The sequence below is a fragment of the Psychrobacter sp. ANT_H59 genome (assembly GCF_008369225.1).
Lineage (GTDB): Bacteria > Pseudomonadota > Gammaproteobacteria > Pseudomonadales > Moraxellaceae > Psychrobacter > Psychrobacter cryohalolentis.
The window spans coordinates 1-57,671 of record NZ_VOBE01000006.1 but is presented as its reverse complement, the minus strand read 5'-3'; the positions used below and the strand labels follow the sequence as shown (position 1 = coordinate 57,671).

Annotated in this window: 46 protein-coding genes, 2 tRNA genes and 1 rRNA gene (1 of these 49 running past the window's edge); 19 read left to right on the top strand and 30 right to left on the bottom strand. The window is 43.2% G+C overall.

All coding sequences use genetic code 11. The annotated features are described in order from the left end of the window. Nucleotides 1-436 carry the 5' end (the start) of an NUDIX hydrolase gene (locus FQ083_RS10460; protein ID WP_149409802.1) on the bottom strand. Its footprint begins 656 nt before the window's first position, so 436 of the gene's 1,092 nt are visible here — the first part of the coding sequence; it begins with the start codon at nt 434-436; its stop codon lies off the left edge, out of view. A gap of 273 nt (nt 437-709) precedes the next feature. Between FQ083_RS10460 and nadA the strand changes: the two genes are divergently transcribed. The 3 genes from nadA (at nt 710) to FQ083_RS10445 (ending at nt 4,865) form a co-directional block, all read left to right on the top strand. Next, complete coding sequence (nadA, locus tag FQ083_RS10455) at nt 710-1,849, top strand: quinolinate synthase NadA (RefSeq protein WP_149409801.1); 1,140 nt, start codon at nt 710-712, stop codon at nt 1,847-1,849. Nucleotide 1,850: 1 nt separating this feature from the next. After that, nucleotides 1,851-3,746: an L-aspartate oxidase gene (nadB, locus tag FQ083_RS10450; RefSeq protein ID WP_149409800.1), complete on the top strand. Its 1,896-nt coding sequence runs from the start codon at nt 1,851-1,853 to the stop codon at nt 3,744-3,746. Nucleotides 3,747-3,953: 207 nt separating this feature from the next. Next, nucleotides 3,954-4,865: a lysine exporter LysO family protein gene (locus FQ083_RS10445; RefSeq protein ID WP_149409799.1), complete on the top strand. Its 912-nt coding sequence runs from the start codon at nt 3,954-3,956 to the stop codon at nt 4,863-4,865. A 29-nt stretch (nt 4,866-4,894) separates the two neighbouring features. Here the strand turns inward: FQ083_RS10445 and FQ083_RS10440 are convergent, their stop codons facing one another. The 4 genes from FQ083_RS10440 to FQ083_RS10425 form a co-directional block, all read right to left on the bottom strand. After that, nucleotides 4,895-5,542, bottom strand: a complete 648-nt coding sequence (locus FQ083_RS10440) for an OmpA family protein (RefSeq protein ID WP_188004105.1) — start codon at nt 5,540-5,542, stop codon at nt 4,895-4,897. A gap of 74 nt (nt 5,543-5,616) precedes the next feature. After that, nucleotides 5,617-6,201, bottom strand: a complete 585-nt coding sequence (locus tag FQ083_RS10435) for an OmpA family protein (protein ID WP_149409797.1) — start codon at nt 6,199-6,201, stop codon at nt 5,617-5,619. A 27-nt stretch (nt 6,202-6,228) separates the two neighbouring features. Further along, nucleotides 6,229-7,506, bottom strand: coding sequence for an FAD-dependent monooxygenase (locus tag FQ083_RS10430; RefSeq protein WP_149409796.1), 1,278 nt, complete (start codon nt 7,504-7,506; stop codon nt 6,229-6,231). 101 nt (nt 7,507-7,607) lie between these two features. Beyond that, entirely contained in the window at nt 7,608-8,909 is a 1,302-nt protein-coding gene (locus FQ083_RS10425) for a UbiH/UbiF/VisC/COQ6 family ubiquinone biosynthesis hydroxylase (protein WP_262881108.1), read from the bottom strand. A gap of 680 nt (nt 8,910-9,589) precedes the next feature. On the opposite strand from FQ083_RS10425, the gene FQ083_RS10420 reads away from it, so the two are divergent. After that, the gene (locus tag FQ083_RS10420; protein WP_149409872.1) at nt 9,590-10,675 is read left to right on the top strand and encodes a PhoH family protein; all 1,086 of its coding nucleotides are present in this window, start codon (nt 9,590-9,592) and stop codon (nt 10,673-10,675) included. Nucleotides 10,676-10,771: 96 nt separating this feature from the next. After that, nucleotides 10,772-11,380 carry an rRNA maturation RNase YbeY gene (ybeY, locus tag FQ083_RS10415; RefSeq protein WP_149409794.1) on the top strand — a complete coding sequence of 203 codons (609 nt, stop codon included), beginning with the start codon at nt 10,772-10,774 and terminating at the stop codon, nt 11,378-11,380. On the opposite strand, the gene FQ083_RS10410 is transcribed toward ybeY, so the two are convergent. Further along, nucleotides 11,377-12,252, bottom strand: coding sequence for a mechanosensitive ion channel family protein (locus FQ083_RS10410; RefSeq protein ID WP_011512940.1), 876 nt, complete (start codon nt 12,250-12,252; stop codon nt 11,377-11,379). The two genes, ybeY and FQ083_RS10410, sit on opposite strands and share 4 nt — an antisense overlap. Nucleotides 12,253-12,336: 84 nt before the next feature. Beyond that, nucleotides 12,337-13,281: an energy transducer TonB gene (locus tag FQ083_RS10405; RefSeq protein ID WP_227500753.1), complete on the bottom strand. Its 945-nt coding sequence runs from the start codon at nt 13,279-13,281 to the stop codon at nt 12,337-12,339. A 260-nt stretch (nt 13,282-13,541) separates the two neighbouring features. Here FQ083_RS10405 and FQ083_RS10400 point away from each other — a divergent pair, with 260 nt between their 5' ends. Further along, entirely contained in the window at nt 13,542-14,360 is an 819-nt protein-coding gene (locus tag FQ083_RS10400) for a hypothetical protein (RefSeq protein WP_149409871.1), read from the top strand. 160 nt (nt 14,361-14,520) lie between these two features. Here the strand turns inward: FQ083_RS10400 and FQ083_RS10395 are convergent, their stop codons facing one another. The 14 genes from FQ083_RS10395 to ndhC form a co-directional block, all read right to left on the bottom strand. Next, nucleotides 14,521-15,351: a ferredoxin--NADP reductase gene (locus tag FQ083_RS10395; RefSeq protein ID WP_149409793.1), complete on the bottom strand. Its 831-nt coding sequence runs from the start codon at nt 15,349-15,351 to the stop codon at nt 14,521-14,523. A gap of 171 nt (nt 15,352-15,522) precedes the next feature. After that, on the bottom strand, nt 15,523-17,001 hold the full coding sequence (locus FQ083_RS10390; protein WP_149409792.1) for an NADH-quinone oxidoreductase subunit N: 1,479 nt from the start codon (nt 16,999-17,001) through the stop codon (nt 15,523-15,525). A 3-nt stretch (nt 17,002-17,004) separates the two neighbouring features. Continuing rightward, nucleotides 17,005-18,630, bottom strand: coding sequence for an NADH-quinone oxidoreductase subunit M (gene nuoM / locus FQ083_RS10385; RefSeq protein ID WP_149409791.1), 1,626 nt, complete (start codon nt 18,628-18,630; stop codon nt 17,005-17,007). Nucleotide 18,631: 1 nt separating this feature from the next. Then, nucleotides 18,632-20,506, bottom strand: coding sequence for an NADH-quinone oxidoreductase subunit L (gene nuoL, locus FQ083_RS10380; RefSeq protein ID WP_149409790.1), 1,875 nt, complete (start codon nt 20,504-20,506; stop codon nt 18,632-18,634). A gap of 4 nt (nt 20,507-20,510) precedes the next feature. Beyond that, the gene (nuoK, locus tag FQ083_RS10375) at nt 20,511-20,819 is read right to left on the bottom strand and encodes an NADH-quinone oxidoreductase subunit NuoK (RefSeq protein ID WP_041753378.1); all 309 of its coding nucleotides are present in this window, start codon (nt 20,817-20,819) and stop codon (nt 20,511-20,513) included. A gap of 98 nt (nt 20,820-20,917) precedes the next feature. Further along, nucleotides 20,918-21,649 carry an NADH-quinone oxidoreductase subunit J gene (gene nuoJ, locus FQ083_RS10370; protein WP_149409789.1) on the bottom strand — a complete coding sequence of 244 codons (732 nt, stop codon included), beginning with the start codon at nt 21,647-21,649 and terminating at the stop codon, nt 20,918-20,920. Then, complete coding sequence (gene nuoI, locus FQ083_RS10365; RefSeq protein ID WP_149409788.1) at nt 21,646-22,194, bottom strand: NADH-quinone oxidoreductase subunit NuoI; 549 nt, start codon at nt 22,192-22,194, stop codon at nt 21,646-21,648. Before nuoI ends, nuoJ begins: the two co-directional genes overlap by 4 nt. A 68-nt stretch (nt 22,195-22,262) precedes the next feature. Then, nucleotides 22,263-23,258, bottom strand: coding sequence for an NADH-quinone oxidoreductase subunit NuoH (gene nuoH / locus FQ083_RS10360; protein ID WP_041753375.1), 996 nt, complete (start codon nt 23,256-23,258; stop codon nt 22,263-22,265). Between the two features lie 49 nt (nt 23,259-23,307). Continuing rightward, nucleotides 23,308-26,436 carry an NADH-quinone oxidoreductase subunit NuoG gene (nuoG, locus tag FQ083_RS10355; protein WP_149409787.1) on the bottom strand — a complete coding sequence of 1,043 codons (3,129 nt, stop codon included), beginning with the start codon at nt 26,434-26,436 and terminating at the stop codon, nt 23,308-23,310. A gap of 10 nt (nt 26,437-26,446) precedes the next feature. After that, nucleotides 26,447-27,871 (bottom strand): NADH-quinone oxidoreductase subunit NuoF, encoded by a 1,425-nt coding sequence (gene nuoF, locus FQ083_RS10350; protein ID WP_149409786.1) that lies wholly within the window; start codon nt 27,869-27,871, stop codon nt 26,447-26,449. Next, nucleotides 27,868-28,377 carry an NADH-quinone oxidoreductase subunit NuoE gene (gene nuoE / locus FQ083_RS10345; RefSeq protein WP_011512927.1) on the bottom strand — a complete coding sequence of 170 codons (510 nt, stop codon included), beginning with the start codon at nt 28,375-28,377 and terminating at the stop codon, nt 27,868-27,870. The genes nuoF and nuoE overlap by 4 nt, the downstream gene beginning before the upstream one ends. Nucleotides 28,378-28,530: 153 nt before the next feature. Continuing rightward, nucleotides 28,531-30,306 (bottom strand): NADH-quinone oxidoreductase subunit C/D, encoded by a 1,776-nt coding sequence (gene nuoC, locus FQ083_RS10340; protein ID WP_149409785.1) that lies wholly within the window; start codon nt 30,304-30,306, stop codon nt 28,531-28,533. Between the two features lie 130 nt (nt 30,307-30,436). Then, complete coding sequence (locus FQ083_RS10335; protein ID WP_011512925.1) at nt 30,437-31,105, bottom strand: NuoB/complex I 20 kDa subunit family protein; 669 nt, start codon at nt 31,103-31,105, stop codon at nt 30,437-30,439. A gap of 112 nt (nt 31,106-31,217) precedes the next feature. Next, a complete protein-coding gene (ndhC, locus tag FQ083_RS10330) occupies nt 31,218-31,841 on the bottom strand; it encodes an NADH-quinone oxidoreductase subunit A (protein ID WP_149409784.1) in 624 nt (207 codons plus the stop codon). 995 nt (nt 31,842-32,836) lie between these two features. Here ndhC and FQ083_RS10325 point away from each other — a divergent pair. The 5 genes from FQ083_RS10325 (at nt 32,837) to argB (ending at nt 39,926) form a co-directional block, all read left to right on the top strand. Then, on the top strand, nt 32,837-34,870 hold the full coding sequence (locus tag FQ083_RS10325) for a UvrD-helicase domain-containing protein (protein WP_011512923.1): 2,034 nt from the start codon (nt 32,837-32,839) through the stop codon (nt 34,868-34,870). A gap of 96 nt (nt 34,871-34,966) precedes the next feature. Beyond that, nucleotides 34,967-36,370: a magnesium transporter gene (gene mgtE, locus FQ083_RS10320; RefSeq protein ID WP_149409783.1), complete on the top strand. Its 1,404-nt coding sequence runs from the start codon at nt 34,967-34,969 to the stop codon at nt 36,368-36,370. Between the two features lie 150 nt (nt 36,371-36,520). Then, nucleotides 36,521-36,985 carry a dUTP diphosphatase gene (gene dut, locus FQ083_RS10315; RefSeq protein WP_149409782.1) on the top strand — a complete coding sequence of 155 codons (465 nt, stop codon included), beginning with the start codon at nt 36,521-36,523 and terminating at the stop codon, nt 36,983-36,985. Nucleotides 36,986-37,099: 114 nt separating this feature from the next. Then, a complete protein-coding gene (locus FQ083_RS10310; protein WP_149409781.1) occupies nt 37,100-38,914 on the top strand; it encodes a phosphomannomutase in 1,815 nt (604 codons plus the stop codon). Nucleotides 38,915-39,014: 100 nt separating this feature from the next. Continuing rightward, nucleotides 39,015-39,926 carry an acetylglutamate kinase gene (argB, locus tag FQ083_RS10305; protein ID WP_149409780.1) on the top strand — a complete coding sequence of 304 codons (912 nt, stop codon included), beginning with the start codon at nt 39,015-39,017 and terminating at the stop codon, nt 39,924-39,926. 77 nt (nt 39,927-40,003) lie between these two features. Here the strand turns inward: argB and FQ083_RS10300 are convergent, their stop codons facing one another. After that, the gene (locus FQ083_RS10300) at nt 40,004-40,357 is read right to left on the bottom strand and encodes an arsenate reductase (RefSeq protein ID WP_149409779.1); all 354 of its coding nucleotides are present in this window, start codon (nt 40,355-40,357) and stop codon (nt 40,004-40,006) included. A gap of 225 nt (nt 40,358-40,582) precedes the next feature. Here FQ083_RS10300 and leuS point away from each other — a divergent pair, with 225 nt between their 5' ends. The 7 genes from leuS to FQ083_RS10265 all read left to right on the top strand — a co-directional run bounded on the left by leuS (nt 40,583) and on the right by FQ083_RS10265 (nt 49,634). Further along, nucleotides 40,583-43,282 (top strand): leucine--tRNA ligase, encoded by a 2,700-nt coding sequence (gene leuS, locus FQ083_RS10295; RefSeq protein WP_410477367.1) that lies wholly within the window; start codon nt 40,583-40,585, stop codon nt 43,280-43,282. A 113-nt stretch (nt 43,283-43,395) separates the two neighbouring features. After that, nucleotides 43,396-44,055, top strand: a complete 660-nt coding sequence (locus FQ083_RS10290) for a hypothetical protein (RefSeq protein WP_149409777.1) — start codon at nt 43,396-43,398, stop codon at nt 44,053-44,055. A gap of 73 nt (nt 44,056-44,128) precedes the next feature. After that, nucleotides 44,129-45,205, top strand: a complete 1,077-nt coding sequence (holA, locus tag FQ083_RS10285; RefSeq protein WP_149409776.1) for a DNA polymerase III subunit delta — start codon at nt 44,129-44,131, stop codon at nt 45,203-45,205. Nucleotides 45,206-45,440: 235 nt separating this feature from the next. Beyond that, nucleotides 45,441-46,781 (top strand): efflux RND transporter periplasmic adaptor subunit, encoded by a 1,341-nt coding sequence (locus tag FQ083_RS10280; protein ID WP_149409775.1) that lies wholly within the window; start codon nt 45,441-45,443, stop codon nt 46,779-46,781. A gap of 192 nt (nt 46,782-46,973) precedes the next feature. Further along, complete coding sequence (locus tag FQ083_RS10275) at nt 46,974-48,923, top strand: MacB family efflux pump subunit (RefSeq protein WP_262881107.1); 1,950 nt, start codon at nt 46,974-46,976, stop codon at nt 48,921-48,923. A 340-nt stretch (nt 48,924-49,263) separates the two neighbouring features. Then, nucleotides 49,264-49,339 (top strand) — tRNA-Lys (locus tag FQ083_RS10270). A 219-nt stretch (nt 49,340-49,558) separates the two neighbouring features. After that, nucleotides 49,559-49,634: transfer RNA gene (locus FQ083_RS10265), tRNA-Lys, on the top strand. A gap of 56 nt (nt 49,635-49,690) precedes the next feature. Here the strand turns inward: FQ083_RS10265 and FQ083_RS10260 are convergent. Further along, nucleotides 49,691-50,473, bottom strand: a complete 783-nt coding sequence (locus FQ083_RS10260) for an MBL fold metallo-hydrolase (RefSeq protein WP_149409773.1) — start codon at nt 50,471-50,473, stop codon at nt 49,691-49,693. Between the two features lie 424 nt (nt 50,474-50,897). Continuing rightward, nucleotides 50,898-52,985, bottom strand: coding sequence for a catalase (locus tag FQ083_RS10255; protein ID WP_149409772.1), 2,088 nt, complete (start codon nt 52,983-52,985; stop codon nt 50,898-50,900). 445 nt (nt 52,986-53,430) lie between these two features. Between FQ083_RS10255 and FQ083_RS10250 the strand changes: the two genes are divergently transcribed. Beyond that, nucleotides 53,431-54,228: a dienelactone hydrolase family protein gene (locus FQ083_RS10250; RefSeq protein ID WP_149409771.1), complete on the top strand. Its 798-nt coding sequence runs from the start codon at nt 53,431-53,433 to the stop codon at nt 54,226-54,228. Nucleotides 54,229-54,467: 239 nt separating this feature from the next. Here the strand turns inward: FQ083_RS10250 and FQ083_RS10245 are convergent, their stop codons facing one another. The 6 genes from FQ083_RS10245 to rrf form a co-directional block, all read right to left on the bottom strand. Beyond that, complete coding sequence (locus tag FQ083_RS10245; protein WP_149409770.1) at nt 54,468-55,121, bottom strand: DUF938 domain-containing protein; 654 nt, start codon at nt 55,119-55,121, stop codon at nt 54,468-54,470. A gap of 72 nt (nt 55,122-55,193) precedes the next feature. After that, a complete protein-coding gene (locus FQ083_RS10240; protein WP_149409769.1) occupies nt 55,194-55,658 on the bottom strand; it encodes a flavodoxin family protein in 465 nt (154 codons plus the stop codon). 52 nt (nt 55,659-55,710) lie between these two features. After that, nucleotides 55,711-56,121: an OsmC family protein gene (locus tag FQ083_RS10235; protein ID WP_149409768.1), complete on the bottom strand. Its 411-nt coding sequence runs from the start codon at nt 56,119-56,121 to the stop codon at nt 55,711-55,713. 123 nt (nt 56,122-56,244) lie between these two features. Continuing rightward, entirely contained in the window at nt 56,245-56,781 is a 537-nt protein-coding gene (locus tag FQ083_RS10230) for a hypothetical protein (RefSeq protein ID WP_149409767.1), read from the bottom strand. Nucleotides 56,782-56,872: 91 nt separating this feature from the next. After that, nucleotides 56,873-57,412: a hypothetical protein gene (locus FQ083_RS10225; RefSeq protein WP_149409766.1), complete on the bottom strand. Its 540-nt coding sequence runs from the start codon at nt 57,410-57,412 to the stop codon at nt 56,873-56,875. A 141-nt stretch (nt 57,413-57,553) separates the two neighbouring features. Then, nucleotides 57,554-57,667: ribosomal RNA gene (gene rrf / locus FQ083_RS10220) — 5S ribosomal RNA — on the bottom strand. Nucleotides 57,668-57,671: the final 4 nt, after the last annotated feature.

The window sequence follows — 57,671 nt, the reverse complement described above, 5'->3', positions numbered from 1 at the left end:
CTGCCCAACGTAATAATGCCGGTACGATATAGTCCATAATGATAGCTGGCATACCATCTAAGTGATTTTCCCATGGGAAATAATCATACCAATCACGCCATAATGCTTGGCTTTGTAGCTGTGTTTGCGTCTCTTGCACCAAACCCAAATAGCTGACGTAAACCAGCGCATGACCATCATCATTGCGTCTATTGGTATCGACAAAGGTATATAGCTGTTCCAAATAACCAAGTGGCTGCTGCGTTTGCTCTTCAACCCATTGGCGCACACCTGCTTGCAACGAGCGATGTAATGGCATGAGGGGACCATTGGGCAATAGCTTGCCTTGATCAACGGTTAAAACGCGCGCCGTGTGCTCGGTAATCGCAACCAGCACTGCGACGACTTCGGTCGTGCCGCTACCTTGTTGATGAGCATGTGAATAAGACAACGTCATGACGTTAATGATTACCTTTTATTTTAATTATAAAATACAGCTCAAATGATAAGCCATTGACCACATGCTAAGTATAGCTTGAATCGATGCTTATCATAGCTTGTGGTTGTAATTATACAAAATGAGTCCTGCATAAATAATAAACGTATAAAAAATTTCTTGTGTTTATGCTCAAAATGAGCATAATTAAACCAGTATATTTTTTAGCGCTATTTACTTGACCCACTTTTAACGGCAATTGACGTGTCGTTATTGCATGAAAGGTTTGCACTTATGAAAACGTATCCGTATGACGCACCGATTATGAGTGCCGATAATCGCATTGCCACGCAAATGAATATCGAATATGCCAAAGCAAAAATGCCCGCAGACTTGCCGCGTAGTGAGCGACTGCAAGTTGAAGAAAATATTAAGCAGTTATTAAAAGCGCATAACGCCGTCTTAGTGGCGCATTATTATGTCGACCCTTTTATTCAGGATTTGGCATTGGCAACCGGCGGTTGTGTTGGTGATTCACTTGAAATGGCGCGTTTTGGTCAGGCGCATAGTGCACAAACACTGGTAGTTGCAGGTGTACGCTTTATGGGTGAGTCGGCAAAGATACTCAGTATGGAAAAAACAGTACTGATGCCAGACTTAGAAGCAGAATGCTCGCTTGATTTGGGCTGCCCTGCCGATGAATTTTCTGCCTTTTGTGATGCGTATCCTGAGCGTACCGTAGTGGTCTACGCCAATACCAGTGCGGCAGTAAAAGCACGGGCTGATTGGGTAGTAACTTCGTCAGTTGGTATCGATATCATTCGACATTTGCAAGAACAAGGCGAGCCTATCATTTGGGGTCCGGATAGACACTTAGGTAAATACATTGCCCGTGAGACTGGGGCAGATATGCTGCTCTGGCAAGGCTCTTGTATGGTACATAACGAATTTAAAGCCACTGAGCTTGAACAATTAAAAGCTGAACATCCGACAGCAAAAGTCTTGGTACATCCTGAATCTCCAGATAGTGTCGTGGCGCTTGCCGATGTAGTTGGTTCCACTAGTAAGCTATTGCAATCCACCTATGAGATGGATGCTGATACTTTTATCGTCGCAACTGACTTGGGTATCTTGCATGAGATGCAAAAGCGCTCGCCAAACAAGCGCTTTTTGGCTGCACCGACTGCGGGCGAAAGCGCCAGTTGTAAAAGCTGTGCTTTTTGTCCATGGATGGCGATGAATGGTCTACAAGGTATCGAGCAATGCTTGATTAATAATAGCGGTGAAGTATTAATGACGGCTGAGCTGGCAGCCGCAGCTAGAAAACCACTACAACGCATGCTTGATTTTGCTGAGTCACAAAAACAGCGGGTAGCAGCAAGCGGCGATATCGTCCAAGACCGTGCATTGTTTGCGAATGTTGGAGCAGCATAATATGAGCGCGAACTGGTTAAATGGCAAAGATAACTGTAATGCGCATCAGAAATACGATGGTGTTGTAAAAACAGATGTGCTTATCGTTGGTGCTGGGCTTGCAGGATTAAGCACCGCGCTTGCTTTACCAGAGTCGCTAAGCATTACCATATTAAGTAAAGCTGCACTGGAAGTTTGCTCAAGCCATTATGCCCAAGGCGGTATCGCCGCAAGCTTGGACAAAAATGATTCGGTTGCTGACCATATCGCTGATACACTAATCGCTGGTGCAGGATTATGTGCAGCGGATAATACTGCCAGTATCCTAAACGCTGGACAACAAGCGGTTCAATGGCTATGCGAACAAGGCGTACCTTTTACTCAGATTCCCCAGCCAGAATCAAAAAATTATATAAAGGCGAGTTTTGACCTCTCTCACTTACATCTGACCAAAGAAGGCGGTCATGGTTGTAGACGTGTTGCTCATGCTGATGATGCAACGGGTCGACATATCATGGAGGCCTTGACTATAAAAGTGCAAGCCGCGTCCAATATCACTATCTTGCCCTACCATGAAGCACTGTATTTATTAACTGACAACAGTGATAACCGATGCCAAGGTGCACAAGCTTTTGATCATGTTAATCAGTGCAAACTTACCTTTCATAGTCGCGCAGTTGTACTGGCCAGCGGCGGTTTAGGGCAATTATTTCAACGAGCCAGCGCGCCCAACGTCTGTGTCGGTGATGGCGTTATGATGGCATGGCAAGCAGGCTGCCGTTTGGCAAATTTAGAATTCATCCAATTTCATCCGACTGGTCTAGCACTAGGAGATAGCAGTTTTTTGATTTCTGAAGCTTTACGCGGTGAAGGTGGACGCTTATATTGTCCAAAAACTGGCACACGCTTTATGCTAGAGATTGACGCACGTGCAGAGTTAGCACCGCGAGATATCGTCGCCCGTGCCATCGCTGAGCAGATTAATAAGAATGGACTTGGCTACGTTCATCTTGACGTCAGTCACTTACCAGCGGAATTTTTGCAAGAGCATTTCCCTCAGATTTATCAGACACTATTAGCACTTGATATTGATATAACTAAAGAGCCAATTCCGGTTGCCCCAACCGCCCATTATAGCTGTGGCGGCGTGATCACTGATGCTAATGGCGTAACCGATGTAGAAGGTCTTTATGCCGCTGGTGAAGTCGCTTATACAGGCTTACATGGGGCAAATCGCTTGGCAAGTAATTCATTATTGGAATGCGTGGTGGTTGGGCGTAATATCGCCGCTAACTTGCCTCGCTATTTAAAAACATTAGAGAATTTAGATACTGCTGCCATTTATGAGCGCTCATATTTACCAACATCTACCATTTGGACACCACCAACACTCAAAGATATTCAAGCCATTACGCTCTCTTCTTTTATTACACGTCCATTGACTTCAGCTGATTACAAGGACACTGATAGCAATATAGATACTAATAATCAGGCTAGCAAAATCATTACAGAATTAAAATTTTTAATGACCTCATATATGGGTATTACTCGCACTGCCGAATCATTAGAGCAAATATTGATACAGATACAGCAATGGCAACAGTGGCTTGAAAAATCTGAGTTAAGTCAGCCCAATATAAATGCTTCAGACGACGCTATGACCACTGATAAACTTGCACACTTTCAATTAGCAAGACAGTTACAATTAGCGACTTTAATCGTTCAGTCTGCTTGGCAGCGCCTTGAAAGTCGTGGCGGACACTATCGTAAAGACTATCCCAACCTAGCAGCCACTGCGCGCATTAGTGTGATTGAGCCATTATCAAATCAAGCTATTCGCCCAATAATTGGTATCAATAATCCCATTTCAGAAATTCAGAAACATCATAAATCTGTCCAATCCGAACAAGCAGTATAGTGGCTTTATATTCAATCAATGCGGCACTGCTGGTCTAGCATATAGAGAAGCTCATAAAAAAAGCTTTGACCAGCAGCAATTCAATGAATTTTGTCTGCTCATGTCAGTATTATTACTCTGATATGTTACAATCCTCAACTTCTTAAAAAATCCTTCCTAAAAACAATTTGTTAAAACGCCTTTTAAAAATGCCGCGAGCCCTTTACCATGCAAAGCTTAGTTACCCTTGTCTTGGTTTTAATGCCAATGTTTATTGGCTTTGCCATTCCCTCCAATGCAGCCCTGACCAAAGTTGCCGATAAAGGCTTGTCTTATTTGGTCTTTATTATTTTAGGCTTGATTGGTATTGAGCTGGCGCAAGTCGAAGGACTTGGCAGTCAGGTAGGTGAAATCGCACTGTATGTCACGATATTATCGATACTGACAATCGGAACTGGATTATTTGGGCTAATGCTGTTTGACCGTTTGCGCCCGTGGCATGCCAAAAAACCCAGTGTTAAATCTAAAGAGCATCGCGTCAGTATTCGCGGTAGCCTTACCCAAGTCATTTGTGTAGTAATAGGTTTTGTGATCGGTTATTTCTTGCCAGCCAACTATATACCGCCTGAAAACACTATGACGGTCATGCTAATGATACTAATCTTGCTGGTTGGTATTGGACTAAAAGGCTCGGGTATTACTCTAAAAGAAGTGCTGCTTAATAAACGCGGTGTCGAGATGAGTATTATCTTTACGATATCGGTATTGGTTGGCGGGCTTATCTTTGCGCTGATGTTTAGCGATGTCTCTTGGACGAAGGGCTTGGCACTAGCGTCAGGATTTGGCTGGTATTCGCTATCTGCGATTGTGATGACTGATGCTTATGGGGCGATTTGGGGCAGTGTAGCGTTATTTAATGACTTGATACGTGAGTTCTTTGCGTTGATATTTATCCCCGTTTTTATGCGTAAATATCCGTCTGCATCGGTTGGACTTGGCGGTGCGACCAGTTTAGACTTTACTTTGCCAATCATTCAGCAATCGGGCGGTCTAAAAGTGGTGCCATTGGCGATTAGCTTTGGTTTTATTATTAATATTGTCGCGCCCGTGCTAATGGTATTGTTTTCGTCTTTGAGGTGATTGCTTACAACTTTCATAAGTCACTACATTCAAAATAACTGACAGCTTTCTCCATTACTATTATTGAAGTTTTCAACATTATTTTTGGTGTCAATGAACACTGCATATAGGCGACGGTTGTATCGGTCAGTTTCTTCAATATCAGAAGAAGCAACAGGTTGCTCTGCCCCATAACCATAAGTTTTAATGCGATTACAATTGACTCGATATTTAGAAATCAAAAAGTTTTTAAATCTTTCGGCACGATTGCTGGCAAGGGTTTGATAACCTCTCTTTTCTTCACGTGCACTTATATGAGCCTCAATAACTATCACTATATCTAAGCGCTTTTGCATTAGCGCACCTACTCTATCTAACTCTTCAAAATACTCACTTTTTATCTCACTGCTATTTTCATCATAATAGGCTCTAACTTCTCCTTTTATGAAATTCTTGTCAGTAATTTCTAATGAAGGTGGGCAGCCGTTTTCATCTATCATAACGTTTGGAGGTGTATTTGGGCAATAATCCAATTTGTCCGAAACACCGTCGCCATCTGAATCAATCTCTGCTTGCATCGTCCTGATATTTTCATATTGATGTGTGGTTTTTGACGGTACAATTTCGGTAGTCTGACAGCCAGCTAGCGTTATAGATAATGCTAATAGCAATAAATTTCTGTAGTTTCTATTTGTCATTGTTATTCTCTTCATTAAGAATCACTTACAGCTTTATTTGCCATCATTTTCGATTTTTTGAAACGCTCAATATATTACTCAACATTGCTAATAAGCGCATAAATACGCTGGTTGAGCCAATTATTTTCGGCATTATTTGTCGCAATTGGACGCTCTGATCCATAGTAAAAGGTATTAATACGATCAGGATCAATATTATATGTCATGGTCATATAATTTTTAATCCCTTCCACCCGGTATCTTGATAGTGTTTGATTGGCATTATTGTCTTCACGCTTGGATATATGCCCTTCGATATGCATGACAGCGTCCAAATGATCTTGCATTTTTTTGCCTGCGTTATCTAGCTGTTCATAATACTCACTTTTTATCTCACTACTATTTTCGTCATAGTAGGCTCTAGCTTCCATCATAAATTCGTTTTCACCAAAAAGTAAGGAATGCGGACAGCCTTTGTCATCTACTACTACGTTTTCTGGCGTATTCGGGCACTGATCTAACTTATTAGGAACGCCATCGCCGTCACTATCCAAATTAACCGCAACCGTTGGCATATTGATAGTTTGGCTTGTTTGCTTAGGCAAATCAGCCGTTTGACAACCTGTCAGTGCTAAAGCGCCTATCATCATCGGCGCTATTGTCCATAATTTAACGTTCATACTCTACTCTTCCTTAAGTCTAAAACCCTAAACTCCACTCGCCTGCTTAGCAAATAGCCGCATCAATGGCTTGATTTTACTAACCCGATACATACCTTCATTACGAAGTTGTTGGATAGGACGCAATTGAGCCAGCGAGCCAGCGAACAGCCAGTTAAGCGCCGAAAAGCTGTGCATCATCAGACTGTTATGCGGACGACGCAAGCGCTCATAGCTACGCAAGGTTTGATTGGTACCCCAAAGCGTCCCGCCACTACGGTTATAATCATGCGCCAATTGTTTGCTTAATGCTTTTACATCGAGCATCCCCAGATTGAGCCCTTGCCCAGCAAGCGGATGCACACCATGCGCCGCATCACCGATCAATACTAAATTATCCGCAACATAAGTCTTTGCTTGCTGCGCCGCTAATGGAAAGCTGGCGATTGATTCAATTTTATGGATAGCACCAAGTTCATAATGACTGGCAGCAGCCAATTTATCAGCGATATAGCGCGGGTGTTCTTCTATCAATGCCAATGCTTGATTACGTGGTAATGTCCATACAATCGACTGCCAATGCTGTGGATTGGCTTTGTCTTCATCAGTGATATCAGCGAGCGGCAATAATGCCAATGTACCAGTCGGCAGCATGGCTTGGCGGGCGGTTGCTTGATGTGGCTTTTCAGTTTGAATCGCACAACAGATCGCGGTTTGATTATAATCAAGAATATCAAGCGCAATACCTGCTTGCTTGCGCACGAATGAACCGCGACCATCAGCACCAACCAATAAATTCGCGTCAATCACGGTATCGTTATCCAAAGTCACGCGGTAGCCTTGCGTTGCACCTAGCCAGTCCATATCAACGACCTTCTGCCCATCGATAACCGTTAGATATTGCTTTAAATCGGTAGCAGATAAACGCTGCCATAATGCATATTCGATAACTGCGGGCTCAACCATACTACCAAGCATTTTCGGCTCGGAATTTTGATTAGTGTCATTACTATTATTAGTACTATCGCCGAACAGTAGCTCGCCTCTACCGTTTAGTTGCCAGACTTGCATTTGTGAGTAATCGGCTGTGCGACTTGACGCTGCTATCTTTTGCCAAGCGCCAACCTCTTTCAATAATTCAATACTGGCAAGACTCAGCGCATAAACACGTGCATCACGTTGACCCAGTATTTGCTGCCAATCTTCCTTGTCACGCTTTGGGCGCGCATCAATGAGTGTCACCAGCTTATTGTCTTGTGCCAGTTTTAGTGCAAGCGTTGCACCGACGATACCGCCGCCGATAATCAGCGTATGGTTATTTTTCATAAAATATCCTTTGTGTCGCTACTTGAATTATCCGCTGATATTTTAATAATTAGCAGCAGTTAGATTTTTGGATTTTGAATTTTTTTAATGGCTTATCAATACTAAGACTTTAGACCCATCGCATAATTGGCAATTAAAGGTTTAATATTGGGCAATTTATCAAAGGCAACCAAGGCAACATTACGTGCCAATTTCACCGCCGGATTTGGATGCGTAAAACCATGCACTACCGCATCACAAAAACGAATGACACGTTTTTGGTCAGTTTGACGGGCTTTCTCATAACGCTTTAGTAATGTAGGATTACCGATGTCTTCGCCTTTTAGTACTTGCGCACTCATCATTTGTGCCAGTACATGAGCGTCACGCATACATAGGTTGAAACCTTGTCCTGCTACTGGATGCAGGGTGTGCGCTGCATTACCCATGATAACGCAGCGACCATCCACTTGTTTATCTGCCAGCACCCGTGTCAATGGATATGCACCACGGCGACCAGCAGTTTTAAACGTGCCTGCACGCTGACCAAAAGCTTGCTGCAAAGTCGCTAAGAAATGCGCGTCATCCTCTAAGTATTGCGTCTCTTCTCCGGTTCGGCAAACCCAAACGACTGAACGTCTATAGCCAGTCTGATATTCGTTATTACCGTCGCCTTCTGGATCAGTCAATGGCAATACCGCTAGTGGTCCTGCTGGGCTAAAACGCTCAATCGCATTATGCTCATGTGGTTTGTCCGTTTCTACCACGCCGACGATAGCCGTTTGCTTATAATCATAAGTAGTCGTACCGATATCTAATAACTGACGCACGGTAGAGTCGCGCCCATCACAGGCGACCAACACACTACCCTGCAATTGCTGCTCATGCTCTTCTTCACCATAGTAGCTAAAACTTAGGGTTACGCTGTCACTTTTCTGGTCAACGGCTATTACATTTGCATTATCAATGAGCGTAATCAGTGGCTCTTGCTGAGCAGCAAGGAGCAACTTACGCCCAAGCCACGCATTTTCCATCACTTGTCCAAACGACTCAACTTGTTCATCCTTTTTATTGAGTTGCGCGCGTCCAAAGCTACCTTGTTCACTAATCTGTACAGCATCGATACGGCAGGCATGGCTTTGTAGTTCATCCCACAGCCCGATCTCTTGATAAATCTGTACCGTACGTCGTGACAATGCCGTATTACGGCTGTCTAAATAGTGGCTGCGATTGCTATCATCATTTGGGCTGATGGTTGGATAGCTGTTCTTCTCGAGCAATGTACTGGCGATACCATGGTTTGCTAGTAGCAACGCAAACGACAAACCGACATGACCGCCACCAGCGATAAGTACCTGCTGCTCAGTCATAGCAGTGTGTTTAATATTGTTAGATTTTGACAGATTTTCTTCAGTAGTTTGCATCATTATTATTCCTATCATTGCCGATTTAGCACGCATTTATACGTGATTATTATTCACTCAAAATTTTATTTTATTGAAAAATCTATTGTTCTTTGAACATATTAAAAAATTTCTAATATAGTAGATGCACCTTTAAAAGAATACAGTGCTACTGGAATTAATTATTCGCAGCCTCTGTCTGCCTAGGTACAGCAAGCAAGAAAAATTAATACCAGTAGCACGTTATAATGTTTGTATTTCTTTCATTTAAAACTGACTATAGCGTTATCGCCTAAACAATAGATTACCACAAATTGCCTATTATTCTGTGGTCTTGACGGCATCTGTAGCAGCTATAAAAAATTCTTTCAGTGTGACTGCTGAATACTTTTATCGATCGTTGCAATCGCCATACAAAAACAGAGCCATGCATACATCTATATAGCTTGAAATTTAAATTCTATCTACCATAATGAAGGCAGGAAATTTATTTATTATTCATCAAACTTACTATTCATTAAACTAACAGCTACTTTGCCGTCATTTTCTATTATCTAAAAGCCGTACGCTAAAAGCTATAAACCAAAGAACATAAAGCACGACTAACTATTTTATCTCTGAAGTTCGTCTGACTATGCAGCATAGAAGCAATAACCATAGCAGCGGGCAACCAACACAAGGATAATCGCTTGACTGACTCCATGAGCCGCCGTATAAAATTTGAATCCTTGACCCCAGCACAGCTCAAAACCGTGCTTGGCGAATACAACAATCACATGAAATATATTCAACAACGCCTCGATATTAAAATCAGCCAACGCCAAGGCGACTTCTGTCTAAGTGGCGACATATTGGGTGTTGAGCGCGGCGAACGTATTATTTATAAAATGGTCGATGAAGCGCAAAACACCAAAGACATCAGTGCCGAAGAATTGCATCTCATCATTCAATCAAGCCTCGCGCGCGATGAAGATATTGAAGAAGATGCAGCACAGCTAGAGGATAATGATGAAGACTTAGACGCCCCAAGTGAATTTACGCCTATCAGCTTGCGTACCCGTAATGGCAAAATCATTCCACGTGGCGGCAATCAACAACGCTATGTCAGAGATATTCTATCGTCTGATGTGTCGTTTGGGATTGGACCTGCCGGTACCGGTAAAACCTATCTCGCGGTTGCTTGTGCAGTTGATATGATTGAGCGCAATGAGATTGAGCGTATTTTGCTCGTACGTCCTGCGGTAGAGGCTGGCGAAAAACTGGGCTTTTTACCAGGTGATTTAACGCAAAAAATCGATCCATACTTGCGTCCTTTATACGATGCGCTATATGAAATGATTGGGTTTGAGAAAGTCGGTAAAATGATTGAAAAGCAAATCATTGAAATTGCCCCGCTTGCCTATATGCGTGGTCGTACTTTAAATAACTCGTTTGTCATTTTGGATGAAGCACAAAATACCACGCCTGAGCAGATGAAGATGTTTTTGACGCGCTTAGGTTTTGGTTCGCGCGCGGTCATTACCGGTGACATCACACAGGTAGATTTGCCACGTGGCAGCAAGTCAGGCTTGGCACAAGCGATGGAAATCTTAAGTGGTATTGAAGAGATTCATATCACTAAATTTGATTCAAAAGACGTTGTACGCCATCAATTGGTACAGAAAATCGTTGAAGCTTATGATGTCTATGATGACGAGCAGTTTGCCTTGCAGGAAAAGCGTAAGTTTGAACGTATGAAAGAGCAAGAGCGCAAACAGATAGTTGCTGATGCAGCAGCCAAACTCTAATCTATCTTGATAGGCCTATATTGGAAAGAAACCGGATTTTATATCCGGTTTTTTACTGTTAGATATTTTTTAATTGATATAAAGAAGGATTAGGGTATGAGCCAAGACAGCAATAGTGATGCTAGCAACAATATTGATGATAATTCTAATGAGAACAATAGCTTAGACGCGCTTGATATCAGTGCCAGTGAGCTTATCGATGACCAGACACTTGATAGTTTTTACAGTCGGGAGCAGATGCTGTCTGTAATGGCGGCGACACTTAACTATATTGATGAGCAGGTAAAAGGTGGTCTGATACTGCCATACTTTGACGATATCGATGCTGAGCAATGGCAAAAGAAGATTAAGGTGCTCGATATTTATATTACTGATGAAGTCGAAGGTCGCGAGCTGAATTTAGAAGCCCGTCAAAAGGATTATGCAACCAATATCCTCTCTTATCCAAGCGACCTGCCAGCAGCAATTATTGGACTGATGCCAACGCTACCGCTTGGAGAGCTAATCATTTGCCATGCGGTGATGACACGTGAAGCAGCAGAGCAAAACAAAGAGGCTGTACAGCATATTAGCCACTTATTAATTCATGGCATACTGCATTTACTCGGTTTCGATCATGAGCTCGGGCAAGCCGAGCAAGATGAGATGGAGCGCTTTGAGATTGAAATTTTGGCAGGGCTCAATATCCTAAACCCTTATCACTAATCTTTTTTCGTTAGTAGTTTTTGTGCTTGGTCCATCTGATTAATCATCTGGTCAAGCCCTTTAACATGGACATTACGCTGCGGGAACGGAATATCAATCTTGTTATCGTCTAGCGCATATTTAAACTGTTCCAATAGATCGCACTGCATTGACCACCAGTCGTCATTAGTCGTCCAAACGTTTAAAGTTAAATCAACGGAGTTATCGCCCAAGTTAGTGACGCGGATAACCGGTGCAGGATCAGTAAACGCCTTCGGATTACTGATTGCCAAATTTAGCATAACATCTTTGGCAGTTTTGATATCAGCATCATAACCAATACCAACGGTGATATCGACGCGGCGATTGGGCAGTGCGGTATAATTAACAACCGCTGAAGTGGTGATATCACTATTAGGAATGATGACATCATGATTGTTAATCGTTGTTAGATGCGTATTGACCAAGGTAATCTCTGTCACAGTGCCCGTATAACTGCTTATCTGCACATAATCGCCGCGCACAAAGGGGCGAAAGGTGACAATCATAATGCCCGCTGCAAAATTAGAGAGCTGATCTTTCAGTGATAAACCAATCGCAACCGCTGCACCGCCCAAGATAGCCACGACCGATGTGGTCTGCACGCCAACTTTACTCAAGGCAGCCAAAACGACCACAACCAATAGCACACCGTAAATTAAGCGACCTAAAAAGCTAGCGACCGTCTCATCTAAACGACTACGCAACATCATACCATGAGCAAATGTGACAGCTTTTTTGGCAAGCCAGCGCCCTATCATAAATATTAGCAGCGCTAATGCCACTTTGGCAGCAATGCTCAAAGCGTTATTGGTTAAAGTGGCAACATCAAGGGTAAAACCTAAAAATTCCATATAAACTCTTTACTCTATATCTGGGTGTTATCCATTTACTGTTTTAGTTAATACGTTGAAAATGCAGGACTGCTGTTAACTCTTCTAGTACGTCACCTCTACCGTATCACTATAACGATAGGTACGTATCAGACGCAACTCAACAATGTCTTTCATATCTGCGGTAAATTTACCAAATGGCGCGGCTTGCCTGACTGATTGTTTGGCTGCCTCATCTAAGATAGTTGAATTTGAACTCTCAAGCAAACGGATGGCTTTGATATTACCGTCGTTAGCAATAATTACCATTAAACGCACTTCGCCCGTAATACTTTGCGCTCGTGCTTGAGCAGGATATTGCAAATTACCAACGCGCTCAACATGCTCACGAAAGGTATTGATATAATCGGCCGCCGCGCCATGGGTCGTTGAGTTACTGTCCATGGTCACTACTTTTGATTTGGTGGCATAAGTCTGCTGACGCTGGGATAGCTGAGCCTCTAAAGTAGCAATCTGCTTACGCAGGCGCTCTTCTTGCACTCTCATATCATCTTGCGCTTGCTTACTATCATTGTCAGACTCTACGCTTGCATGACGCCAGCTGAGCGTGGTACGCAGGTAGCTTTCTTGATAATGCTGCTGGCGTACTTGCCGCTGCAAGCGAATCACATCTTGCGTCTCACTCATTTGCTCAGCGGATAACGGGCTGCTTTGGTCGGTTTCTTGACGCAATTGCTCTTTTACCGTACCGCCGCCTTGTTGCGAGGCATTGGCAATAAATTGCGCATCTTCATTTGGCTGCATATTATCCGTTAGGGCTTTAGCAACATCTTGCATCAATCCGGCAGGGTCTTGCCCCATCGAAAAGCTGATACCGAAAATAATCAACGCATGCACGCTAATGGCAATAACCATCGCCATCGGCAAGCTGATATCACGTTTTGGTGCTTGCGCTGAAAAATGGTAGCTTTGTGAGTCTTTAATATACACCGCAGTCAGTCTCAGCTTATGAATATAAAGGCGGTCATCAATAAACGTGTTAATATCCATATCTATTGCCCATGCCGGCGCCATCATAACATGACATAGAATTGTCTCGCTAGCACAACCGTATACCGTAAATTCACAGTAACTTCTCAACAATTTATCATTGCTTACAGTGAGAGGTATGCTCTAACTTGTACTCATCGCATAAGCCCAGTGCATTTGATATCGAAAATAAAGGTATGCTGATGAGTAATAGACGTTCATTTTGCCCGCCTCGTTTTTGATATATACTGTTTGGTATCGGTCACGCTTTTATAATGATAATGATAAGGATAATAAGTTTGAGTAGCTTTAATAACATGAGTGATAACATCAATCATTCAGACAACTTTGATGACTTTTTCGAGAATCTCGGCTACCGCTTTGATGAATCATTCAGCGATGGTTGGGATCGCCTGACCCAATCTATTAAAGACTTATACAACCGTACAACCGATAAGCTAGAAGATGAGCTGGCGCTACCGCTGACACAAGCCTACGTCAATGATGCGCTAAAAACCTATGTCACGGATAATGTCAAAGCCATCTTAGAGCTGCGTGTTGAGATACATGAAGATTGGTTTCGCTTGTACTGCACGGTCGATGCCGGCGGTATTTATGCAGAGGTCGCGAGTAACTTTCGTCTGGTACATGCGCAGCTCGATCGCAATGTACAGCGCTTTGTTTTTGGTCAACTGACCTATACCGATATCCTAAATCTGCGCTGTGAGTCCTATCTTAAACGTCAAGGTATCAAACTGTTTATTTGGTTTTACCACCGTATCCTGAAAAAAGACCCGTTGGGCTTTATCCTATCTTATATCGATATTGCACGCGCCAAAAATGAGATTATTTATATTGATATTAATCGTTGGCTAAAGAGTAATAAGAAAATTATCGGCATGTTACATAAGGCACAAGTTAACTATGGTGAGCTTGAAGAAGAACAATTGATTTTGAAAGCGCAGATTAATTATCGCGATTTATTATCCTCAAATAGCAATGAAGATATTATCAGCGAAAAAGACGAGCCAGTACAAGTACAAGGTCCTGTCTATCCACTAGATACAGAAAATGTGGCAAATGTGGCGAGCCAAGTTTAGAACATCATAAACTCTCAGCTATTATTACTTTGCTATCTTATAACTGTCAACTATTATAAAAAATGCTGTATCTTGCCAGACGAGAGTCTTCAAGATACAGCATTTTTCCTTTGCTAAAAATTTTAAAAGAATGCAACTCGATTACACTTTATGGCATTCGTTACCAGTAATTTTCTACCGCAATATTGCCTTCTCCGCGGCGATTCATCACCAGTCCTAAGCTTTTTAACGTCTCTTTGGTATCTTCTACCATATCTGGGTTGCCACATAGCATAACGTGCGTGCTATCGACATCTAAAGCAATGCCTGCGCGCTCTTGTAGCGTTCCATCTAGTAGCAATTTTGGCAGGCGCTCTGTCAGTGCACCTTCGACAGGCTCACGAGTAACAATCGGTATAAAGATTAATTTTGCAGGATTATCAACCAAGGAGCCAAAGTCTTCTTGCAGACTTTTTATCTTATCAACGTACGCCAACTCTTCTATCGAGCGCGCGCTATATGCGAGGATAATATGCTCGTAATCTTCCCAAGTCTTTAAATCTTGCAGCATCGATAAGAAAGGCGCAAGACCAGTACCCGTAGCCAGCAACCATAAATCTTTTGGTAATGGCTTTTGATAACGTGCCAATGTTAAAAAGCCAAATGGCATCGTATTAAGCAGTAGCTCATCGCCTACTTCTAAGTGTTGCAACTGCGAGGTAAATGCACCATTAGGAATGACAATAGAGAAAAACTCTAATACCTCATCAAAGGGAGACGAAACAATTGAATAAGCGCGAAAAATATCTTCGTTTAGCGCTTCATTAGCGACATCATTGCCTGCTTCGCCTTGCTGCTTATAGTAGTTTAAATGACTGGGATTAACCCCCAAACGTACAAATTGCCCAGCCGTAAATTTAAAGCTATCCGGACGGCTGACAGTAAAGCTAAATAAATTTGGCGTCCAAGTGGTTTTGCTTAGCACTGTTACGGTTTGAATATTGTCGCTCATAGTCATAAATCACTTATATTTTATTAACATTTATTTTTATAAAATTTAAACAACACAAAAAAAGATGCGCCAAGCTTATCACAAAGCGGGCGCATCTTGTTTTTCCAACCGTAACAAGCAATAAGTAGTATGGATATAGCACTACTTATTTCAGCTTGTGACTTTTTAGTGTTACCAAATACGAGCCAAGCTTGCCCATTCAATCATACTGTTTGGTAATACGCCAAAGAATAAGATGATCGCCGTGACTGCAATGACCATAATACCACCGGTACGTAGACCCCACTGTTTTGAGACGTCAAATTCAATAAATTGTTTTGGACGTTTAAATAGCGTGAGCAAGACGCGCAAGTAATAGAACAAGCCAATCGCACTGCCGAGGATAATCATCGCTGCCAAGAACCAGTTGGTACCTTGTACTGCAGCAAGAATCGCAAATAGCTTCGTGATAAAGCCTGCGGTTAATGGAATGCCCGCTAGAGATAGCATCATGATAGTCATGACACCAGTCAGTACCGGACGTCTCCAGAACAATCCTTGATAATGAATCAATTGATCGGCTTCACCAGATAAGCGATAAGGGCTGGACATCAAGGTCACGACACCAAAGGCACCAATAGAGGTAAAGGCATAAATAGCCATATACATACTAGAGATACTATCAGCAGCAGAACCAATGCTAGCGATTACGATTAGCACATAGCCCATATGGGCAATCGATGAATAACCAAGTAAACGTTTGAGACTGGTTTGGCGTACCGCAAGTAAGTTACCTAGCAAAATCGACAAGGTTGCCATCACCATCAGCAGCATCTGTACCGATGGCAATGCCAATAATGAGGTATCAATTAAAAATCGTACTGCCAATGCCATCATCGCTACTTTTGATACCGAGGCCAGATAAGTCGCGATAGGTGCAGGGGCGCCTTCATAGACATCAGGTGTCCAGATATGAAAGGGCGCAGCAGAGAGCTTAAAGGCAATACCAAACATCATCATCGCTGCCCCTAAGATTAGCAGTGGCGATTCAAACGTATCTGTCAATGTTAAGCTAATAGGCTTAAATGCCAGTGAGCCAACTTCTGCATAGATAAATGCCATACCCATCAGCAGCGTTGCTGATGCAGTCGCTGATAGCACTAAGTATTTCAGCCCTGACTCAAGCGAGCGGGTGCGCATATAGGTATAGGACAGCATGCCATATAGCGGTATCGATAGCATCTCAAGGCTCATAAAGAATGATGCCAAATGCTGGGCGCAAACCATAAGCAATGCACCAATCGTCGATAGCAACATGAGCAAATACAGCTCTTCTTTATTATCGTTGAGGTTTGCTAAATACGCATAAGACAACGTACAACAAGCCAATGCACAGATAAAAATAATCACCATATTAAACTGAGCAAAATTATCAATTACAAACAACTGCTCAGCCGCTGGCACAAGCGTTCCACTATCGACTATACCTGCCATTTGCCCAAGCAAGATAAACAGACCAATATTGAGACCGATGACCGAAATTGTACCCGTCACCATATGTGAGCGCTTTATAGTGATGGCAATCATCACCGCCAATACCGTAATCACTACCGCAATGATTGGTGCATAAGGCAATAGCCCCATCAAATCATTCATCGTAAAATCGTTCATGACTTAACGTGCCTCCATTGCATCAAGCAGCTGCGAAGCATCTACTTGGGTTACTTGACTATATATATAAGCGTTATTAATCCATTGCATCGCATGACTTGAGGTATCAAGGAACGGCTGTGGATACAGTCCGAGCCAGACCAAGCCTGCAGCAAGCATCAATAGTAACGATAGCTCACGCTTACCCAAATCTTTTAACGGACGCGTCGGCAGACCATGCGATTTGGTTTCTTTTAATGCCACTTCTTTAATGTTGTTGATACCAAATAGCGCTTTATGAATTAATATGAGTGAGTATAAACCTGCCAATACTAAGCTAAAGGTTGCTAAGACTACAAACACAGGATACTGAGCAAAGGCACCAAACAAGATCAAGAATTCACCGATAAAGTTACCCGTACCCGGAATACCAAGTAAGGCCGCACAGAAGAACATCAGTATCGGCGCGTAATAACGGAACTGACCCCACATACCGCCCATTAGGGTCAAATCGCGCGTATGTAAGCGCTCATATAACTGCCCTGCCATAATAAACAGCGCTGCGGAGCTTAGACCATGTGCCAGCATTTGAATCATTAAACCTTGTAAGCTAAGTAATGTTCCGGCATAAATTGCCAAAACTACAAAGCCCATATGCGAGATACTGGTATAAGCAAGCAGACGCTTCATATCGGTTTGCATAAAGGCAAGCCATGCGCCATAGAAGATACCAATCGTACCCAAGGTCATAGCAATCGGAGCAAAATCTTGTGATGCAGCTGGGAACAATGGCAGGACAAAACGAATCAAACCATAAGCAGCCGTCTTAATCAAAACCCCTGCCAAATCCACCGAACCTGCCGTTGGTGCTTGCGCATGCGCATCTGGCAACCAGCCGTGGAACGGGATAATCGGCAACTTAACGGCAAAGCCAATAAAGAAGCACAGCATGATCGGATATTCCCAGCCGCCAAGTGACGTACCGAGTAAATCATTATAGTTAAAGCTGACCACGCCTTTTTGGGCGTAGCTGATAATGACCAATATCAAAATACCGACCAGCATGATAAGACCAGACGCTTGGGTATAAATAAAGAACTTAGTTGCTGCGTATTCTTTGGTTTTACCAACGACGTCATGACCCCAAATCGCGATCAAGAAGTAGATTGGAACCAGCATCATCTCCCAAAAGAAGAAGAATAAGAACATATCAATGGCTAAGAAAACACCGATGACGCCGCCCAAACTCCACAGCAAGTTCAAATGGAAGAAACCAACACGTCGCTGAATCTCATTCCACGAACAAGCAACTGCGGCAACACCAAGCAGCCCCGTTAAAGCGACCATCATTAGCGATAAACCATCTAACGCTAAGTGAAAGCTGATACCAAAACTCGGTATCCAAGGCACACTGAATTCAGCCACCCAAGGCACATTTGCATCTGGCGCAATAACTTGCTGACTCATGCCAGAAAAATCACCGTATTGCCATAGTACCATTGACAACACAAAGGTCAACGTCATACCAATTAAGGCAATCCAGCGCGGCAAGCGTTTATTAAAGCGTTCAACCAGCCAGCATAGCAATCCTGCAATAAAAGGAATGGCGATTAATGCTGGTAGCATCCACGTTTGTTGTAACTCAATCATCTTATACCACCGTCATCATTACCAGCACGAGTAACACAGCCATACCCAAGCCAAAGCTTGCAGCATAACCTCGAAGTGACCCTGTTTGCGTCGCAGACAATACCTTATTACCTGCTGATGCCAACTTAGGTAATAGCAGCCACGTTTTATCGATAGGGTCGGCTTTAAATAAGCGGCCGATGAACAAAAAGGGTTTTACAAAAACTATATCGTATAGCGCGTCAAAGCCCATACCGTGATAGCACCAATGATACAGCGCCCCACCGATACGCGTGCGCTTAAAGCTGGTCAGCAGTCGACCTTTATTAACGACATATAATAGCGCCGCTAATACCAAGCCTGCTGCCATTGCACCCATCGCGATATACTCTGCGGTGTGCTTAGCATGCGCCTGACCAGCCACTTCTAATAAGTGCCCAACACTTTCTGGCAATACGCCTTGCAATGGCGGGGTAATAAATGCACCCACTGCCGTAGATAATACGAGCAACACACTAAGTGGTAGCCAATATGACACACCAGATAATTTATGTGCATGCGTTTTCTCTTCACCAAAGAAGATAATCCAAATCATACGGAAGGTATAAATCGCGGTTAAGAAAGCACCGAATACGCCCATATAGAATAAAACCATATGACCGGTTGCATAACTTTCCCACAGAATGGCTTCTTTAGAATAAAAACCAACGGTGACCCAAGGTATCGCGGCAAGTGCACCGCCACCGACGATATAGCACCAGAATACTAACGGAATCTTTTTACGTAAGCCGCCCATCTTAAAGATGTTTTGCTCATGATGTACCGAAAGGATGACTGCACCTGATGATAAGAATAGCAAGGCTTTAAAGAAAGCATGGGTCATCAAATGGAAGATAGCACCTTGCCATGCGCCAACACCGAGTGCTAAGAACATATAGCCAATTTGGCTCATGGTCGAATAAGCAAGGATACGCTTGATGTCCGTTTGTGCCAACGCACAGAATCCTGCGATAACCAGCGTTAATGCGCCCACTGCCCCAACCCAGTACAATAGTACGCCAGGTGTTAATATAAATAACGGATGTAGACGGGCAATCAGATAAACACCAGCGGTAACCATGGTCGCTGCGTGAATTAATGCCGATACTGGCGTTGGACCTGCCATCGCATCAGCCAGCCATGTATGTAATGGTAGCTGGGCTGATTTACCCATCGCCCCACCAACCAACATCATGGTAGTTAAAATCATGGTTGGATTATTGATATCAAATACTTCCGGGGCACGGGTAATAATCTCTTGAATATTAAGCGTGCCAAATTCGCGGAATAATAAAAACAAACCAAATGCTAAGAACACATCACCAACACGGGTCACGGTAAAGGCTTTTATCGCTGCTCGACCATTAGCGCGGTCATGATAGTAAAAACCAATTAGCAAGTAAGAACAGATACCGACGCCTTCCCAGCCAAGATAGAGCAAGAACAAGTTATCCGCTAATACCAGCAATAACATACTGGCGACGAATAAGTTCATATAGCTAAAGAAGCGCGCAAAGCCTGTTTCACCTTTCATATACCATGCGGCAAACAGATGGATTAAAAAGCCAATGCCGGTAATGACACCCGTCATCGTCAATGCTAATCCATCAAAGCTTAAGCCAAAATTTGGCGCAAAATCTCCGACTTGGAACCATGTCCAGAGAGGAATCTCGATGACCGTACCGGCAGGGTTGCTTGTTAAAAAGGTATAGCTGACGATCAGCGTACATAGCGCTGATAGCAGCATGCTACCGACACCGACAATCGCTGCTACCTGCTCGCTTAACTTGTCGCGCATAAAGGCTAAAATCAAAAAGCCAACGAGCGGGAATATAAAGGTTAATGGTAATAAACTCATGACATCATCCTTTCATCTCATTGGCGCTGTCGACATCAAGATGCCCACGCTGATGATAAAAACGCAATAATATTGCTAAACCAATAGCGGCCTCTGCTGCTGCTAAGGTCAAGATAAAGATAAACATAATCTGTCCATCTGGATCGACCCAACGACTACCTGCTACCACAAATGCTAGTGCCGCCGCATTCATCATTATCTCAAGGCTCATTAGCATAAATAAGAAATTACGCCGTACCATAACACCGCACAGACCAATCGCAAATAAAATACCTGCCAAGATTAGTCCATGGCTCATGGGTATCAGACCCAGTACATTTTGCGCCTCAGCAACCGGCTGCACTAAGCCTGCTACTTCATGGGCAAACGGCACATTGGCAACCTCTTGTGCCACGCTTGCTGCTAGTACCATCAGTCTGACTCCTTGCGCGTGACTTTCTTCGCACCCACGTGCATACCTACTTTCATACCTACGTAGTCATGCGGGTCGACATCTTTATATTCGTATGGTTTTGCCATCTTTACTGCATCATTATTGGTGTGCGGGCTATCGTTTTCGTACAGCTCAATACTGCCGACATTTGGATTGGCGACTAAGCTATCGTTACCAACAATCTCATCATCAATAGCTTCTTTACCTAAATGATAAGCTGCAACCAAGGCTGCGAGTAGGAGCAATGCTGCCACTTCTATCAACATAATATATTTGGTAAATAAAACCGTACCTACTACCTTAGCTGAAATTGTCGTGCCGCCTATCATAGCCGCATCATTATGATTGAGACCAATCATCGCATATAGCACGACCGCGATAATAATCGTTAGCCCCGTCGGTATCGCCCAAGTACCCGCATCAAGCCAGCGCTCTTCACGCTCATCATTACGCATGCCAAGATTTAGCATCATGATAACGAAAACGAATAGCACCATAATGGCACCAGCGTAAACGACGATTTCGAGCGCCCCAGCAAACGGCGCACCCAATATAAAAAATATGCCAGCGATTGCCAATAGCGACACAATCATCGATAAAATAGCATGCACTGGATTGGCTTGGGTAACCACGCGCAGACTGGCAAATATTGCCACCGCTGCCAGTGAGTAAAACCCTGCCAATTCAGGATGGTTCAAAATATTCATCATGGTAGCAAGCTCCTTAGATCAATCGGTGCCGCTTCATTTTGTGCCGCGCCTTTTGGTTTATCTGCTACCGCCATACCTGACACGCGATAATAGTTATAATCAGGATATTTACCCGGTCCTGAAATCAGCAAATGCTCTTTTTCATAAACCAAGTCTTGACGTACATACTCGCCCATCTCAAAGTCAGGCGTCATCTGAATCGCCGTCGTTGGACAAGCTTCTTCACACAAGCCACAAAAAATACAACGTGAAAAGTTAATACGGAAGAACTCTGGATACCAGCGTCCATCTTCACGTTCCGCTTTTTGCAGGGAGATACAACCAACTGGACATGCCACAGCGCACAAGTTACAAGCAACGCAGCGCTCATCGCCGTCAGGGTCACGCGACAAGATAATACGTCCACGAAAACGTGGCGGCACTGGTACTGGCACCTCAGGATAAAGAATGGTGTCGCGTGGTCTGAGCGCATGACTATTGACCATCCACATGCTGCGGACAATGGTAAATAGTCCAATGACGGTCTTTTTTATCGTAGTAAACATGGGATTATTATCCTTCTCAGCTTTACCCTAGTTCATCAGTGATGGCTAGTGATGGCTACTAGTAATGACTATAACGTTGGGGAAAAAATCAAAATGACTGCAGCAGTAACCAATAGATTAATCAAGGTTACGGGCAGGCAGACTTTCCAGCCAAAGTTCATCACCTGATCATAGCGCGGACGCATGAGTGAGCCTCGAGCCAAAACAAACATAGTCATAAAGAACAGCGTCTTAATCATGAACCAAAAAGCTGGTGGAATAAATGGAATATCTAAATTAAAAGGTGCAAGCCAACCACCAAAGAACAAACAAGTCATCAAAGCAGAAATTAATACAACATTGACGTATTCGCCAATAAAGAACATACCGAACTTCATGCCGGAATATTCAACGTGATACCCTTCAGCCAGCTCTTGCTCGGCTTCTGGTTGGTCAAATGGATGTCTATGCGTGACCGCAACACCTGCAACGACAAAGGTTAAGAAGCCAAAGAACTGCGGGATGATATACCAACCATCAGCCTGCGCTTCAACAATCGCACGTAAGTTAAATGAGCCAGTCAAGGCAACAACGCCCATCAACGACAAGCCTAAGAACACTTCATAACTGATGGTTTGCGCGGCTGAACGTAAGCCGCCAAGTAATGAGAATTTATTGGCTGATGCCCAACCACCGAACAGTACTGCATAGACTGCAATACCAGCCATGGCAAAAAAGAACAAAATACCAATATCCCAATCAGCAACGCCAAGCGTTGGCGAGATAGGAATAATGGCAAATGAAGCCAGAGCGGTAAACATGGCAACTGCAGGCGCCAAAGTAAACATAAACTTATCGGTAAAATTTGGCGTCCAATCTTCTTTAAAGAAGATTTTGAGCATATCGGCGACTAGCTGTAGTGAACCAAACGGTCCAACACGGTTTGGACCATAACGGTCTTGCCAGAGTGCTAGCATCCGGCGCTCATAGATAATCATCATTGCCGCGACAATGACAACGACTAAAAAGATAACCAGCGATTGTACGACCATAAAAAGTATGGACCAAGTATCAAAGGTCATCATACTTGCCAAAAAACTTGGCACATCAGGGATAATACGAGTGACTTGCATATTACACTTCCTGTGTGGTGGTCGGCGCTGTGCTTACTGGTACGGCGCGGTTATTGTTATCTTCAAAGCTGTTTAAAGCACTGCCATTTTCAGAATTGCCACTAGCGTCATTAGCCAAGCCGCCCATCATCGTAATAGGTGCATCGACTTTACGTACTGACGCTGGCATGGATGGATGAATAATGCTCACCTGACCGACAGGGTAACCAATACAACCTTCGGCTAAATAACCAACAAGCTGTACTGGCAAGGTGATTTGCTGTTTATCAATCTCAATCCCCAAATAATCACCAGCCACGATATTCCAGTCTTTTGCGTCATCAATTCCTACTCGCCATGCAGCTACTGGTAATTGCTCAGCTACCACTGGGCTACGCGATGCCATCATTGAGCTGGCATAAATGTTATAAATAGGCACCAGTTTTGCCTGCCCCTGCTGCATATCCGTCGTAGCTACTGAGCTAACTTCTGGCGCAACATATTGGCGCGTAGCTAAACGCTCTAATTGGTCGAACAAGCGAACGCCTGGATCACCATTTCTAAGACTACCACCGACTTTATCTTGATATTTATTCCAAGCTTGCGGTGAGTTCCAACCGGCAGATTGCGCAAAAGGAATCATCGCGCTTGGGGTTTGTTTGCCGCTATAGCCTTCCATTGAAAAGGTTAAACCGGTATCCAAATCTTTTGGCTGCATTGGTTCATGTACAGAGACAGGCGCACGCATAGAAGTACGACCTGAGTAACGACGTGGCTGACGGGCAATTTTCAGACCCGTCATACGGTAATCAGCATCGGGTGCAGCTTCTTTGATACCGGCAAGCTTAGGATGGGTCGCTATCAAAGCATTGATGACATCGTCAAGCTGCGTCCAATCTACATCGCGACCTTCTAAGCTGCTGTGCACAGCATGCAACCAGCGCCAGCCTTCTTTAATACTACTAAGCGGATGATAATAGTCATTATCATAAACTTGGAAGAAGCGCTGCGCACGACCTTCGGCAGAAATAAGCGTGCCGTCTGCTTCAGCAAAGGTGGCTGCTGGCAATACAATATCGACGTCTTTGTGCCAATCAAGCAATTGATGATCTAACGCAATGACGGTTTTATCAGTCAATAGCTGTGTTAATTTATTGGCATCAATAGCATCAGTCAGCTGATTTTCAGCGACTATTACCACATCAAAATCAGTCGCCAGCAATTCTTCAACTGAATGACCACCGAGTAAGCAAACACCGATACTATTAGCATCTGTCACTGCTAAATAGATACCCGCTTGGGCATGATACTTTTTATTGACTTCTTTTAGCTCAAGTTTGGTTGCTGGCTGACGTTCAACATCGTCTTGTGCTTCAGTATTAACGCCCGTTTCAGGTTTATTTGGCTTGGCAGACAGATCTTTATCTTCTGTTTGCTGCGCCGTTGTTGTTTGTGCTTGCGCTTCAGCTGCTGCAACTTTGGCATTATGTGTCTCAACTTCATACTGCTCAGTTGCTTTGATCGCTGCACGCTTTTGGCTTAATGCTTGCGTGATTTGCGCAGCTGCTTCTATCAAGGCAATAGACGATAAGCTGCTACCAGAGACAACCAATGGCTTGTCCGCTTGGATCAAGTCATAAGCGATTTGCTGTGCCAGCGCTTGCATAGGATCAGCGCCAATATTAGCATTAGCTTCTTTTTCAGCTTTTTGCGGCTCGACTATTTTTACTAAATTATTAGCAAATTTAGCAATTTCATCCGCAACTTTAAAACCAAGTTTAGTGATGTCTTCAGGTGTCGCTACGACACTAACTTTACTGATATCTTCAAGTTTGGTTTGAGTTACATCGATGACATATACTGGGCTTTGTGCACCTTGAGCAATACGTTTGACTGGCTCAGCCAACCATGACTGTGTTTTGGTAGCAGCCGCCATTTTTATGGCTTCATTTTTCGCCGCTTGACGGATAGAGAGTGCCACACGTGATGACGTTTGAGTGATATCTTCACCCAAAATCAGTACCGCATCATGGCTTTCAATATCGGTCATACCTGGGTTATAAATACCCTCAGTACTCAAGACTTCAATACATTTATTGACCAATGCTTGCTGCTGATGATTAAGACCCGTTGAAAAATCATCAAAACCAACGAGGTTCTTAAGCGCAAAGTTGGTCTCTAAACTGGCACGTGGCGAACCAATACCAATGACTTTTTTGTCTTTAATACGCTTAATAGTTTCATCAAGAGCATAGTCAATATTAATTTTGACGTGTTTATCATTGATACGTTCAAGCGCTTGGGTTGGACGATCTTCACGATTGACATAGCCATAACCAAAACGACCACGGTCACATAAGAAGTAACGATTTACTTCACCGTTATAGCGGTTTTCGATACGGCGTAATTCACCATAACGCTCACCGGCAGAGATATTACAACCTGCCGAACAACCATGACAGATGCTTGGTGCATACTGCATATCCCACTTACGGTTATAACGATCTGAATGCGTCTTATCGGTAAATACACCTGTTGGACAGACTTCGGTCAAGTTACCAGAGAACTCGCTTTCGAATTGACCATCTTTATCACGACCAAAATAAACACGCTCGTTTGAGCCATAAACACCCAAATCTTCACCGCCCGCATAGTCTTTATAAAAACGGACACAGCGATAGCAAGCGATACAGCGGTTCATCTCATGCGCGATAAACGGACCAAGTTCTTGGTTATGGTGAGTGCGCTTAGTAAAGCGGTAGCGACGACGATGATGACCTGACATATAGGTCATATCTTGTAAATGACAGTGTCCACCTTCTTCACAGGTTGGGCAGTCATGCGGATGGTTAATCATCAACAGCTCAACCATCGACTTACGGAACGCCTTCGCTTCATCATCAGTCACTGAGATGTACATATCATCGCCTGGGGCGACCATACAGGACATCACAAGGCGACCGCGACCCGCTTCCATATCTTCTTTGGTCATATATTGCTTAACCGCGCACTGGCGGCAAGAGCCTACTGAACCAAGGGCTGGATGATAACAAAAATACGGCACATCAATGCCGAGTGACAAACATGCTTGTAGCAAGTTATCTGCGCTATCTACTTCGACAGTGGTTCCATCAATATGTATGACTGCCATGCCGCTCTCCTTATTTCACATCTAGCTGTTGATTGGCTGCAGCCTCAATGACATCTTCACCAACCGCCTGCGCAATCTTTTGATCAAACTCAGGACGGAAATATTTAATTGCACTCATCAGGGGTTCCATCGCACCGGGGGCGTGCGCGCAAAAGGTTTTACCGATCCATAAGTCACGGGTTAAACCTTCTAGCTTTTCAACATCGCCAATCTGCCCTTCGCCATCATTGATAGCGGTAAGGATTTTGACGCCCCACGGCAAACCATCGCGGCATGGCGTACACCAACCGCACGATTCGCGCTGAAAGAAAATCTCAAGATTACGTACCAATGGCACCATATCTTGCGCTTCGTCGACAACCATAAGCAAACCCGTACCCATACGGCTACCCGCTTTTTGAATGGTGTCAAAATCAACGACAGTATCTAAATGTTCAGTGGTTAAAAAATCCGTTGATGCGCCGCCTGGTAACCAAGCTTTAAGTGTGCGACCTTCCTGCATACCACCTGCGAAATCTTCAATAATCTCACGCGCGGTATAGCCAAAAGGCAATTCCCAAAGACCGGGATCATTGACCAAACCAGAACAGCCAAATAGCTTGGTACCTGGCGTTTCGACCACACCCTTGGCTTTTGGCAGATCTTGATACCACTTGCTACCATGCAGGATAATCGCTGAAACATTATGTAAAGTTTCAACGTTATTAACCACGGTTGGACGACCCCATGCACCAGCTACCTGTGGAAATGGTGGTTTGGTACGCGGATTGGCACGACGACCTTCTAAGCAGTTAATCAGTGCCGTTTCTTCACCGCAGATATAACGACCAGCGCCAGTATGCACATGTAAATCAAAACTAAAATCTGAGCCTAAAATATTGTCGCCGACTAGATTATTGGCTTTTAATTCTTCGATCGCTGCCGTTAAACGCTCCGCAGCTAAGATATATTCACCACGGATAAAGATATAACCGGCTGTTGCACCAATCGCATAGGCAGAAATAAGCATGCCTTCAATAAGCTGAAGCGGCAAACGCTCCATGAGCAAACGGTCTTTAAACGTACCCGGCTCCATCTCGTCAGCATTACAGACTAGATAGCGTGGACCGCCATCAGGTGGTGCCATTAGCGACCATTTAATACCTGCTGGAAAACCTGCACCGCCGCGACCTTTTACCACCGCTTCTTTAATAGTATTTAACGTATCATCTGGCGATTGGTTTAACGCTATCTTTAACGCTTCAAAACCACGTAATGATTCATAAGTTGCCAAATCAAGCACCGCATCATGATGCGCTAAGCGCCAGGTCAGCGGTTTGGTTTCACTGGTAGCAGTCGATCTATCGCCATAGATAGGAATACGCTGTTCATTAAGTTGGCTTGGCGCTTTGCCTTGATTACGAAGAGCAATCTGCTCTGAAACAGTTAATCTCATGCGTATAGCTCCAACAATTGGGCGACTTCTTCAGGCTGGACAGGACCATAGGTATCTTCATCAATCAACACCGCAGGACCTTTGTCACAGTTACCTAAACAGCAAATCGGCAATAGCGTAAAACGACCATCAGCAGTGGTTTGACCATAGTTGATGCCCAGCTGCGACTTTAATTCAGCTGCTAGTGCTTCATAGCCTGTTAAATAACAAGCCACCGAATCACAAACAAGGATGACATGACGACCAACTGGCTGACGATAGATACGGTTAAAGAAGGTTGCTACTCCATCCATATCGGTCATAGGAACATTTAAAATATTAGCAATCGCATTCACTTGTGCATCATCAACCCAGCCGTTACGCTTTTGCACGATTTTCAGCGAATCTAAAGACGCTGCTCGTGGATGTGGATAATGATGCATAAACTCATGGATAGCCGCAATTTCTTCTGCAGTTAAGATACTTGCCACATCTACTTTTGGCATTTTATCGGAAACAATTTTCATAATCTTTTTCTTTCCTCACTCAGCCCACTGTTAAGGTTGCGCTCACGGCGCAATGACAGCGTTTTGGTGTGCCAGTTTGGCGATAATATGTTAATGAACGCGTCGTACTTTTAATATATAAACGATAATGATAAACGTATAACCACAGACGCTCTAACGGTCACAATCCGCCATCACAATATCAATCGATGCCAGATACATAATGGCATCGGATACCAGTGAGCCATTAATAACTGATGGCATCTGCTGCAAATGCGCGAATGTCGGCGTACGAATACGCGTGCGATAGCTCATCGTCGCTTTATCCGAGGTGATGTAATAGCTGTTTAGACCTTTAGTCGCTTCTACAATCGTTGTGCACTCACCCGCTGGCATCACAGGACCCCAAGAAACAGAGATAAAGTGATTAATCAAGGTTTCGATGTCATTCAAGGTACGGTCTTTTGGCGGCGGTACTGCCAATGGATGATCCGCCTTATAAGGACCTTGCGGCATATTATCCATACATTGACGGATAATACGTAGCGACTGGCGCATCTCTTCGACTTTGACCATACAGCGATCATAAGCATCGCCGTTATAGCCGACTGGTACTTCGAAATCGTAATTCTCGTATCCCATGTATGGACGCGCTTTACGCAAATCAAAATCTAAACCCGTTGCACGCAAACCTGCGCCAGTCACACCCCAAGCCAATGCTTGCTTGGTATTATATTGGGCAACGCCTTGAGTACGACCTTTAAGCACACTGTTTTGCAATGCTGCTTTAACATACTCATCCAAGCGTTTTGGCATCCAATCTAAGAACTCACGTACCAAACGCTGCCAGCCGCGCGGTAAATCATGCGCTGTACCGCCGATACGGAACCACGCAGGATGCATACGGTAACCGGTTACAGCTTCGATAACGTCATAAGCTTTTTGGCGATCGGTAAACATATAGAATACCGGCGTCATACCACCGGCATCTTGGATAAAGGTACCGACGAATAGTAAGTTGTTGGTAATACGGAAAAACTCACTCATCATCACGCGGATGGTTTCAGCGCGCGGTGGAATAGTTATACCGGCAAGCTTTTCAACCGACATGATATACGGTAGCTCATTCATTACGCCGCCGAGATAGTCGATACGGTCGGTATAAGGAATAAATGAGTGCCACGTTTGACGCTCAGCCATCTTTTCTGCGCCGCGATGGTGATAACCAATATCAGGGATACAATCGACAACTTCTTCGCCATCAAGCTGTAGTACCAAACGGAAAGCACCATGAGCGGATGGATGGTTAGGACCGATGTTCAAGAACATAAAGTCTTCATCGCGACCCGAGCGTTTCATGCCCCACTCTTCTGGGACAAAGCGCAGGTTTTCTTGCTCATATTGTTGTTTGGCGGTATTCAAGAAATACGGAGTAAACTCAGTTGCCCGCGCATGATATTCTTTGCGCAGTGGATGACCTTCCCAGTATTTTGGCAATAAAATACGCGTTAAATGCGGATGACCAGTAAAGACAATACCAAACATGTCCCACACTTCGCGCTCATACCAGTTGGCATTGGGCCAAATCTGTGTCGCACTTGGGACGTTTAAATCTTCTTCACTGAGCGCCACTTTGATACGCACATCACTATTACGCTCAAGCGACATCAAGTGATAAAACACCGTAAAATCACTGTCAGGTAAACCTTGGCGATGCTGACGTAAACGCTCATCTATCGCTGACAAGTCAAATAACATGACATAAGGTTTTGGCAATTTTCGTAAGAATAAGAGAACGTCTAATAAATCAGCGCGTGCCACCCAAACCGTTGGAATGTCGTCAACCGTGTGCTGCATAACGAACTTACCAGCATATTTTTCTTCCAGCTCTTTGATAACCGCTGGGACAGGCTTGATCTTAGGATCTATGTTTTCGACTACCGTGACCATGAATGATGTCTTCCTTCATTAATCATAACTGAACCATGACAACCATAATAAAAGATGATAATCATAACCAAACTATGATGAGCGTACGCGCACTTTTAACAATTATTAATAACTACGCCAAACTGCTTAACTAAATGCTATCTGGGCTACGTAAGTTTTTCACAGCGATACGATCTGCTTGCTTACGGTCACGCTCAGGCGTCATCTGCGGCTGATAGACACCCTGATCATTAACATGAATACCTAGCGGACGACGTTCTTTAGTAATAGATTCTTGTAATAACATCAAGCCTTGAATCAATGCTTCTGGACGTGGCGGACAACCGGGCACATAGACATCGACAGGGATAATTTTATCCACGCCTTGCACGACCGAATAGATGTCATACATACCGCCCGAGTTGGCACAAGCACCCATCGAAATGACCCATTTTGGCTCAAGCATTTGCTCGTATAGACGTTGAATAACGGGTGCCATTTTAACAAAGCAAGTACCAGCAACAATCATCACATCGGCCTGACGTGGCGAGGCGCGAATAACTTCGGCACCAAAGCGTGACAAATCGTGAACCGCCGTTAAAGTAGTCGCATATTCGACATAACAGCATGAGGTACCAAAGTTAAATGGCCACAGTGAGTGCTTGCGCCCCCAGTTTGCTGTTGAATGCACAAGATCTTCTAGACGACCCATAAAGACGTTTTTATTGACTTCATCTTCCATCGGATCGTTGACAGTTTGGCTTGTCTGAGCAGGATAGACATCTGCATCAGGGTTGGCTTTTGTTAATGTGTATTTCATAACATACAACCTTTATGTTAAACAAAGTGCGGCAATGATTTGCCCTCACTACTGCCTTAACTTCATTATTAAATAATTTTGTTATTCACTAATTAACACGCACTGTTATTCATTAACGCGTCATTTTATCTGTTTGTGCAGACGTCGCAAAGTCCACAGAAGTGACATTACCCGTGGTATTAATATGATCAATGTTTTGTAAGTGACGACGATTGGTCTCAATATTGTTTGAGACGTTAATCTGACCGGAGGACTGCGCAGGTATCTTGCCTGTAGGATCGACCATGAGTTCATCAACACCATCGAACTTGGTGATATCAGCTAAACTAAAGCCTGCGGGTGCAGCATATAGGCGCGCTTTTTTGCGTAGCTTATCAGCCGGCGCCCAATTCATAGCACCTAAGCTCAACTCGTATACCAAGCCAATGATCAAGATGGTGATAAATATGGCGGCCGCAGCAAAGCCAAGCCAGCCAGCTTCACGAACTGAGACTGCATAAGCATATAAGTAGAGGGCTTCTAGATCAAAAATAACAAAGAAGATCGCCACCAAATAGAATTTAGCAGACAAACGAATACGGGCGTTGCCAGATCCGACAACACCCGCTTCAAATATCTCTTCTTTTTGTGAGCCATGTGAGCGACCGCCAAGTAGACGCGGGACAACCAACATAAACACAACTAGCCCAATGGCGGCTAAAATAAAAGCAATGGCTGACCAATTAAAAGCAGACATGATAATACGTGCTCCTCACCCAATCGAGTGTTACACGCCGCGCAAGCACCGACCTACATATTAAGGTCGTCAAGCGACAGGCATAACGCAGACGAAAACACAAAGCAACTGTCACTGTATTTAAGTAACTGTCATTGAGTCACATGTTAGGTTCTGTACTGGTAACAACCAATTATCAAGCTTATTGACGACGATGTCAGATCTGACCAACTGTAGAGTGTCCGCTCTATATGCGGATAAAGGCTGGTCGCCCAACGCATCTTCTAACAACGTAAGATCAACGTATTAAATCAATGTCATATTTGATGGTTTATTTAATTGATTTAATAGCTCATTACACGTGGTCAACAATGACGTGACAACTGGCATAAATTATTTACGTACTATACGCATATCGGCAATCAAAAGCTAGTTTTTAACTGCATTGAGCGGTCACTTTATCGGCAAAAAAAATAGGTTTTTTTATCCGCAAACTATGTTATAGATTATTCATCATCCTGCTCTAAAAACCTTCTAAAAGTTTAAAGAATGTATTATTAATTGACTGCTAACTAAGATAAAAAATGTATATAAACCGTGCAGTTAGTCACAGCTTGTAATTATTTCACTTTCACTTCCGTAATGGATAATACTTAAGTCTACCTCCTTATTTCTATTCACGGGAAATGAGCTTGTATTAGCCAAATTTTCGACAGTTTTCATTGAAACAAAATATTTCTCTATGTCGTTTTTCAAGACGTACCTTATATATACCTCATAATCTTATATATTCCACGCTACTAACTCCTGCCCAAAAGCCTTGGTTTTGCTTTATAATAACTCACCTAATTTTGCTCGCAGATTGCCTAAAACTTTAAAATCATTCTGTGAGTTACTCTATTTAAAATGCCAACATGCCCTCTATTTTAACGAATGTATTTTTCGCTTGATGGCAGCTATTGGCATTTTACGATTTACTGCTACCCTCTTTTTGCTTTTGTCTTACAGGTCACGTTATGAGTCAACTTAATCCCAAACAACAAGAAGCCATGCTCTACGTATCTGGTCCGCTACTGGTGTTAGCAGGTGCCGGCTCCGGTAAGACGTCAGTGATTACCCGCAAGATTGCTTATCTGATCGAAGAATGCAACATGCCTGCTGAGCGGATCACGGCGGTGACCTTTACTAATAAGGCGGCGCGTGAAATGAAAGCTCGAGTCAGTAAGCTACTACCGAGTGAAAAGACCCGTGGTCTAACGGTTTCAACCTTTCACCAATTTGGGCTGCAGTTTCTGCGATATGAGCTGCTTCATACGCCATTGAAAGGCAATTTCTCCATTATGGATAGCGACGATAGCAAGCGTTTGCTAATGGAGCTTATGATGCGTGATAACTTAAGCGGCGCTGAGAGTCGTGAGTTGGTTGGCAAAGCGATAAAAATGATTTCTGATTGGAAAAATGATTTGATTGAGCCGGATAAGGCGATGGAAACCTTAGACGATCCAGAAGATATGATTTTTGCGACGCTTTATGCTTTATATGAGCGCAATCTACGGGCTTATAACGCGGTTGATTTTGATGATTTAATTGTATTGCCGACCAAAATACTGCGTGAAAATCGAGAGCTACGTGATAAATGGCAAAACCGTATTCGCTATTTGCTGGTCGATGAATATCAAGATACCAATACGGCGCAGTACGAGATGATCAAATATTTGGTCGGACCGCAAGGGCGCTTTACGGTCGTTGGTGATGATGACCAATCTATTTATGCATGGCGCGGTGCTAAACCTGAAAACATGGGATTACTTAAAGAGGATTTCCCAAAATTAAAAATCGTCATGCTTGAGCAAAACTATCGCTCGACCACACGTATTTTGACCTCTGCTAATGCGGTTATTACTAATAATGAGCATTTATTTGAAAAGAAACTCTGGTCAGATAAAGGTCAAGGCGAAAAAATCCGTATTATCAATTGCCGTAATGATGACGATGAATCTGAGCGCGTCGCCAAAGAAATCGTCACGCATAAATTGCGCTTTGGCAATGAGTGGGAACAATATGCCGTTCTTTATCGCAGTAACTTTCAGGCGCGGATGCTAGAGGCACAGTTGCGTCAACTGCAAGTGCCTTATAAATTATCGGGTGGTCAGTCGTTCTTTGCCCGTAGTGAGATCAAAGACGTTATGAGCTACTTACGTCTGATTTTAAACCCAGAAGACGACAGTGCATTTTTGCGCGTGATTAATACGCCCAAGCGTGGCATGGGACCAGCCACGCTTGAGAAGCTTGGCTTATTTTCACAAGAACATAGCATCTCGCTACTGGCATCTTGTACGCATGCCGGTCTGGCCCACGTTTTACCGTCGAAATCTTATAGTACTTTAAAGGAATTTGGCGACTTTATTGAACATTATACTCGTGAGCTTGATCAACATCCTGACCCTGTGCCAATCGTCCGTCAAATGATTGATGAGACCGGCTATATTGATTTTGTGCGTAGTGACTCTAAAACACCGCAGCAAGAAAAAAACCGCATTGATAATATCGACATGCTTTATACCAGTATTCAATCGCTGATTAATCGCGCTGAAGAAGATGAAGACCGCACCATTGATACCATTATTCGCAAGCTGGTATTGCTTGATATGCTGGAGCAGCAGCAGGAAGAAGAAAACACCAATAAAGTTAATCTAATGACCTTACATGCGGCAAAAGGCTTGGAGTTTGATTTTGTTTATATCATGGGGCTTGAGGAAGAGATGCTACCGCACCGCAACTCTATCCTAAGCGAGACGGTCGAAGAGGAACGGCGCTTGATGTATGTGGGCATTACTCGCGCGCGTCGCGAGCTAACTTTGACACTAGCCACTCAGCGCCGTGCTGGTGGTCAAATGCGCGTCACTTCTGAATCACGATTTTTAGATGAGTTGCCAGAAGATCATATCGATTGGCCTGCCAAAGCAAAAAAACAAAAAGCCACCAAAGATCCCGCAGCAGTTGCTGATGAATACTTGGCTAATATTCGGGCTTTATTGGGCAATCGATAATGTTTAACCATTAAAAAAGCTAACAAATACAACTGATTCATTAAGCTTAGATCTTAGTCATTATTATTTATATATTTTGAAAAACTTGGAACTTTTATGCCCGCTCCTACGCCGAATTCTGCACGACCATCGACACGACAGGGAGATTATAATCCGGCTGAATCTAACGCTGAGTATAAACTACTCTATTTGCAAGAGTTGGTTGCGGACAAGGCGTATGAGGCGATTACTGAGTTTTTAGGGAAGCAGTCAGAATATGAGATTGCCAACTTACTAGAGTCGTTCCCGACTCAGAGCCGACTACTGATTTGGGCACAAGTCCCAGAAAATATCAAAGGTGAAGTATTAGCTGAGCTAGAGTTTGATACACGCCAGCCATTGATGGAAAATATCTCGTCAAAAGAGATATCGCTGTTTACCCAAGATCTTGATGCACAAGACATCTCAGAGATTTTAGACACCGTTACCGAAAGTGTGCGTACTTCAGTGATGGCGACATTGGATGAAGAAATACGCATTCAGGTCAATAAACTCGATACCTATGCCGACTGGGAAGTTGGCAGCTATATGGATCCTGAGCTTATTCAAGTCCAAGAGGATATGACGCTGGCTGATGTTCAAAACTGGCTGCGAGAAGATATTGAGCTGCTTGATGATGAAAGCCAAGAGCTATTGGTTGTCGATCAAAGCCAGCAACTGATTGGCTTATTAAGTCTCGCTGATTTGATTAAGCATGACCAAAGCACCTTAGTTGCTGATTTAATCGATAGCGCAATCACTATCAATGATCGCTTGGACATTCAAGATGCGGCGGCGATTTTTCGCTCAGAAGACATTCGTTTTGCCCCAGTGATTAACAGTCATGGCGAGCTAGTCGGTCAATTAAACGGTGAGGACATCATGGAGATTATCCAAGATGATGTCGACAGTACCATGAAAAACCTTGCTGGTGTCAGTCAAGACGAAGAGCTGTTTGCGCCTATCTTGACCAGTGCAAAAAGCCGTAGTATTTGGCTTGGTATCAATTTATGTACGGCACTATTAGCTGCGGCTGTAATTGGACAGTTTGAAGCCGTATTAGCAAAAGTGGTGGCACTGGCGATTCTTATGCCCGTAGTTGCCAGTATGGGCGGTATTGCAGGCTCGCAGACGCTTACCGTCGTCATTCGCGGTATGGCAATGGGACAAATCGGTGGCTCTAACCGCGTATGGTTATTAAATAAAGAGCTGTGGGTTGGGGCGATAAACGGTATCATATGGGCGATAATTATGGCGTTTATTGCGCAATTGTGGTTTCATAACATTAAAATCAGCGCGGTCATCGGTCTAGCGATTGCGATTAATATGACCGCTGCCAATGTCTCGGGCATTAGTATTCCACTGATGCTAAAGCGCATGAATATTGATCCGGCATTATCTGCCTCTGTTATCCTAACCACGGTAACGGATATTGTTGGCTTTATGTCGTTTTTGGGCTTGGCAAGTATACTGATTCTTTAATCAATCGCTTATTGAAATTTAGAAACCAAAAGTTAAAAATCAGCAGCTATTTATAAAAATAGTTGTTGTTAAGCAATTAAATTTAAAAATTAGGGCACGCCCTAAATTCATTCTGTTTATAAAACCATTAAATCGTTAAGTGAGTGCGTTATGCAAGCTGTACAAGTTAAAGTCTTAAACCCTAAAATCACTGAAGATAAAGCGTTTTCTTTGCCTACTCGTGCCACTGACGGCAGCGCAGGTATTGATTTGCGCGCTTGTATTGATGAGCCTTTAACGATTAAAGCGGGTGCTACCCATTTGATTGGTACTGGTTTGGCGGTTTATATACAAGATCCTAACTTTGCAGGTATGATTTTACCGCGTTCAGGTCTTGGACATAAGTATGGTATTGTTTTGGGTAACTTAGTTGGACTTATCGATGCGGATTATCAAGGTGAGCTGATGGTCAGTATTTGGAATCGTAGTCAGGAAGATTTTGTATTAAGTCCTGCAGAACGCATGGCACAATATGTGGTTGTCCCTGTTGCCCGTCCTGAATTTGAAGTCGTGACAGAATTTAGTGATACCAGCGCACGTGGTGCTGGTGGTTTTGGACACTCCGGTCGTCAGTAGTCATTATCAATTGCTCTAAATTATATAGTCTAAATCGCATAACCTAAGCTGTATAAAAAACTATCAGCGATTTATTTATCATTCATATTTATCACGATAATAAGGAAGTAAAAGATGCCGTTTTTTGCTGCGCAGCACTCCTTATTTCGTGCCTATGATATTCGCGGTTCGCGCCAGCATTTCACCACTGACTTTATACAAGCCTTAGGCTACGCTTTTGCGCATCTTTATCACGTTCAACAAGACAGTGATAACAAAAAAAATATCGTTGTGATTGGCTATGATGTACGTCGTGATAGCGATGTCATTGCTTACAGACTTGCTAATACATTGAGCGAATGTGGCTTACAAGTTATCCAGTTGGGACTGATTACCACGCCTATGATGGTATTTTGGGCAGAGCAATATCAGGGACATGGCATTATCGTAACTGCCAGTCATTCTGCGAGAGATGTTTTAGGTGTTAAATGGTTGGTCAACCATCAATCCCCTAGCAGCGAAGACATTCAGACGCTTTACCAGCAAGTTATTCATCAGCAGTTAATTGAACGTTCTTTAGGCAATAGCATGCTTGAAAAAAGTAACTTCTATAAAGGCTGCTTGCAAGAAGACGGTTTTAAAACTACTGATTTTCAAAAAGTGATTGTTAAAGAAGACAATCAAAAAGGCTATAAAGCGTTAAGCACTCCACGACATGTAGTGGATAACCCTATTAGCAATCAGCAAATGTCTTTATCGCCTGAGCAAGTAGCAGCGCATTATATCGATGCTATTATGCAAGTGTTCAAAGCACTCTATCCGCATGATAACCAATCATTTCTTACCAAGCTAGATTTGGTGGTTGTTATCGATTGTATGCATGGTGCGACCAGTCATATCGCTCAGCAATTATTTGAGCGATATTGCCAAAGTGTCATCATGCTTAATAACGTCCCAAACGGAGATTTCCCTGCTGGCAATCCCGATCCTACTGAACCACATCGGCTCAAACAGTTGCAGCAAAGCGTAATTAATCATCAGGCAGATATAGGTATCGCCTTTGACGGTGATGGCGACCGACTAATGATCGTCGATAATACAGGCAAGGTAGTCACACCCGATTACTTGCTCTACTTATTAGCAAAGGTGATATTGACTGAGCGGCCAGTCGCTTGTACCCAGTTGCAATCTCCGCCGCAAATTCTCTTTGATATTAAATGTTCGCATCATTTGCCGAAGCTACTGACTGAGCTTGGCGCAGAACCTATCATCAGCAAAACTGGCAGTAGTCTAATGCGCCAACAGATGCAGGACTCTGCTGGGCAAATCGTATTTGCTGGAGAGTTATCGGGGCATTTTATCTTTAACGACAGTCGCTTTATTATCTATGATGATGCCATATATGCAGCTTTGAGACTGTTGCATTGGCTGGCAGCTGATAACTCAAATAGTCTAAATCCTACAACAAATCTTGCTAATATCATCTATCAATTACCAAACATTGTCAGTACTGCCGATCATTATTTACCGCTGCCAGTAAGTGCGTCAACCGATTGCTCAATCATTGAGCAGCTAACTCGGCTATGCGTGTATTTACAACAACTCATGAAAGTAACCGCTCCACTGCCTACTCAGGCTGAATATCAAGTACTCAGTACTTGTCAGCGGACGCTTTGTAGTTGCTCTATAAAAAACCTCCCTATTAGCATAGAGCAAGCCAAAGACTTATTGCCAATAGGTACAACTCTGAGCTGTATTGATGGCGTGCGTCTGGATTTCGCCCATGGTTTTGGCGTACTGCGTCAATCAAATACCAGTCACAATTTAACCGCGCGCTTTGCAGGAGACAGCATGGCACACCTACAAGATATTCAAGCAAAATTTGCCGCGCTATGCTTTCCTTTTGATGAAAATCTAGCTGCGCAGATTGTAGCTATCTCCCCTCAGTAGTCAGTTATCAAAACTATTTTTTATCACAAATGTAACTTTGTTATTTATGACTTTTTATAACAACAACCAATCGCTTAACACCGTATTTTAGGAGTTTATAATGACCTTGAATTTAGATGAAGCCAAAATTACTGCTGAAGTCTTGACCACCGCCCTGCCCTATATTCAACGCTTCGTCGATAAAATCATTGTGGTCAAATACGGCGGCAATGCCATGACCGATCCTGCGCTTGAAAGCTCATTTGCCCGAGATATCGTCCTACTCAAAACTGTTGGTATGCATCCGGTGGTCGTACATGGTGGCGGTCCACAAGTGGATAATTTATTAAAAGAGCTTGGGCGGCACTCAGACCGTATCGATGGGATGCGCGTTACTGACAAGGACACCATGGATATCGTCGAGATGGTACTTGGCGGCAATGTTAATAAATCGATTGTGAGCTTAATCAATAAACATGGCGGCTGCGCCATCGGTTTGACGGGTAAAGATGCCAACTTAATCTTGGCTAAAAAATTGATGATGGAAAAAATCGGCGTAGATGGTGTTGCTGTACCAGTAGATTTGGGCTTTGTCGGGGATGTGGTTAGCGTCAATAAAGACGTGATTAATATGCTGATTGCTTCTGACTTTATTCCTGTTATCGCCCCTCTTGGCGTCGATGAAGAAGGCAATACTTATAATATCAATGCCGATTTGGTCGCTGGTAAAGTCGCCGAATTCTTGCAGGCAGAGAAGCTCATGCTACTCACCAATATCAAAGGGGTATTAGGACGTGATGGCGAGGTAGTCACTGGATTGACACCTAAGACTGTAGATAGCTTAATTGAAGATGGTACAATTTCAGGCGGCATGATTCCTAAAATTCAGTGTGCGCTTGATGCGGTTCGTAGCGGCGTAAAAAGTGCCGTTATCGTCGATGGCCGCGTACCTCATGCGACGCTATTGGAGATTTTCACCAACGAAGGTGTCGGTACGCTAATCAGTCGCGACTTGGATTTACTCTCAAACTAACCGCTACAATCACCTATTAAAAAAAGCCCGATCTTACTATTTAAGCTCGGGCTTTTTAATTCACAGGACAGCTTTCTTTAAGTAAAATTTGTATCGAACTCAGCTTCATCATAACCGCACAGCAAGACTGACTGACCCTCTACAATCGGACGCTTAATCATACTAGTATTTTCAATAAGTAAGTCAATGGCTTTATCCACATCACTATCCGCCGCTTGCTTTTGAGCATCTTCTAGCTTACGCCATGTGGTGCCACGCTTGTTTAATACTTTATCAATACCAAGCTCGTCGACCCAACGCTGAACGCTATCTTTATCGATACCTTGTTTTTTATAATCATGAAAATCATAGCTGATGCCCAAATCATCAAGCTTAGTAAATGCCTTTTTCATGGTACTACAAGATTTGATACCGTAAATAGTGATGGTCATAAAATCTCCTCTTCAATGAACGTTACTGTTTATTATACTCAAATAATGCCTGAAGCTAGCGCATGTCAAATTTGGATATCGGCAAGCGGCGAATATAAGCCGAAAAGCCATGAGTAATCAATTAAAGGCGGCATCATATCGTCGCAATTTTCGCCAAATTACGCTATGCTATGGCATTATAAAATTTTACCCCATTTATCTGTAATAACCAATTCCGAGCCAACTATGAGCAACGCCGTGACAGCAGAAACTGCTAATACTAACCATACTAATAATAATTCTATCGACAATAGCCAATATCAGCCGCAAATTATCGAAGCGCAGCAGCAAGCCAAATGGGCAACTGACAAGCGTTTTGAAGTAAGTAATGAGCCAAGCGATAAGCCAAGCCGTTATATGCTGTCTATGTTCCCGTACCCAAGCGGCAAGCTGCATATGGGTCACGTGCGTAACTATACCATCTCTGATGTGCTGAGCCGTTATTATCGCCTCAAAGGTTATGAAGTCATGCAGCCAATGGGTTGGGATGGTTTTGGCTTGCCAGCAGAAAACGCCGCGATTGCTAATCAGACGCCGCCTGCCAAGTGGACGTTTGAGAACATTGACAGTATGCGTGCCCAGCTAAAATTGCTTGGCTTGTCTATTGATTGGTCACGTGAATTTGCCACTTGTAGCCCTGAATATTATCAGTGGGAGCAGTGGTTGTTTTTGCAGTTATATAAAAAAGGTCTGGTTTATAAAAAGCTTGCAACCGTCAACTGGGATCCGATTGATAACACGGTCCTAGCCAATGAGCAAGTCATCGATGGTAAAGGCTGGCGTAGTGGCGCTATGGTCGAAAAGCGTGATATTCCGATGTATTATTTTAATATCACTGATTATGCTGATGAGCTGCTTGATGATTTGGATCAGCTAGAGGGTCATTGGCCCTCTGAAGTGATTACTATGCAGCGCAATTGGATTGGTCGTAGCTCAGGTATGGAAGTGCATTTCCCTTATGAGCTGGCTGGTCAAAGCAATAGCTTAGACGTCTTTACCACTCGCCCTGATACCTTGATGGGTGTCACTTATGTGGCAGTGGCCGCAGAGCATCCTCTAGCGCAATATGCCTCCGAGAATAATAAAGCGATTGCAGAGTTTTGCGCCCTTTGTAAGAAAGGCTCAGTCGCTGAAGCTGATTTGGCTAAAGCCGAAAAAATCGGTATGGATACTGGTCTTACCGTCACTCACCCACTAACTGGCGAAGAAGTGCCAGTATGGGTTGCCAACTATGTACTTATGAGCTATGGCTCAGGTGCGGTAATGGCAGTACCTGCTCACGATGAGCGCGACTACGAGTTTGCAACCAAATACAATTTGCCTATTAAACAAGTGATTGAGATTCCTGCAGGCTATTTCGATGATGCAGAAGAAGGTAATGACAATCGTGCTTATACCGAACGCAATACCTTAGTCAACTCAGGCGAGTTTGATGGTATGGACTTTGACCAAGCCTTTGAAGCCATGCTTGCTAAGCTTGAACCGCAATCTCTTGCTAAGAAAAAAATTCAATACCGTTTACGTGATTGGGGTGTCTCACGCCAGCGCTATTGGGGCTGCCCTATTCCAATGGTCAACTGTGAGCATTGCGGTACGGTGCCCGTTGAAGAACAAGACTTGCCGGTTGTCTTGCCAACTGACGTCGTCCCTGACGGTCGTGGCAATCCACTAAAAAACATCCCAGAATTTGTCAATACGACTTGTCCTAAATGTGGCAATCCTGCTGAGCGCGAAACCGATACCTTCGATACTTTTGTTGAATCAAGCTGGTATTACGCGCGCTTTGCTAGCCCACACGATACAACCAATATGGTCAATAAATCTGCCGCCAATAAATGGTTGCCAGTTGACCAATATATCGGTGGTGTCGAGCATGCGGTGATGCATCTGCTTTATGCGCGCTTCTTCCACAAGCTCATGCGTGATGAAAACTTGGTATCAGGCGATGAGCCATTTGCCAATTTGATGACTCAAGGCATGGTACTTGCGGGTACTTTCTACCGCGTCAATGCTGATGGCAGTACCACTTATTACTTTACTAAAGACATCGATATTGACTTTAACGAGCGCGGTCAGCCGATTAAAGCCATCCTTAAATCAGATGGACAGCCGGTAACGATTGGCAAAATCGAAAAAATGTCTAAGTCAAAAAATAATGGCGTCGATCCACAGATAACCATCGATAAATATGGCGCGGATACCGTTCGTCTTTATACCTTATTTACTGCGCCTGCCGACCAAACACTTGAATGGTCAGATGATGCGCTAAAAGGCCCTTATAACTTTGTTAAAAAAGTATGGCGCATTGCTTCTGAGCATATCCAAGCGTTAACTTATGCCAACTTAAGTCTTGAGTCGCTCAATAGTAATACTTTAAATACGGATAGCTTAAGCAAAGAAGCTAAAGCCTTGCGCCGTAAGACGCATGAAACTATTGGCAAGATTGATAGTGACTTGGGTAAACGTCTAGCACTCAATACGCCAGTTTCTAGTCTAATGGAGCTTGCTAATGAGCTTAGTAACTTTAAAGCTAATAGCGAACAAGATCTGCAAGTCCAGCACGAAGCCTTGACTGATTTATTGATTATGCTGTCGGTATATGCGCCGCACATTGGCGAGCATTTACTTGAGCAATTAGGGCTTGATACTGTCACCCTAAATTACCCTGCGGTAGACGAGCGCGCACTGGTACAAGATATGATTACCATGGTGATTCAGGTCAATGGAAAAATGCGCGGCAAAATGGATGTGGCACCTAATAGCGACCCTGAGCAGCTAAAAGCACAGGCACGGGCGATTGAAGGTGTGGCAAAGTTCCTGACCGGTGATATCAAAAAAGAGATCGTCGTACCTAATAAACTGGTTAATATCGTGGTTGCTGGCTAGAGATAATTAAACGCAGATGTTTTAGGTTTTCTTATCATAATAAGAATAGCAATTATGACGGATAAGCACCATGCTATGCCGTCATATCAAACAACATGTAAGGGAAAAAGCCCATGCCTAATAAGTCGAATAGACAGAAACTAGCGACCGTATTACTTGCATCTCTGCCAATGCTTGCCATCGTTGGGGCGACTGCCAGTCTTAGTGGCTGCGGCTTTCAACTACGCGGTTATGATGCGCCCATGCTGTTTGATGTGGCGAAGACCGCGGTAATTATCGAAGACATTCGCACTGCATTCCCACTGAAGCTGCCGCTCACAAAGCGCCTTGAGGCATTGGGTGTTGATGTCATTACTAACATGACACTGACTGATGTCGCTAGTAACAATCAAAACGTAGGCGCTGAAACCATCGCTGCGATTACTGTCAATAACGTACGTTTTAAGCGTTATGAATTGGTCGGCGTATTAACAGAAATTCGCTTAGTGATATCAGCCGATGTTAGCTATCAAAGCATAGATAATGGTAAGCCTGTAACGCTCAGTAATCCGATTCAAGTTGAACGTAGCTATCAGTATAACGAAGCGTCAGTGAGCACCGACGATCAGCAAGGTGATCAAATTCGTGAATGGCTTTATGACAGTTTAGCAAGACGTATCACCGATCAATATGTCGCGATTGCATTGCCAAAGGTAACACCTGCCAGCGCCACTACTTCTGCGCAAATCGGTAAAGGTACAGGCGCTACAGCGATTCTTGTACCCAAACCTTAATATAGCTCAAATGTAGCTTAGCAATTTTTTGGCTTTGCTTTTTTATTCACAACTTTGTGTGCGTCAGCCTTTTATGCAAGATACTTTTATACAAGCTTATCCAAAGCTACAGCGATCCTCAGTTGCTGTAGCAGGCTTGTGGCTAGCACATGGTGATGAGCCATTATTAAGTCAATGGCTCATCGATGCGCTGCGTCCACATTGGCGCGCGCAGAATTACGCCACTAAGCGTATTGAGCTGGTATCAGTTAAGAGCTGGCAAGAAGTATTGTCAGAGCTTGGCAGCCAGTCTTTATTTGATGATGCCAGTGCCTTGATTGTCACAGGCAACCATAAACCTGATAAGGCAGTCATTACAGAACTTGAACGCTTTGCACAGGACGCTCAAGCAGGCAGCCACAGTCATAGCTTATTATGGTTGACCCCAAAACAAGACAAACGCGCTCAGAGCAGCAAGTGGTTCACGCCATTTGCGCAATATGGTCGCGTCATCGACTGTAATTTGTATAATGAGCAGCAGCGTCAGCAGTTATTGCAGATACAAGCGCAGCAGTTTGGCTTAAAGCTATCGCAAGAAGCGTGGCAGCTACTCATGTCACATACTGAACATCATTTGCTCAGTGCCTATCAAACCTTATGGCGCTTATCTTATTTGTTTGCCCCACAACTCATGGCAAATAATGATGCTGCCATTCAAGAAACTACAAACTCTAGCCTGCACCTATCACAGGTCGCACTAGATATTAATGACTTACAAGCGGCATTAGTCAGCGATGCGCAGTTTAGCGTGTTTGATTTGTCCGATGCGATGCTTGCTGGCAATAGTGCCCAAGTCGCTAAAATCATATTTCAGCTCAAAGCCACGGATGAGCCAACAACCTTAGTATTATGGGCAATCAGTAAAGACATGCGACAAATCATGCAACTGATGGATGGACAAGATCCGCAAGCCCTAGGTATTTGGCGCAGTAAACAAGGCTTATATCAGCAAGCCTGTCGTCGTCAGTCAAAGGCGCAAACAGCAGCGTGGCCTGCCCTGCTTTATCGCTGTGATCAGGCAATTAAAGGTCTTATCATCCAGCCAGCATGGGAGCTATTACTACAAGCTGCGTTAGAGTTATCAGGAAAACGTTTGTTCCCTACTAAATAACCAAAGTGATGAATTCTTAGTTATTTATCAGTCAGTAACCAATAATACCTCTAGGAACGATATTATTTCTTAACTTGCTTTTTCAACGATAAACTTCCTGCACAAATCCAAATCTCTTCTGCAAAACCTGCCTCAATATTTCTTCTTAACCTTTCGCAAACTAATTGCCATTCCCTTTTGTTCCTAGAGTCTCTACTATACTTACATTTGATATTATTGTTATTGGATTGTCGTCATGCGCAAAATCAGCAAAAAGTCCGCTATTAAATGGGGCATTATTGCCCTCGTCATCATTGCTTTAGGGCTTTTAGCCTATAAAACCTTAAAACCCAAAGAAGCCACACCCAACTATCTGACAGCGACTGCTGAGATTGGCGATATCGAAAATAACGTCATGGCATCGGGTAAAGTTAAAGCGCTGAATACCGTCGACGTCGGTGCGCAGGTATCTGGTGAAGTGACGCGGCTATTCGTTGAAGTCGGTGATGAGGTGCAAAAAGGCGATTTAATTGCACAAATTGATCAAGTGACGCAAAAGAACAGTTTAAGTAATGAGCAAGCAAGCCTTGAACAAAGCGAAGCCGCACTACAAAGTGCGCAAGCAGAATCGTTAAGCAAACAAGCCAGTCTGAAAAGTGCCTATGCCGATCTTGCCAGCCGTCAAGCTGAGCTCAAACAAGCACAGGCAGATTTCTCGCGCCTACAAGGCTTACTGGCTATCGATGCGATATCGCAGCAGGATTATGATACGCAAGCGACAAAGGTTGCTACCGCTCAGGCATCGGTCGCTAATGCCCGTGCTGCCATCGAGACAGCAAAAGCCGCAATAGCGACCACCGAGGCGAATATCAATAGCCAACAGGCTGCATTACGTAAATCTCAAACCAACGTCAGCACTGCGCAGGAAGATTTAAGCTATACCACCATTCGTGCACCGATATCAGGGACGGTGGTATCTGTGACCACTGAGCAAGGGTCGACCGTCAATGCCAATCAAACCGCACCAACCATCGTCACCTTAGCCGATTTATCCACCGTGCGTATCAATGCGCAAATCTCTGAAGCCGACGTCATTAACGTCAAAGCAGGCTTGCCAGTCTATTTTAATATCATTGGCAATCCCGACCAAAAATATGATGCGACGTTGACTGCTATCGAGCCTGCTCCAGAGCAAATCAGTAGTACCAGCTCAACGGACGCTGCTATCTATTATGTCGGCTACGTAGAAGTACCGAACCCTGACCGCTTGTTCCGAATTGATATGACCGCGCAGATTTATATCATCATTGACCAAGCCAAAGATGCGCTACTTGTGCCATCAGCGGCAGTAAAAGAAAGACCTGCCAAAAATAAGGCAGATGGACAAGCCAAAACCAATAATATTGTACGGGTACTAAGTGATGACGGTACCGTAGAGCCTCGTACAGTAGAAGTAGGAATTGATAATCGAGTAAATGCGCAGATTTTAAGTGGCTTGAAAGAAGGTGAGCAGGTTATCATCGGCGAAGGTAGTGCCAACACTTCAGGTAACGGTGGTGGTCGTACTCGTATACCTGGTGCTACTCCAAGGAGGTAACTAATTCTTTGACTATGTTAACGATAAAAGGGCTTAAAAATATTAGCCCTTTCATCACGACACTCACTATCTTTGATTAAAGACATTGCTATGACTATATCTCAATCTGCTAAACAGCCGACCGACAGCACTAGCGCTTCGATAGAAACTAACTCACCGAATAACACTACATCTACCGCTGACAAGCCCATTATGGAGCTGTCGGGTATTATTCGAGAGTTTGCTGCCGGCGAGCAAACTATTCGCGTATTGCATGATATCAATCTGACGATTCACCAAGGTGAAATGGTCGCGATTATCGGGCAATCTGGCTCTGGTAAGTCCACCTTGATGAATATCTTGGGTTGCTTAGATCAGGCGACAGCAGGTGAATATAAGATTTATGGTCAATCAGCAAACAAACTAGAGGCAGATGAACTGGCTGAGTTACGCCGTGAGCACTTTGGCTTTATTTTTCAGCGCTACCACCTGCTTGGTGATATCAGCGCTAAAGACAATGTCGCCGTCCCTGCCGTATATGCGGGTATGAATACTGAAGCCCGGCTGAACCGCGCCGAAAAGCTGCTAACTGATTTAGGTTTGGGTAATAAAGTTAATAACCGCCCCAATCAGCTTTCGGGCGGGCAACAGCAGCGTGTTTCTGTCGCCCGCGCCTTGATGAATGGTGGCGACGTTATCTTAGCGGATGAGCCAACCGGTGCGCTTGACAGCAAGTCTGGCGAAGATGTGATGGCGATTTTACATGACCTAAATGCTAAAGGTCATACCATTATCATGGTCACTCATGATCCCAAACTTGCCGCCCAAGCCGAACGGGTTATTGAGTTAAAAGATGGCTATGTCATTGCAGATTACAAAACTGAGCATTACAAACCAACAACACAACAACCAGCATCTATCCTCGGTGGACATCGTAAAAGCGCCTTCGGAAGTTTTGTGGATCGTTTGCTCGAAGCTTTTAAGATGTCATTACTTGCCATGCGTGCACACAAGATGCGCACCTTGCTGACTATGTTAGGCATTATCATCGGTATCGCTGCGGTTGTGTCTATCGTCGGTCTTGGTCAAGGCTCTCAGCAGCAAATTCTCGCAAATATTAGCTCGCTAGGAACCAATACTATAACAGTGAACGACGGCTACCCTAGAGGCGACCCGCGACGTAAATATAATGACGATAACCTCACACCAGAAGATGCAGAAGCGGTCAGCAGTCAACCGTATGTGACCAATGTGAGCCCTCAAGTCAATACCAGCTCTAGTGTACGCTATGGCAGCGTGCAGGAAGACTCGACCATCAATGGTGTTGGTGAGTATTATCTAGAGGTCACTGGTGAGACGCTGGCATTAGGTCAAGGTTTCGATTCGCAAAGTATCGACCTTCGCAGTCAAGATATCATTATCGATGACAATGCCAAGAGTGCTTTTTTTGCAGATATAGATAACCCTATCGGAGAAGTCATACTCATCGGTAGTGTGCCTGGACGCGTGGTTGGCGTCCTTGAAGCCAGCGACAGTGGCTTTGGACCAAGTAGCACGACACCCGCCATATATATGCCTTATACCACTGTGATGTCACGTATAACTGGTAGTGCAAATATTGATAGTTTTATAGCACTGTTAGATGATAGTGTCTCATCTAGTGTAGCTGAGTCAGCTATTTCCGACATAATAGAAGGTCGCCATGGTAAAGATGATTTTAATATTATTAACTCAGATTCTATTCGTCAGACCATTGAATCAACTACAGGTACTATGACACTGCTCATCTCATCGGTTGCTGTTATCTCATTGATCGTTGGTGGTATTGGTGTCATGAACATTATGCTCGTCTCTGTCACCGAGCGCACTAACGAGATTGGCGTGCGCATGGCAGTAGGTGCACGTCAAAGCGATATCATGCAGCAGTTCCTCATCGAGGCCGTTCTAGTCTGTATCTTAGGGGGACTGATTGGCATTGGGCTGGCCTTTGCCATTGGTGAGCTGATTAATAGCGTGGGTGGTGATAATTTCAAAGTTATCTATTCATCAACCTCTATTATTGCCGCTTTTGTTTGTTCGACGTTAATTGGCGTAGTATTTGGATTCTTGCCAGCGCGTAATGCTGCCAAATTAGATCCTGTTGAAGCGCTCTCTAGAGATTAGTAAGATTTTAAGCAAAAATTTTCAAACATCATTTTTAAAATAACAAACTATCCGCGATAATAGGTGACTCGATAGCCAAATAAGAGTCAAAGTTAAAAAACATTCATTATTATCTAAGATTTTTAACTTTTTTGCTGATTCGGGGTTGTATTTGTCTTAATTATATATATAATGTGCTCTCACGTTTAGAGATACAAATTATCTAAATGTGAAACGAGTTTGATGCCTCTTTTGATATTGAGTAGTCAATAAATAAAGACCTTAAGCTTACCGAAAATTCCCTTAAAAGAATTTTCACTTGTAGAGTTAAAAAAGCAGTGCTTTTTTTATACACTCTTCAGGGCCGATAGCTCAGTTGGTAGAGCAGTTGACTTTTAATCAATTGGTCCCGCGTTCGAGTCGCGGTCGGCCCACCATCTTTAGTATTACCCTTATTATATATACTACCCTATCCGGTAGTAGTGTAATAAGTTTAAAGACATCCTTTTTGATGTCTTGTTTTAATAAATTTCCCTTTAAGGAAATTTATCTTGCAGTAAATGCAAACCTAGTTTGGATGCTGAGTTTTTAGAATTTACGAAAATGTAAATTCTCTTGCGCTCAGACGAAGCAGTGCTTCGTTTTATCCTCGCTCAGGGCCGATAGCTCAGTTGGTAGAGCAGTTGACTTTTAATCAATTGGTCCCGCGTTCGAGTCGCGGTCGGCCCACCATATTCAAAAAGCCCAATCATCTATTGATTGGGCTTTTTTTTGTTTGTATTATTTGATTAAGGGGTATCTACTCTTTTACGAGCAAATTTAACTTGTGCAAGCATGAGCTTAAAACCATTTTGTAACGTTGTTTTGCGTGGTTCATTCGGTGCCCGTTCTATCAATTTTTCAAAGTCTTTATCGCTAAGCTTAACTCTTTTATCATGCGCCAGTAATAAAGTATCTGGTTGCAGTGCTTTTACCTTGTCCAATGACGCGCGATAAGCGTCAGGTAAAGTAATTAAGTAAGGCGAGACAAATCTATTTTTGATGATTAATATGAGATCGGCGGTATACGCCTGCTTGCTTTGCGGATGCCATAAAGACAAGTCCCGATCGGTATGCCCTGGCGTCTCCAATACGATCCAATCGTCAAAATTTGGCACACGGTCACCATCTTCAACAGTGATATCCGCTTTTAAAATGGGGTGGTACCAGACGTTGGTCATAGACTTATTTTGGCGACTGGCGACATAATAAGTCAATCCCAAATCATTCAGATGGGCAATTCTACCCAAAACACCATGATACCAAGGCTTGTCGGACATTGCGGTAACTATCTGACAGCCGGTTTTTTGCTGCAACAGCTTAGCGCCGCCCGCATGATCGGGATGCATATGCGTGACCATGACTGTCTTAAGTTGCTCAACTGGACGTTTCAGAGTGTCGGTGATATACGCTAAAATCTTATCGACATCACATCGACACCCTGAATCTAACAATAATAACTTGTCAGGATAAACCGCCATATACGTTGTCTGAATATATCCCTCTATCGCAACGATATCTACTAAACTCATAATATCCCTTTATCTAATATAACGCTTATATTAGCCATTTAAATATCCATATCTAGTTAATTCTAAATAAAACAGATTCGTTATATTCCAAGGCAATACTGGTATAAATTTTTCTGGCTTGCTGTGCCTAAGCCGACAGAGGCTGCGTAAAATTTATCCCAGTACTACTGTATCGTTTTAATACTGAATTCATTATATGAAAGCAAAGGCTATATTTGACCAGCTTATTCATTGCCGTATTCTTGATGTTATTAAGCAATATGATTGATGATTATAACGTTCAATAAAGGTTTAGAAGTAATATTCAGTGAACGCTTGTGACTAAAAATTATTTAGGCTGAAGAATAAAAAATTCTCATAAAAAAACCCAGCACAGTGGCTGAGTTCATTGTTGGAGATTTAAATAAGAATATATGAAGCCAAATTAAGCTAAGTCACGAACCTTTGGCTCACGTTCCCATAAGCGCGATTTGGCATTTTCAATAAAGACGTCCACATCAGATAGTGGCGTGACGAACGCATCTTTTTCAATCGGCAGCTTACTTAAAATAAACTCGTCCGTTGCCCCGCAATAAGAAATCGCTTTACAGTGTACATAAGCATCCGTGAACCAATCTAACGTAGCACTGTCTTTAGCCAACTTCTTAGCTTGGTCAGGCATGATGATACTAACCACGGCATCAAACATCACGGATGGACCCCCTGCTACACGCTCATCAGCTTGTATGATGGTATCATCGTCCAATTTGACTTCTTTATTCGGTGCAATAATTTTGACACTGGCACCTTGCGCTTGCGCTGCCTTCTCGTATTTTTCTACTTCACTATGCTTTGAGCCTTCCGCTACCAAAATACCAATCATGCGACCCTTTAAGCTCTTAGGTGACAGACCAATCGTTCTTACGGCTGGAGAGATTTCCATATCTTGAATAGGTGCGGCAGATTCAGCAGCTTCCGGCAGCTCCATACCCAACGCTTTTGCCACGCGACTTGCCAAATCTTCATCGATATTACGTAGATGACTAAGCGTACGACTACGGACATGCGCTGTATCTACTTTACCTAGCTCAAAAGCATAGGCTGAGGCAATATGTGCTTGTTCAACTGTCGTTTGGCTGCGATAGAACATACGTGGCTGACTATAATGATCCGCGAAGCTCTCAGCGCGCACGCGACCTTTAACACCATCATCTAGCGTCTCAGCAAAAGACGCAAAGCCTTTCTTCACACTCTCACGTGGTCTGGTTGGATCAAGACTTTGTGGCTCATAAAGCACGCGCGTTTTTGGCACTTGCATCTGCATATGACCATCTTGCTGATTATTAGCAAACGGACATTTTGGTGCATTGATTGGAATTTGTGCGAAATTCGGTGAGCCTAAACGCGATAACTGAGTGTCCAAGTAGCTGAACAGACGACCTTGTAATAAGGGATCATTACTAAAATCAATACCCGGCGGTACATGCGATGGACAGAAAGCCACTTGCTCTGTTTCAGCAAAGAAATTATCAGGATAACGATTTAGTACCATTTTACCAACGATTTTAACGGGCACCATTTCTTCTGGAATCAGCTTGGTCGCATCTAAATGATCGAACGGAAAGTCATTCGCTTCTTCTTCCGTGAATAATTGCACGCCAAACTCCCATTCAGGGAAATCACCGTTATTAATCGATTCAAATAAATCGCGGCGATGATAATCAGGATCGGCACCAGAGATTTTTACCGCTTCATCCCATGTCGTTGATTGTACGCCAAGCACTGGTTTCCAGTGGAAACGCATAAAGGTACTTTTGCCTTCTTTATTAATTAGGCGATAACTATGAATACCAAAACCTTCAATCATGCGTAAGCTACGTGGTATCCCACGATCACTCATTAGCCAAATCAAATTGTGCATGGTTTCAGGACTTAATGATACAAAATCCCAAAAGGTATCATGTGCGGACGCCGCTTGCGGAAAACCACGATCAGGTTCAGGTTTGACTGCATGAACAAGGTCTGGGAATTTCATTGCATCTTGGATAAAGAAAATCGGCATGTCATTACCGACCAAATCCCAGTTGCCTTCTTCGGTATAAACTTTTACTGAAAAGCCACGTACATCACGCGGTGTATCTTTTGAGCCTTTACTACCGGCAACAGTTGAAAAACGCGTAAATAGTGGCGTTTGTTTGCCAGTCTCAGTCAAAATTTTAGCCGTGGTATATTCTTCTAATGATTCGGTCAGCTCAAAATAACCGTGTGCGGCACTACCACGCGCATGCACAATACGCTCAGGAATACGCTCATGGTCAAAGTGATGGATCTTTTCACGTAAGACAAAATCCTCTAATAGCGTTGGACCGCGCGGTCCTGCTTTGAGTGAGTTTTGATTGTCCGAAATTGGTACACCCTGTTGGGTGGTAAGTACTTTGGTGTCATCACCTGCACGTTGATGGGTTTCACCACCATTGCCACGTTCCATATTCATGTCTTTAGCGGGGTCGGTATGATCAATATTCTTATTCATAAAATATCCTAGCTAGCTGATGAGTAAAAATGGACTATAACTAGACCATTTAATAAGCGCTAACACAGTTTTTATATCCGTAGCGATAGTGGCGACTTCAAATGTCCGTTTATTTTCTGTGTTGTAGCACGGTTAAAGATAAAAACTGATTCAGGCACTCTTAAGATAGCAATGCTGAGCTCAACAATTATCTTACTCAAAAATTTTGCTCAGGTATGTCAACTATATGGTTAAGCGTGTTGATATTTGGTTAAGAAAATCAGGCATTAGTTAAGCTTACAAACAATGATAACGTCTATTATTTTTAACAATATAGCGTTGTTATGTCGTTATTCTTTACGCTATCCTGTAATAGGTGTCTGCTCATTAGGGTTAAAAGGGTGGATCGGTTTCGAAATACGCTGTCTTTCACTGAGATTTTTTAACTAAAATAATGAGGCTACCCATGACATTCACATCCACTTCTATTAAACCATCTAAGCGCTACGGCGAAAAATTATTGTACAGCGCCTCTGTAGGCTTAACAGCACTACTACTTAGCCAAACAGCGGCAGCGATTACCACTAAAAATGTCACTTATACAGTAGATAATCAACCCTATGAGGGCTATTACGCCAAAGCAGATAAACCCAATGCGCCATTTATATTGCTGATTCATGATTGGGATGGGCTAACAGATTATGAGCGCAAGCGCGCTGATATGTTGGCAAGTGAGGGCTATAACGTACTGGCTGCTGATATGTTTGGGCAAGGTATCCGCCCGACGACTATTGAAGACAATAAACGCTTAACCGGTGCACTATATGACGATCGCAGCAAAATGCGCCGCCTACTTCAAGGCGCGTTGAACGCTGGTCAAGTGCAAGGCAATGATGCACGCACAGGCGTGACGATGGGCTATTGTTTTGGCGGTACAGTTGCTTTAGAGTTAGCACGCTCAGGATTCCCACAAAAAGCGTTTGTCCCTTTCCATGGTGCCTTTGACACCCCAATAGGTCAAAGTTATGATAAGACGACTGGCGAGATATTGGTATTTCATGGCTCTGCGGATGAATCCGTCTCCCTTGAAAGCTTTGCCACTTTGGGTAAGACGTTAGAAGCGGCAAAAGTTCCACATGAGATGCTAACCTATAGTGGTGCGCCACATGCCTTTAGTGTGTTCGGAAGCGATAGATATGATGCCCGTGCTGATGAGCGTTCTTGGAAACGTTATTTAGATTTTTTAGCAGAAGCCTATAAATAATTTGACTGTATATAATTTAAATATAGTAAATTCAGTATTAAAACGATACTGCGGAATGGGAATAAATTTTTCGCAGGCTCTGTCGGCGTAGGCACAGCACGCCAGAAATATTTGTACCTGTTCCGCGTTGCAATATAACGCATCTTTTTTATTTGGGATCAATTATAGATATAAAAAAAGACCTCTCAATCAAGATCTTATAACGATCGATTAAGAGGTCTTTTTATGCCAAAGATTCGTTATCTAATTTTTTGAAATACCAATAGCTGGTTATTAGCTGGCATCGTATATTTATCAGATAGTTTTAGATGATGTGTTTTTGCCAAAGCTATTATGTCTTCTAAATGACGAATGCCGCTCTTTGGGTCGCGTTGTTGCAGACTGATATCAAATTGCTGATTACCCGCGCTGGTATAATGTCCATTTTCATTAAATGGTCCATAAACGATCAACTTTCCATTGATAGGTAAAGCCTCACCTACTAACTCAAACAACTTTTCCACCAATGACCACGAGATGATATGTAGGGTATTGGCAGTAAATACCGCATCATAGGGCTGATTGCTAGCAAGACTCATCGGTAATGGATCAACTGCCAAATCAAAAGTAAACGGTGCATATAGATTGGGTGCAGGATAAGCAGCATGCCAAGCATTAATAGTCGCATGATGCGCTAACACGTCACTGGTCTGCCATGTTAAATGGGCTAATCTTGACGCGAAATATACGCTATGCTGACCCGTCCCTGAACCCACTTCTAATACATGAGTAAATTTTTGCAACTCTTGCTGTAAAATTTCTAAAATCGGCTGCTTATTATTTTCACAGGCTTGAGAAAACGGCACACCAACAGGAGCAATAGATTGGCTATTATCTAAATCATTATTAAACACTGCTAATATCCTTATAGGTCTACACTGTCACAACTTTGATAGGAATAATGACTACAAACAAAGCATTAAAAACTAATAAATACCCGCCTCTACTCCAGCTGCCAGCGTCATCGCAAGCTCTTCGACTTGTTCAGTAAAAGCCTCTTGCCAATCGCCTTGCAGTATTAGCGCTTCTTGGATCCATTCCCAATGCAGACCAGTGGTAATCGTCTTCAGCACAAGCTTGGTGCCCGTACCATCATGACCTGCACGAATATATAAGGCAAATGGCATACCTTGTTTCTTGTCTAACACCGGATAATAACAGCGATCAAAGAAGTCCTTGGTCAGTCCAGCCATATAAGCCAAGTTCTCAGTAGTACCTAGTAGTAGCGCATCAGCAGCCAGCACATCTTCAGGCTGGGTATCTTGTGGCGACTTCAATATGACATTAATATCTACATCAGGATGATTGGCACCATCGTAAGCCGCTTGTGCTAATTTTTTGGTATTAGGCGATGGTGCATGAGCGACGATAAGCAAAGTTTTGCTAGCCATATTAATCACCGTTATAGAGGTTACTGGTTTTTGGAATTAGCAATTTTTGGAATCAGTAGTTCTTAGCATTAATAGTCACTTTTTGAATGATATCAGGATGGATACTTTTCGCAACCGGACAAGTCAGCGCAGTGTTATAGAATATCTTTTGCGTCTTGTCATCTAATTGTTGATTAAAAGTAATGGCAATATGCACTTCACTAACGCGTCTTGGATCAGCTGCCATGATTTTAGTCACTTCGGCAGTGGTTCCCGTGATATCAATATCCATATCACGAGCTTTGATCCCGATAATCGTCAATATGCAACTGGCTAAGCTGGTCGCCAATAAATCAGTCGGTGAAAATGCTTCACCCTTACCGTGATTGTCAGTAGGCGCGTCGGTAATGATTTGATTATTTGACTGTAGATGAATGGCTTGGGTGCGCAAATTACCTTGGTAGGTCACTTTTGAAGTATTCATAGATTTCTCTTTGATAGGCTACCTTTCTTTACAAGGTTTTGAATAGGATATTGGAAGATCATAAGTACTTTATATTTATTAGTCTACACGTATAATTTTAGGCTTAAATACTTTTATTAATAGTTATAACGTATTTGCACCTTTTAATGCCCACACAATCACATCATCTCTTTCATATTGAGGTTGGCGACCTAACTCAAAGTTGGGGCACATGAAAAATACGAATTTTAATCTAGTGTTAGTCTCTAACACTTTGTTTATATCTTTTTTAAGCTTTTGATTACTTGTTGGAGCCACTGCAGCAAACACTTCAGCAGCTAGTTCCCCACATTCGGATTCTATGTCAGAACCTGGAGCAGTTCCAAGATTAAGTCGGAATGGAGCCAGTTCTGGGTATTCAATAAATAGAACTTCCAATGCATAGAATGATGCTAGATAAGTGAATGACTGGTTAATCTGTTCAATTATATTAAGTCCACGTTTAGAATTTAAAGGGTCAAAACCTATACCGCCAAACTTCATCTTCGAGAAGAGCATTTGTGATGAATTTGATGTAATTTCAGATCTAATCTGAAATAAAGCCTTGTCCATTGATTCATACAATTTTTGCTCAAGCCGTTCAAGCTCTTTGATATCATTTACTGTGAAAGACTTGAGCATATATTTCCTCTTTACTATAATAACGAGCTAAGTGATATATTCATTAGAGAAAGAACATCTGAATTTTTCACGTTTTGAACATTTTTCACAACTAAGTAGTAATCGTAAATTCTTTTCCAGTTTCAGGACATTTTTTATACTCTATCTTTACGACATGATCGTTACCAACAACTTCAAAGATTTTTATTAGTTGATCTAACGATAGCATATACAGCTTTTTGTTTTTATCAATATCGGAAGTGAAAAGAATACCATCGAATCCACCATCTTGGTTTATGCAAAGATTGAAGATAAAACTATGTATAACTCTACTTGCAATGAACCACAAATGCCGCTTTTCTGACTGAGGCTTGTCAAAGTTGTAGATCTCATCAATCTTATGATTATTTAACCATGCAACATTGTTCCCTATATGAGAAAAAAAATCTAAATCATACTTTTGATTTTTAAGGCTATCTGTAATTTTAGTATCTGACTCTAATAATTTCCTAATCGAATAGAAACCAATAAAAACGCCTTGTTCAATTTTCACATATCTTTCTTCGTCAATTCCTTCAAGAGCTCGATACTCTTTAAATTTTATAGCGCTTTCTAAAAGAGGTTGCTTCCAATAGTAACTTTCGTGTATCACAATACTTCCTCATAGCTCTAGTGTCATAATAACTGATACAGCAAAAAGCTTATTAAATCAAGTCAGAACCAAGCTTACCCCAAACGTCAGGCAAAAGAAAACCCCCAACGAATTAACGTTGGGGGTTTATCTAGAATAGAGAGCTGACGATGACCTACTCTCACATGGGCGAACCACACTACCATTGGCGCGACGATGTTTCACTTCTGAGTTCGGGAAGGGATCAGGTGGTTCCATCGTGCTATTGTCGTCAGCAAAG

Coding starts and splice junctions, on each gene's coding strand:
- nuoM (WP_149409791.1), bottom strand. CDS start 18,630: ATGATTGAGTTACAACAAACGTGGATGCTACCAGCATTAATCGCCATT.
- FQ083_RS10425 (WP_262881108.1), bottom strand. CDS start 8,909: ATGCAAACTACTGAAGAAAATCTGTCAAAATCTAACAATATTAAACAC.
- FQ083_RS10395 (WP_149409793.1), bottom strand. CDS start 15,351: ATGAGCGACAATATTCAAACCGTAACAGTGCTAAGCAAAACCACTTGG.
- FQ083_RS10230 (WP_149409767.1), bottom strand. CDS start 56,781: ATGCTCAAGTCTTTCACAGTAAATGATATCAAAGAGCTTGAACGGCTT.
- FQ083_RS10420 (WP_149409872.1), top strand. CDS start 9,590: ATGAGCCGCCGTATAAAATTTGAATCCTTGACCCCAGCACAGCTCAAA.
- FQ083_RS10255 (WP_149409772.1), bottom strand. CDS start 52,985: ATGAATAAGAATATTGATCATACCGACCCCGCTAAAGACATGAATATG.
- ndhC (WP_149409784.1), bottom strand. CDS start 31,841: ATGTCTGCTTTTAATTGGTCAGCCATTGCTTTTATTTTAGCCGCCATT.
- FQ083_RS10390 (WP_149409792.1), bottom strand. CDS start 17,001: ATGAACGATTTTACGATGAATGATTTGATGGGGCTATTGCCTTATGCA.
- FQ083_RS10430 (WP_149409796.1), bottom strand. CDS start 7,506: ATGAAAAATAACCATACGCTGATTATCGGCGGCGGTATCGTCGGTGCA.
- nuoI (WP_149409788.1), bottom strand. CDS start 22,194: ATGTTTACTACGATAAAAAAGACCGTCATTGGACTATTTACCATTGTC.
- nuoF (WP_149409786.1), bottom strand. CDS start 27,871: ATGAGATTAACTGTTTCAGAGCAGATTGCTCTTCGTAATCAAGGCAAA.
- mgtE (WP_149409783.1), top strand. CDS start 34,967: ATGCCCGCTCCTACGCCGAATTCTGCACGACCATCGACACGACAGGGA.
- FQ083_RS10405 (WP_227500753.1), bottom strand. CDS start 13,281: ATGGATATTAACACGTTTATTGATGACCGCCTTTATATTCATAAGCTG.
- holA (WP_149409776.1), top strand. CDS start 44,129: ATGCAAGATACTTTTATACAAGCTTATCCAAAGCTACAGCGATCCTCA.
- FQ083_RS10335 (WP_011512925.1), bottom strand. CDS start 31,105: ATGAAATACACATTAACAAAAGCCAACCCTGATGCAGATGTCTATCCT.
- nuoL (WP_149409790.1), bottom strand. CDS start 20,506: ATGAGTTTATTACCATTAACCTTTATATTCCCGCTCGTTGGCTTTTTG.
- FQ083_RS10325 (WP_011512923.1), top strand. CDS start 32,837: ATGAGTCAACTTAATCCCAAACAACAAGAAGCCATGCTCTACGTATCT.
- FQ083_RS10275 (WP_262881107.1), top strand. CDS start 46,974: ATGGAGCTGTCGGGTATTATTCGAGAGTTTGCTGCCGGCGAGCAAACT.
- FQ083_RS10290 (WP_149409777.1), top strand. CDS start 43,396: ATGCCTAATAAGTCGAATAGACAGAAACTAGCGACCGTATTACTTGCA.
- nuoC (WP_149409785.1), bottom strand. CDS start 30,306: ATGGTCACGGTAGTCGAAAACATAGATCCTAAGATCAAGCCTGTCCCA.
- FQ083_RS10260 (WP_149409773.1), bottom strand. CDS start 50,473: ATGAGTTTAGTAGATATCGTTGCGATAGAGGGATATATTCAGACAACG.
- FQ083_RS10310 (WP_149409781.1), top strand. CDS start 37,100: ATGCCGTTTTTTGCTGCGCAGCACTCCTTATTTCGTGCCTATGATATT.
- nuoG (WP_149409787.1), bottom strand. CDS start 26,436: ATGGCAGTCATACATATTGATGGAACCACTGTCGAAGTAGATAGCGCA.
- FQ083_RS10240 (WP_149409769.1), bottom strand. CDS start 55,658: ATGGCTAGCAAAACTTTGCTTATCGTCGCTCATGCACCATCGCCTAAT.
- FQ083_RS10235 (WP_149409768.1), bottom strand. CDS start 56,121: ATGAATACTTCAAAAGTGACCTACCAAGGTAATTTGCGCACCCAAGCC.
- FQ083_RS10440 (WP_188004105.1), bottom strand. CDS start 5,542: ATGACAAATAGAAACTACAGAAATTTATTGCTATTAGCATTATCTATA.
- FQ083_RS10445 (WP_149409799.1), top strand. CDS start 3,954: ATGCAAAGCTTAGTTACCCTTGTCTTGGTTTTAATGCCAATGTTTATT.
- nadA (WP_149409801.1), top strand. CDS start 710: ATGAAAACGTATCCGTATGACGCACCGATTATGAGTGCCGATAATCGC.
- ybeY (WP_149409794.1), top strand. CDS start 10,772: ATGAGCCAAGACAGCAATAGTGATGCTAGCAACAATATTGATGATAAT.
- nuoE (WP_011512927.1), bottom strand. CDS start 28,377: ATGAAAATTGTTTCCGATAAAATGCCAAAAGTAGATGTGGCAAGTATC.
- leuS (WP_410477367.1), top strand. CDS start 40,583: ATGAGCAACGCCGTGACAGCAGAAACTGCTAATACTAACCATACTAAT.
- FQ083_RS10435 (WP_149409797.1), bottom strand. CDS start 6,201: ATGAACGTTAAATTATGGACAATAGCGCCGATGATGATAGGCGCTTTA.
- nadB (WP_149409800.1), top strand. CDS start 1,851: ATGAGCGCGAACTGGTTAAATGGCAAAGATAACTGTAATGCGCATCAG.
- FQ083_RS10280 (WP_149409775.1), top strand. CDS start 45,441: ATGCGCAAAATCAGCAAAAAGTCCGCTATTAAATGGGGCATTATTGCC.
- argB (WP_149409780.1), top strand. CDS start 39,015: ATGACCTTGAATTTAGATGAAGCCAAAATTACTGCTGAAGTCTTGACC.
- FQ083_RS10410 (WP_011512940.1), bottom strand. CDS start 12,252: ATGGAATTTTTAGGTTTTACCCTTGATGTTGCCACTTTAACCAATAAC.
- dut (WP_149409782.1), top strand. CDS start 36,521: ATGCAAGCTGTACAAGTTAAAGTCTTAAACCCTAAAATCACTGAAGAT.
- nuoJ (WP_149409789.1), bottom strand. CDS start 21,649: ATGATGAATATTTTGAACCATCCTGAATTGGCAGGGTTTTACTCACTG.
- nuoH (WP_041753375.1), bottom strand. CDS start 23,258: ATGATGACCTTTGATACTTGGTCCATACTTTTTATGGTCGTACAATCG.
- FQ083_RS10300 (WP_149409779.1), bottom strand. CDS start 40,357: ATGACCATCACTATTTACGGTATCAAATCTTGTAGTACCATGAAAAAG.
- FQ083_RS10400 (WP_149409871.1), top strand. CDS start 13,542: ATGATAAGGATAATAAGTTTGAGTAGCTTTAATAACATGAGTGATAAC.
- FQ083_RS10250 (WP_149409771.1), top strand. CDS start 53,431: ATGACATTCACATCCACTTCTATTAAACCATCTAAGCGCTACGGCGAA.